Origin of the sequence: Paenibacillus rhizovicinus (genome assembly GCF_010365285.1) — a bacterium.
In the GTDB taxonomy this organism is placed as follows: Bacteria; Bacillota; Bacilli; order Paenibacillales; family Paenibacillaceae; genus Paenibacillus_Z; species Paenibacillus_Z rhizovicinus.
Genome location: NZ_CP048286.1, coordinates 4180001 through 4235712, shown reverse-complemented (window position 1 = coordinate 4235712; position 55712 = coordinate 4180001). Strand labels below are relative to the sequence as shown.

The following is a 55712-nucleotide window of genomic DNA, read 5'->3' as shown; positions in this document are numbered from 1 at the left end:
GTACGCCGCCATGTGGATTAATGCTGCTCATGTTTTGCAAGTGCCTCCTAATGTTTTGTCGGGTGCCTGATGGATATGCTTCACTGCGAGTATTGCTGCCTTGAATGCTTGAGCTTATTTATGCAAACCGCATTCTGTTTTTTCTTGACCGGACCAACGTCCCGCACGCGGGTCTTCGCCTGGCATGACTTGGCGTGTGCAGTGTTCACAGCCGATGCTCGGATAGTGGTTGTCATGAAGCGGATTGTAGTACACGTTGTTCTCGCGGATGTAGTTCCATACATCCTCGGATGTCCAGTTTGCGATCGGGTTGAATTTAACCAAACCGAACTTCGTATCGTATTCGATTTTTTTCGCGTTCGCACGTGCAGGCGCTTGATCGCGGCGAATTCCCGTAATCCAAGCTTCGTATTTGGAAAGGATTTGCGTCAGCGGCTGTACTTTACGAATGTTGCAGCATTCGTTGGCATCGGATTTCCACAGCTCTTCACCGAATTGTGCTGCTTGTTCTTCAGGCGTTATGGCTGGCTGCACTCTTACGAATTCCAAACCATAGATCTCCGCCATACGATCACGCGTCTCGTATGTTTCTTTAAAGTGAAAGTCGGTGTCCAGGTAGAAAATATCCGTTTTCGGGCTGATCTTTTGCAGCATATCGACAAGCACGACATCTTCTGCTCCAAAACTGCAGGCGAACGTAATGTTCGGGAATGTTTCAACCGCAAATTTCAAAATCTCCTGCGGTGTAGCTGTTTCCAATTCTACCGCCTTTTGCGTGATTAACGCTTCTTTTTCAAAAAGGTTCATGGATGAGTCCCTCCGTTTGCGAATTCCTAGTAAATTAATCTACATTAAATTATACGTCCATTAGGCATAATGTTCAATGACTGAAATACGCCAAAATGATTAAAAAAATGCCTCCTCTGTAAACAGAGAAGGCATTTGCTTTGTAAATTAACGTTTCGAGAATTGTGGAGCGCGACGAGCGGCTTTCAAGCCGTACTTCTTACGCTCTTTCATCCGTGGATCACGCGTCAGGAAGCCAGCGCGTTTCAGGGATGGACGGAATTCCGGATCTGCTTTAAGCAGCGCACGGGAGATACCGTGACGGATTGCGCCTGCTTGGCCGGACATACCGCCGCCATGCGCAATAACCAGAACATCGTATTTGCTTGTCGTTTCAGTCAGAGCAAGCGGTTGTTTAACGATCAGTTTGAGTGTTTCCAAACCGAAGTACTCATTCAGGTCACGCTTGTTAATAATGATTCGTCCTTCACCCGGCACGAGACGTACACGTGCTACAGAGTGTTTACGACGACCGGTTCCATAGTATTGAACTTGTGCCATGAAACTGTCCTCCCTCTATTTACCCGCGAAGTTCGTAAACTTCTGGATTTTGTGCTTGATGTGGATGTTCTGGGCCGGCGTACACTTTCAACTTCATCTTCATTTTGTCGCCAAGACGGTTCTTAGGCAACATACCGTAGATAGCTTGTTCCAGAACTTGATCTGGTTTGTTCTTGATCATTTCTTGAGCAGGCGTTACTTTCAAACCGCCCGAGTACATCGAGTGACGGTAGTACATTTTGTTTTGCAGTTTCTTGCCCGTCAGGTGAATTTTCTCTGCATTGATGATAACGACGAAATCGCCAGTATCAACGTGCGGAGTAAATGTTGGTTTGTGCTTGCCGCGGATGATGCTTGCAGCTTCGCTCGCAAGACGGCCAAGAGTTTTGCCTTCTGCGTCGATGACATACCATTTGCGTTCAACTTCAGTAGCCTTAGCCATATAGGTAGTGCGCATGGGTGATCCTCCTTCTTCATTCAAACAATCAATTCATTTATGACATTACGTTACCGGTTCACCGGTTAATTACATTCATTAGCACTGCTGTTGGTGGCCGTTCTTAGTCGGGGCTGTGGGAGAGCCACTAAGAAAGCACAAGTTATATTCTACTACAACGGCCTAGCAAGTGCAAGCTATTTCTAATGCTTCGAATGGCAATTACCGCTGGTAAAATCACGCTAATCGTCATACTCCACATCCCATAGCATCAATCCATGCGCTACCGCCGTCGGCCCTGCCGCAGTACGATTCCGCGCTTCAAGAATCCGCTTGAAATCGTCTGCGCTCAGCTTGCCTTCCCCCACCCAAAACAACGTACCTACTATAATTCTCACCATGTTATACAGAAATCCGTCGCCGGTCAGAAAAATATCCAGCTTGCCCTCGCTCTCTTCCATACGCGCATCCAAAATGGTTCGCACATGAGAGGTCTTGGTAGAACGCCGCGAGGCAAAAGAAGTGAAGTCATGCTTGCCCACAACATGGGCTAGGGCTGCCTTCATCTCCTGCAGCCGCAGCGGCATGGGATAATGCAAGCGGTAATTCCGTTCGAAGACGTCGCCGAATTTACTGGTGTCAATTCCGTACCGATATGTTTTGCGTCTGGCGTTGTAAGAAGCATGGAATGACGGCGCTACTTCATCCGCCTGCAGCACGACGATGTCGCCTGGCAGCCAGGAATTGAGCGCCAGCGCCCACCGGTTCACCGGTATGGGAGAGGAGGTTTCGAAATTGATGACTTGTCTTCGGGCATGAACGCCGGCGTCCGTACGGCCCGAAGCCGTAACGCTGGTCTGCTCACCCGTCAGCATCCGTATTGCGTGCTCCAACACATCCTGCACGGTATTCCCGATCGGCTGCGTCTGAAAGCCGTGATACGTCGTTCCATCATAACTTACCGCGATTCGAATGTTCCGCATAGCCAGCCTCCCCTCTCCAAAGGCCATCACGGGCAACAAAAAAAGGTGGCCGCAAGGTCCACCCTTCGTTTGCTACGCGCGATCTACCAGTTCCAAGTAAACCATTGGCGCCGCGTCACCGCGACGAGGACCTAGTTTCAAAATACGCGTATAGCCGCCCGGACGCTCCGAATAACGGGTAGCGAGTTCGGAGAACAGTTTTTGAATTGCATCCTGTTCACCTGCTGCAATGGACTCGCGGCGAACAAAAGCTGCCACTTGACGACGTGCATGCAGATCGCCACGTTTTGCCAACGTGATCAGCTTCTCGGCGATTGGACGAAGTTCTTTCGCTTTCGCCTCCGTTGTTTGGATGCGCTCATACAGGAACAAGTCAGTGACGAGATCACGGAACAGTGCTTTCCGGGAGCTAGCGTCACGGCTCAATTTAGAATATGCCATCGAATTTCCCCTCCTTAAAACAGTCTAACGACCTTAGTCTGTGCTGCTCTCTATTCCTCCATGCGAAGGCCAAGACCCAATTCTTCAAGCTTCTCCTGAACTTCTTCCAAAGACTTGCGTCCGAGGTTGCGGACTTTCATCATGTCTTCTTCCGTTTTCGTAATCAGCTCTTGAACGGTATTGATTCCTGCACGTTTCAGACAGTTATAAGAACGTACGGAGAGGTCGAGCTCTTCGATCGTCATCTCCAATACTTTCTCTTTCTTGTCTTCTTCTTTTTCAACCATGATCTCAGCGTCTTTCGCTTCGTCGGTCAGACCGACGAACAGATCCAGATGCTCAGTCAATATTTTGGCGCCGAGGCTGACAGCCTCTTCCGGACGAATGCTTCCGTCGGTCCATACTTCAAGTGTGAGTTTGTCGTAGTTGGTCACTTGACCAACACGAGTGTTCTCAACCGTGTAGTTAACACGGGTAATCGGTGTGTAGATCGAGTCTACAGGGATCACGCCGATTGGCTGATCTTCCCGTTTGTTACGATCTGCTTGCACATAACCGCGTCCACGGTTAGCAAATACCCGCATGTGGAGCCGTGCACCGGAGGCCAGCGTCGCGATATGAAGATCTGGGCTTAAAATCTCGACATCGCTGTCTGCGCGAATATCGCCAGCCGTAACGTTGCCATCACCTTCCGCGTCAATCTCCAATACCTTCTCTTCGTCGGAATGGATTTTCAGCGAAAGGCCCTTGAGGTTCAGGATGATTTCAGTTACGTCCTCCATCACACCTGGAACCGTAGAGAACTCGTGAAGTACACCGTCGATTTGAACGGATGTTACCGCTGCGCCAGGCAAAGACGACAGCAGGATTCTCCGAAGAGAATTCCCCAATGTCGCTCCATAACCGCGTTCAAGCGGTTCAACAACGAAACGTCCGTATGTGCCATCCTCGTTCAATTCTACGGATTCGATTTTCGGCTTTTCGATCTCAATCACTAATAGAACCCTCCCTCAAAACGTCGCTCCGTTACCATTATCGCGATTTTAGTCAAATCATGTAGTATGGCAAACCTTCACAACCATTATTCACAAGTTGCAGTAATTTGATACCACAAATTTTGGACTATACGCGACGACGTTTTGGCGGGCGGCATCCGTTATGCGGAACCGGTGTTACGTCCTTGATGAGGTTAACTTCAAGACCTGCTGCTTGCAGGGAGCGGATTGCCGCTTCACGACCTGCGCCAGGACCTTTAACCATAACTTCAACAGTTTTCATGCCGTGTTCCATTGCCGCTTTTGCTGCGGATTCAGCAGCCATTTGAGCTGCGTAAGGCGTGCTTTTACGGGAACCTTTAAAGCCGAGGTTACCGGAGCTTGCCCAAGAAATCGCATTGCCGTGCGGATCGGTAATCGTAACGATCGTATTATTGAAAGTCGAGCGGATGTGCGCTACGCCAGAATCAATATTTTTACGGTCACGACGTTTCGTACGCACCACTTTTTTTGGTTTAGCCATTATCGGTTATCCCTCCTTCTTATTTCTTCTTGTTCGCTACAGTCCGACGAGGACCTTTACGCGTACGAGCATTTGTTTTCGTCCGTTGACCACGAACCGGAAGTCCACGACGGTGACGAACGCCACGGTAGCAGCCGATCTCGATCAGACGTTTGATGTTAAGGGAAATTTCGCGGCGAAGGTCGCCTTCCACTTTAACCGTTTTATCGATTGTTTCGCGAAGTTGGCTCACTTCATCTTCCGTCAGATCGCGAACACGAGTATTTTCGCTAATACCAGTCGTGCTCAAGATTTTATTAGCAGTCGTTCTGCCAATACCGAAGATGTACGTCAGCGCGATGACAACGCGTTTATCACGCGGTAAGTCTACACCAGCAATACGTGCCATGTAAAGTTATCCCTCCTTTATCCTTGTTTTTGTTTATGTTTCGGATTTTCACAAATTACCATAACATTGCCTTTGCGGCGAATGACTTTACATTTCTCGCAAATCGGCTTGACCGAAGGTCTAACCTTCATTGTGATTACCTCCCGATATCTTTCGTCGGCAGGCCGCCAGCGGCCTACTTCCGATAGGTAATGCGTCCTCTAGACAAATCATAAGGCGACAACTGAATGACAACTTTATCTCCCGTCAGAATACGGATGAAATGCATTCTGAGTTTGCCCGATACATGGGCGAGAATCTGATGTCCGTTCTCCAGTTCCACCTTGAACATGGCGTTAGGTAGTGGTTCGATGACCGTACCTTCGACTTCAATGACGTCTTCTTTGGCCATAGTCATTCTCCTTTCCCTTGCACAGCCTTCTGAATGGCATAACGCAATTTAGCGTTTGTTACACGGCCGGTTTCCTGCATGCTGTCAATCACTTCGTGACTGACATCCGGCTGCATCTGAAGATGCAGTACGTTCTTCTTCTTCGACTGATCGAAGCGACGTTTGTCTCCGTCGGCTACTAGGACGAAACGTTCATCCATCACTTGGATGATTACGGCGTATGAGCCTTCGTCTTTACCTCGCAGCACTTTTACGACACGGCCAATCTCCGGCTTATACTCCAAGCGTTCTCAACCTGCCTGCTCCCTGGAACGGGTTAATATTTCGCATCCGTCTTCCGTCACAGCCAACGTATGCTCGAAATGAGCGCACCATGATTGGTCTTCGGTGACGACTGTCCAATTATCCGCCAGTGTACGCACGTACCGCTCTCCGATGTTAACCATCGGTTCAATCGCCAGCACCATTCCTGGTCTCAGGCTAGGTCCGCGGTTTGGTAATCCGTAGTTCGGAATTTGCGGATCCTCATGGAGATCCGTTCCGATCCCATGCCCGCAATAATCGCGAACGACGGAAAAGCCGGCAGCTTCGATTACTTGTTGAATCGCATACGAGATCGTAGACAAACGAACGTCCGGTTTCACGAGCGCGAGTCCTGCATAAAGCGATTGTTCTGTAATGTCGAGCAGCCGCTGAGCCTCATCACTAATATCGCCAACGCCGTAGGACCATGCCGAATCGCCATGGTACCCTTTATACTGCGCACCGATATCAATGCTGATGATGTCGCCATCGTTCAACTTGCGTGAGCCCGGAATACCGTGTACCAGCTCATTGTTTACAGAAGCGCAAATGCTGGCAGGAAACTGATTGTACCCTTTAAAAGAAGGTATTGCGTCCTGGCTGCGAATGTACGTTTCAGCGATTTCGTCCAACTCCTTGGTCGTCACGCCCGGGCGTATCGCTGCTTTAAGCAAACGATGCGTATCCGCTACAATTCGTCCAGCTTCTCTCATATATTGCAATTCCGCTTCGGACTTGCATACGATCATTCCGCAGTTCCCCGCAAGCAGTTTACGATGTCCGCCGTTACTTCGTCGATTTCCTTCTCGCCGTCTACTTCCCGCAAAACCGCTTTGCTTGAGTAGTAATCAAGCAATGGAGCCGTTTTGGAGATGTATTCGTCAAGACGCGTGCCTACTTTTGCTTCCGTATCGTCTGACCGCTGGTACAGCTCGCCGCCGCATTTATCACATACGCCTTCTTGCTTCGGCGGGTTGAACATGACATGGTACGTGGAGCCGCACGACTTACAAATGCGACGACCGGTCAGACGAGCAAGCAGCAGACCCCGGTCAACCTTCAAGTTAACAACATGGTCGATACTGCGTCCCATTTCAGCCAACATTCCATCCAGTGCTTCTGCTTGCTGCAGCGTGCGCGGAAAGCCATCTAACAAGAAGCCACCGTTGCAATCCTCAAGCTGCAGGCGCTCACGTACGATACCGTTCGTGATTTCATCCGGAACCAAGAGACCTTGATCGACGAATTCTTTTGCCTTTTGTCCAAGCGGAGTGCCTTGCTTCATTGCCAAGCGAAAAGCATCGCCTGTCGAGATATGCGGAACTTTGAAAGTGTCCACGATCCGTTCAGCCTGCGTGCCTTTTCCGGCTCCTGGAGGGCCCATGAATAAGATGTTCATTAGCGTGTTCCTCGCTTTAAACATAATAGGCTCGGCCGGGTTCCGTCACCTCGCTAGATGCGCGGAATCCCGCTTGCGAACCTATTGTTATTTATTAATAAACCCTTTGTAGTGGCGTTTGATCAGCTGCGTCTCGATTTGCTTCATCGTATCCAGCGCAACGCCGATTACGATCAAGAGCGATGTGCCGCCCAACTTCACGTCACGAGGCAAATCGGCAAGTGTTCCGAAGAACACCGGCAAAATCGAGATGAGCGACAGGAAGATCGCTCCGCTCAGCGTGATCCGCGACATGACGCGTGTAATGTAAGAAGAAGTCGGTTTGCCCGGACGAACGCCTGGGATGTATCCGCCATTTTTCTTCATTTGATCAGCCATCTGCACCGGATTGATTTGCACGAACGTGTAGAAGAACGTAAACGCGATAATCAAGATTACGTACAACACCATGCCAAGCGGCTTGTCGTAGTACAAATGCGTTTGAACCCATTTTGCCCATTCGTGAGTCGACCAGAAGTTCGCGATCGTAACCGGGAACATTAGAAGCGATACCGCGAAGATGACCGGGATAACGCCTGCTCCGTTTACTTTCAGCGGAATGTGAGTCGACTGACCACCGTACATTTTCCGTCCAACCACGCGCTTGGCGTATTGAACCGGAATTTTGCGAATCCCTTGTTGAACGAAGATGACGCCAACAATGATCGCTGCCACAGCAATGACGATTGCCACTACTTTAACGATCGCTAGGAAAAGCGCATCGCCCGCATCCACAAATTCTTGCGAATAGATGGAACGAACGTGAGCTGGAAGTCTAGCCGCGATACCGGCGAAGATCAGGATTGAGATACCGTTACCGATGCCTCTCTCCGTAATTTGCTCACCGAGCCACATGAGGAAGGCTGTTCCTGCCGTTAGGATAATCGCAATCATAATATAATCCGTAACGGTTGCACCAGGAATCATATCGTACTGATATTGTCGGTTAAACCCAATCGCGGTACCAAAGCCTTGAACAAGTCCAAGAATAATTGTACCGTAACGTGTAATTTGTGCAAGTTTACGTTTTCCATTCTCGCCTTCCTTGGCCCATTCGGCCAATTTAGGAATAACGTCCATCGACAGGAGCTGTACGATGATGGATGAGGTGATGTAAGGCATGATCCCGATCGCGAAGATCGAGAACTGGAACAACGCCCCACCCGAAAACGTATTAAGCAAACCGAACAATTCAGAACCGGCCTGGTCAGTCTGTGTAAACACATCCTTATTAACACCCGGAACCGGAATAAAGGAACCGATACGGTAAATCAACAAGATGAACAGCGTGAACAGGATCCGCTTGCGAAGATCTTCCACTTTCCAGATGTTAGACACGGTCTTGAACAATTAGATCACCTCGGTTTTACCGCCGGCAGCCTGGATTTTCTCTACCGCAGATTGAGAGAACTTGTTTGCTTTTACCGTAAGTTGAACTGTGATTTCGCCATTACCCAGCACTTTAATGCCGCTTTGCGGGTTTTTAACGATACCTTGCTCATGCAGCAATTCAGGCGTTACTTCTGTACCTGCTGCGAAGCTGTTCAACTCGTCGATGTTCACAATCGCATACTCTTTACGGAACGGGTTATTAAAGCCGCGTTTAGGCAGACGACGGTACAATGGGTTTTGACCGCCCTCGAATCCTGGGCGAACACCGCCGCCGGAACGAGCATTTTGACCTTTGTGACCTTTACCCGCAGTTTTACCGTTGCCGCTACCGATACCGCGGCCTTTGCGGAATCCCTCTTTGCGAGAGCCCGGAGCTGGTTTGAGATCATGCAATTTCATCGTCGTTGCACCTCCTTAATGTTTTGCATTGCTTCTGTCAGAGTCTGCCCGAGGCAGTACTCCTTCACGAAGCATTCGTTGTCTTGCTAGCCCTGAATGGCTATTTATGCTTGTACTTCTTCAACTTTTACCAAGTGGCTGACACTATTGACCATGCCGCGGATAGCCGGGCTGTCGTTGTGGACAACCGATTGACGAATTTTGCGAAGTCCAAGCGTTGCAACAGTCGCACGCTGTGCCTCGTTGCGTCCGATTAGGCTGCGAACGAGGGTGATTTGCAATTTTGCCATCGTATTCTCCTCCTTAGCCCAAAAGCTCTTTCACGGTTTTTCCACGAAGTTTAGCAACTTCTTCGGCACGTTTCAGACGGGAAAGTCCTTCAAGTGTCGCGTTGACCATGTTCATGGAGTTCGAAGAACCAAGCGATTTGGTCAGAATGTCACCCACACCAGCAAGCTCCAGAACGGCACGAACCGGGCCGCCTGCGATAACTCCTGTACCTTCGGATGCTGGTTTCAGCAATACACGGCCAGCGCCGAAATGTCCAAGTACTTGATGTGGAATTGTTGTTTTTACGAGTGGAATGTGGATCAGGTTCTTCTTGGCATCTTCAATACCTTTGCGGATTGCATCAGGTACTTCGCCAGCTTTACCGATCCCTGCGCCAACGTATCCTTTACCGTCGCCTACAACTACAAGCGCGCTGAAGCTAAAACGGCGTCCGCCTTTTACAACTTTCGCTACGCGGTTGATTTGAACTACCTTCTCGGTAAGTTCCAACGCATTTGGATCAATACGCAAGTCGATTAACCTCCTTCATAAGTATTATCGATTAAAATTCAAGTCCTGCTTCGCGAGCTGCGTCAGCCAGCGCTTGAATTCTTCCGTGGTACAAATAGCCGCCGCGATCGAACACGATTTGTTCTACGCCTTTCGCTTTCGCGCGAACTGCGATCAATTCGCCGATTTTGCGGGCTGCTTCGGTGTTACCGCCATTGCCTACTTGCTCCACGATTTCTTTGTCCAGCGTAGAAGCCGAAGCTACAGTTACGCCTAGAACATCGTCAATCAGTTGAGCATAGATGTGTTTGGAGGAACGGAATACAGACAGACGCGGACGCTGCGTAGTTCCGTTTACTTTCTTACGAACACGCAGGTGACGTTTATGACGTGCTTTGTTTTTATCGCCTTTTGTAATCATTCGTTGTACACTCCTTTCCGTTGTCTTAAGAAGCTATTCGATTAAGCTGCCCTAAGTGGCTGCTTATTTTTTCTTACCGGCTTTACCTTCTTTACGAAGGATGCGCTCGCCTTCATACTTGATACCTTTACCTTTATACGGTTCTGGCTCACGTACGGAACGGATCTTCGCAGCAGTTGCACCAACGAGTTCTTTGTCGATACCTTTTACGATGATTTTCGTGTTCGAAGGAACTTCGAACTCGATGCCGCTCTCAGGCGTAATTTCAACTGGATGCGAGTAACCAACGTTAAGAACGATTTTCTCGCCAGTTTTGTTTGCACGGTAACCAACGCCTACAAGCTCCAGGTTTTTTGCAAAACCTTCAGTTACACCGCTAACCATGTTAGCAATGACGCTGCGAGTTGTACCGTGCAGGGAACGATGCAATTTATTATCGGAAGGACGCTCGATTGTGATGACGCTGTCCGCTACAACCACTTTCATATCTTTGTGGATTGCGCGGCTCAGTGTACCTTTAGGTCCTTTTACTGTGATAAAGCTGTTGTCCAAGTCGATGTTTACTCCACCAGGAACTTGGATCGGTTTACGGCCAATACGAGACATTGTTACACCTCCAATCGTTGTGACGGTTAATTACCAAACGTAGCAGACTACTTCGCCGCCGGATTTCTGTTGGCGAGCTTCTTTATCAGTCATAATGCCTTGGGACGTGGAGATAATCGCCATTCCCAAGCCACCAAGTACGCGAGGCACTTCAGTGCTTTTCGTGTATACGCGCAGACCCGGTTTGCTGATGCGTTTCAGCCCCGTGATAACACGCTCTTGGTTCGGGCCGTATTTCAAGAAAATACGGATAATCCCTTGTTTGTTGTCTTCGATATACTCAGCATCACGAATGAAGCCCTCGCGTTTCAGAATTTCAGCGATTTGCTTCTTCACTTTCGAAGCAGGCATTTCTACAGTCTCGTGACGCACAACGTTTGCGTTGCGAATGCGTGTAAGCATATCTGCGATCGGATCAGACATAACCATTGTGTAAACCTCCTTCCCGAACTAGGCTGATTACCAGCTTGCTTTTTTAACGCCAGGAATCTGGCCTTTGTATGCTAATTCACGGAAACAAATCCGGCAAATTTTAAACTTTTGCAAAACGGAATGCGGACGGCCGCAACGTTCGCAGCGTGTGTAAGCCTGCACTTTGAATTTAGGAGCACGTTGCTGCTTAACCTTCATCGAAGTTTTTGCCACTTGGTATTACACCTCCTGTGGATTACTTCGTAAACGGCATGCCCATTTGGGTCAGCAGTTCACGAGCTTCTTCGTCCGATTTTGCCGTCGTGACGATGACGACGTCCATGCCGCGTACTTTATCTACTTTATCGTACTCGATCTCCGGGAAGATCAGTTGCTCTTTCAAGCCGAGTGTGTAGTTTCCACGACCGTCGAACGCTTTGTTCGATACGCCGCGGAAGTCGCGTACGCGTGGGAGAGTGACATTGAACAGTTTATCAAGGAAGTAGTACATACGCTCACCGCGCAGTGTTACTTTAACCCCGATTGGCATATTCTCGCGAAGTTTGAAACCTGCAATCGACTTCTTCGAGCGAGTTACAACCGGTTTTTGACCCGAGATCAGACGCATGTCTTCAACAGCTGCATCCAGCAGCTTGGAGTTGGAAACTGCTTCGCCGACACCCATATTGATGACGACTTTCTCGATTTTCGGTACTTGCATAACCGTCGAATAGTTAAACTTCTGCATCAGAGCAGGAGTGATTTCATTCAAGAAACGATCTTTCATTCTTACTGCCATGAAAAGTGGACCTCCTTTCCGTATCGGTCAATTAATCGATTACCTCGCCGGATTTTTTAGCGATCCGGACTTTTTTACCGTTATCAAGCACTTTGTAGCCGATACGAGTTACTTTACCGCTCTTCGGATCAATGTGCATAACGTTGGATACGTGAATAGCCGCTTCTTGCTCGATGATGCCGCCTTGCGGATTAGCTTGCGAAGGACGGGTATGTTTTTTCACCATATTGACGCCTTCGATAAGAACGCGGTTTTGACGCGGATACGCAGCAATGACGCGGCCTTTTTTGCCTTTGTCTTTGCCCGTGATGACCATAACCGTGTCGTCTTTCTTCACGTGCAATTTATTGTTGTGGGACTCCAACACTTTTTTCAACCGTGGCATGAGTTACACCTCCTGCGTGCATGCGCGGAATGCGCAAAGTCTTTATTAGATAACTTCCGGAGCAAGCGATACGATTTTCATGAAGTCACGGTCGCGAAGTTCACGAGCAACTGGTCCGAAAATACGTGTGCCGCGCGGGCTTTTGTCTTCTTTAACGATAACAGCTGCATTCTCGTCAAATGCGATGTAAGAACCGTCTTTACGGCGTACAGCACGTTTCGTACGAACGATAACCGCTTTGACTACATCACCCTTTTTGACAACGCCACCGGGTGTTGCTTGTTTGACGGAGCAGACGATCAGATCGCCGATATGGCCTACGCGACGTCCAGTACCGCCCAAAACGCGGATACACATCAGTTCTTTAGCGCCGGAGTTGTCAGCGACATGCAAACGTGTAAATGGTTGAATCATTTCAACGTCCTCCTTTCGGGAAAATGCTTACGGGAAGCATTCTTACAAAATAACAGCAGCTTCAACGATTTCGACCAGGCGGAACCGTTTGTCTTTCGATAACGGGCGAGTTTCCATGACTTTGACGATATCGCCGATCTTAGCTTGGTTGTTCTCGTCATGAGCCTTGAATTTTTTCGTGTACTTAATCCGTTTGTGGTAGAGATCGTGTTTTTTGTACGTTTCAATCGATACAACGATTGTTTTGTCCATTTTATCGCTCACGACTTTACCGACTTGAACTTTGCGGGCATTGCGTTCGCTCATGTTCATCCTCCTTCCACACATTCGTTATTCGTCACGGACGATCACAGACTAGCTGCTAATTCCGAGTTCTCTTTCACGAAGAACGGTTTTGGCACGAGCTATATCCTTGCGAACATCGCGGATACGAGTTGGGTTTTCCAGTTGGCCGGTAGCCAATTGAAAACGAAGGTTGAATAGCTCTTCTTTGAAACCAGCGACTTTTTGTTCGAGTTCAACAGAGGTAAGGTTGCGGAAATCATTAGCTTTCATTTGCTTCACCACCCACTTCTTCGCGTTTCACGAACTTCGTTTTAACTGGCAGTTTATGTGCTGCAAGACGCATAGCTTCACGTGCGATCTCTTCAGATACGCCAGCAAGCTCGAACATTATTTTGCCCGGTTTTACGACTGCAACCCATTTCTCAACGTTACCTTTACCGCTACCCATCCGGACTTCAAGAGGCTTTTGAGTAATTGGTTTCGCTGGGAAGATCTTGATCCATACTTTACCGCCACGTTTGATGTAACGAGTCATCGCGATACGCGCTGCTTCGATCTGACGGTTAGTAACCCATGCAGGCTCAAGCGCTTGAAGACCGAATTCGCCGAAGGCTACATCCGTGCCGCCTTTAGCGCGACCTTTCATATGACCACGTTGTTGTTTACGGTGTTTGACGCGTTTTGGTACCAACATGATTAGTTGCCTCCTTCCTGTGGAGCTTTCTTCTTAGTCGGAAGGATTTCGCCGCGATAGATCCATACTTTTACGCCGATGCGGCCGTAAGTCGTATGAGCTTCCGCAGTTCCATAATCAATGTCTGCACGCAGCGTATGAAGTGGAACCGTACCTTCGCTGTAACCTTCCTGACGAGCAATCTCAGCGCCGCCCAAACGACCGCTAACGGCAGTTTTGATGCCTTTTGCGCCAGAACGGATTGTACGTTGGATGGATTGTTTCATTGCACGGCGGAACGAGATCCGACGCTCAAGTTGTTGTGCGATGCTTTCAGCTACAAGGATTGCATCCAATTCCGGGTTTTTGATCTCGGAAATGTTGATGTGTACCTTTTTGCCTTTAGCGATTTTGGAAAGCTCGGAACGCAGGTTTTCAACCTCGGAGCCGCCTTTACCAATAACCATACCTGGTTTAGCTGTATGAATTGTAACGTTAACGCGGTTTGCTGCACGTTCGATTTCGAACTTGGAAACAGCCGCATCTTTCAATTTGTTTTTGAGGTGCTCACGGATTTTAACGTCTTCCATAAGCAAGTCGCCGAAGTCTTTGCCAGCGTACCATTTGGATTCCCAATCACGGATAACGCCGATACGCAGACCGACCGGGTTTACTTTTTGTCCCACACGTTGTCCCTCCTTATTTTTCGGATACCACCAATGTGATGTGGCTGGTTCTTTTATTAATCCGGCTAGCGCGGCCCATTGCGCGCGGGCGGAAACGTTTCATCGTTGGACCTTGGTTAACGAACACTTGCGAAATGACAAGTTTGTTAACGTCCAATTGGAAGTTGTGCTCCGCATTTGCGATAGCAGAGTTAAGCAGCTTCTCAACGATTGGGGAAGCCGATTTTGGCGTATGACGCAAAATTGCGATCGCCTCGCCAACTTGCTTACCGCGAATCAAGTCCGCCACCAGCTGCGCTTTACGAGGAGCAATGCGAACGTGGTTAGCTAATGCTTTTGCTTCTGGCATGGATGAACCTCCTCTCGATCATTAATCCTTGCTATTCGAACGATTAACGACGACCTGTTTTCTTGTCATCGTTACCGTGACCTTTGTAAGAACGTGTTGGCGCGAACTCGCCGAGTTTGTGTCCAACCATATCTTCCGTCACATAAACCGGCACATGTTTCTTACCGTCATAAACAGCGAAAGTGTGTCCGATGAATTGCGGGAAAATCGTAGAACGACGCGACCAAGTCTTAACAACGGTTTTCTTGTTAGATTCGTTCAGCACTTCGACTTTTTTCAGCAGGTAGCCGTCAATAAACGGACCCTTCTTCAAACTGCGACCCATGGATGATCCTCCCTTCACGCTAGCGTTACGCGACGCTGCGCGTCACGCAGTTGACGCCAAGGCGCCTATTATTTCGTACGACGACGTACGATGTATTGGCTCGATGCTTTTTTCTTCTTGCGTGTTTTGAAACCAAGCGTCGGTTTGCCCCACGGAGACATTGGGGATTTACGACCGATTGGAGCACGGCCTTCACCACCACCGTGTGGGTGATCGTTCGGGTTCATTACAACACCGCGGACTTCAGGGCGTTTGCCCATCCAACGGGAACGGCCGGCTTTACCGATTTTCACGAGTTCGTGATCTTCGTTACCAACAGAACCGATTGTTGCACGGCAAGTCTTCAGGATACGACGAACTTCGCCAGACGTCAAGCGAATCGTTACGTATTGCTCTTCTTTACCAAGAAGCTGAGCATCCGTTCCAGCAGCACGAACCAATTGTCCGCCTTTGCCTGGTTTCAGCTCGATGTTGTGGATAACTGTACCTACAGGAATGTTCTCAAGCGGCAACGCGTTACCGATCTTGATGTCCGATTCCGGTCCGGATACGATTTTATCCCCAACTTTCAAACCTTTAGGAGCGATGATGTAGCTTTTCTCGCCGTCCACATAGTGGATAAGCGCGATGTTGGATGTACGGTTCGGATCGTATTCGATCGTCGCTACGTTACCAACAATACCGTCCTTATTACGTTTGAAGTCGATAATCCGGTATTTACGTTTATGGCCGCCACCGTGATGACGAACCGTAATTTTGCCTTGATTGTTACGTCCAGCTTTTTTGAAAAGCGGCGCAAGAAGCGATTTCTCTGGCGTGTTTGTTGTGATCTCTTCGAATGTCGAAACAGACATCGCACGACGCGCAGGAGAAGTCGGTTTATACTTCTTAATAGGCACTTCGATTCCCTCCTTAACCGATATCTCGTTTAATCACGTTGGGCCCGAGGGCCGCGCGTGAATTAAACTGTTTCAAAAAATTCAAGCTCGTTGCTATCAGCGCTCAGTTGAACGATCGCTTTTTTCCACTCGGATGTGTATCCGCTGTGTTTTCCGTAACGTTTAGGTTTCGCCGGCATGCGCAGCGTGTTCACTTTCGTTACTTTTACTTTGAAGATCGATTGGATCGCGAGTTTGATCTCGGTTTTGTTTGCACGAAGATCAACTTCGAAAACATAGCGTTTGTTAGCCATGAAATCGCTCGTTTGTTCCGTAATGATTGGGCGCTTGATAATATCGCGAGGATTTTTCATTACGCAAGCACCTCCTGTACTTTTTCAACCGCTTCTTTAGTGATAATCAGCTGGTCGTATTTCATAACGTCGAGAACATTGATGCCATCGGCTGCAACGAACTTCACGTTTGGAAGATTACGAGCAGAGAGTGCTACATTATCTTCATAGTTCGCTGTAACGATCAGTGCTTTGCGAGCCACTTTCAGGTTAGTCAAGATAGCAGCGAATTCTTTTGTCTTCGGTTGAGCAAACGCCAGTTGATCAAGAACGATGATTTCGTTGTCGATCACTTTCGAAGACAATGCGGATTTGATAGCCAAGCGACGAACTTTCTTAGGAAGTTTGAAGCTGTAGCTGCGTGGTGTTGGTCCGAAGACCGTACCGCCGCCAACCCATTGTGGGGCGCGAATGGAGCCTTGACGAGCCCGACCTGTACCTTTTTGTTTCCAAGGTTTACGGCCGCCACCGCGTACTTCAGAGCGTCCTTTCGTCTTGTGCGTGCCTCTGCGTTCAGAAGCTTGCTGAAGCAAAACTGCGCTATGCAGGACGTGAACGTTCGGTTCTACACCGAATACCGCTTCGGACAATTCAATCTCGCCCACTTGCGAACCGTTCACGCTAAAAAGTGCTACTTTCGGCATTTCATGTTCCTCCTTTCTTTAAACGATTATTTCTTCACCGTAGATTTAACTTTTACAAAGCTGTTTTTAGCACCTGGTACGGAGCCTTTAACAAGCAGTACATTACGTTCAACATCAACGCGTACGATTTCAAGGTTTTGAATCGTAACGGTTTCGCTTCCCATGTGACCCGGCAGATGCTTACCTTTCGGTACGCGGTTCGCTTGAATGGAACCCATCGAACCTGGTCCGCGGTGGTAACGCGAGCCGTGAGCCATTGGTCCGCGGCTTTGGTTCCAACGTTTAATCGTACCCGTGAAACCTTTACCTTTGGATGTAGCTGTTACGTCAACGAATTCGCCAGCAGTGAATAGGTCAGCCTTGATCTCTTGGCCAACTTCAAATTCCCCGTTTACGCCGCGGAATTCACGAATGTAGCGCTTAGGAGCCGTATCGGCTTTTTTAGCGTGGCCGATTTCCGGCTTGTTCGCTCTGCTTTCTTTCTTATCAGAGAAACCTACTTGAATGGATACATATCCATCGTTCTCTTGGTCTTTCTTCTGCAATACAACACAAGGACCTGCTTCGATAACCGTTACTGGAATCACGTTACCATCGGCAGCGAATACTTGCGTCATGCCAAGTTTTTTACCTAAGATACCTTTCATGTTGACACCTCATTCCCTTTCCATGTTGAGAGTACAATTCTTACAGTTTGATTTCGATATCTACACCGGATGGCAGGTCAAGACGCATCAATGCATCAACCGTTTGCGGCGTTGGGTTAACAATGTCGATCAAGCGCTTGTGTGTGCGCATTTCGAATTGCTCCCTAGAATCCTTGTACTTGTGTACCGCACGCAGAATGGTGATGATTTGCTTCTCAGTTGGAAGCGGAATCGGCCCAGACACGCCTGCACCGGAACGTTTCGCAGTTTCAACAATCTTCTCTGCGGATTGATCCAGAATTCTATGATCGTATGCTTTCAAGCGAATACGAATCTTTTGCTTAGCCATATAAGTCCCTCCTTCTATCGCCCAATTTAGTATCGGACATACTCCGCAAGAAAACCCGACACGCCCCTCATGGCAAAGGAGCCGTGTGTGTCGACAACCTCTTACATCATCGCAACGTCTCAGACCAACTTCACTATTATATCTAAACCAATAGGCGAATGCAACAAAAACCTCGTGATTTCAACGTTTTTTTATGTTGCCATGTTCTTCAAGCCCATTAAGACTTTGACGTTCGTGTCGTACTTCCCTGTTTAACTTAATTCGTCGCGCCAATTTCGTCTTTACTATTATTGAAGAAACGCTTTCACTGCAAACCTCAAATAATGAGAAAAATGTTTATTGAAGCCTTTGAATCGTAACATCACCCTAAACAGATACGATCAAACCAATGACTCGCGAATAAAGAAAAAGCCCTCACCGGGGTGAGGGCTTCTTCAAAGCGACAGCTTACGCTGCAGCTTTATTATTTTTGGATGGATGCTACTGCACCGGCACCAACTGTACGGCCGCCTTCGCGGATAGCGAAGCGAGTACCGTCTTCAATTGCGATTGGAGCGATCAGTTCAACAGTAACCGTAATGTTGTCGCCTGGCATAACCATCTCAGTGCCTTCTGGCAGGGAGATGATGCCCGTTACGTCAGTTGTACGGAAGTAGAACTGTGGACGGTAACCCGTGAAAAAAGGTTTGTGACGTCCGCCCTCTTCTTTAGTCAGTACGTAGATTTGAGCTGTAAAGTTCGTGTGTGGTTTAACGGAACCTGGCTTAGCCAGAACTTGACCACGCTCGATGTCTTTACGGTCAACACCACGAAGCAATGCGCCGACGTTGTCACCAGCTTGTGCGGAATCAAGCAATTTGCGGAACATTTCAACGCCTGTTACCACGCATTTGCGAGTCTCTTCAACGATACCGATGATTTCGACTTCGTCAGATACTTTAACTACGCCACGCTCAACGCGTCCTGTAGCAACCGTACCACGACCTGTGATCGTGAATACGTCCTCGACTGGCATAAGGAACGGTTTGTCTGTATCACGTTGTGGAGTCGGGATATAAGTATCAACTTGTTCGAACAGTTCGATGATTTTGTCAGCCCATGCACCATCTGGGTTTTGCAGCGCTTCACGAGCTGCACCACGGATGATTGGAGTGTCGTCGCCTGGGAATTCATATTCGCTAAGAAGGTCGCGAACTTCCATTTCAACGAGTTCAAGCAGCTCATCATCTTCAACCATGTCGCATTTGTTCAGGAATACGACGATGTAAGGTACGCCTACTTGACGGGAAAGCAGGATGTGCTCACGCGTTTGCGGCATTGGGCCGTCAGCTGCGGATACAACCAGGATAGCGCCGTCCATTTGTGCTGCGCCAGTGATCATGTTTTTAACATAGTCGGCATGGCCTGGGCAGTCAACGTGTGCGTAGTGACGGTTAGGAGTCTCATACTCAACGTGTGCTGTGGAGATTGTGATACCACGTTCGCGCTCTTCTGGAGCTTTGTCGATTTGGTCGAATGCTACAGCAGCACCACCGTATCTTTTCGAAAGAACAGTTGTGATCGCAGCAGTCAGCGTTGTTTTACCATGGTCGACGTGACCAATAGTACCGATATTAACGTGCGGTTTATTACGTTCAAATTTAGCCTTAGCCATTGAACTCTTCCTCCTCAATATTTAGAAGATTATGTGATCGGCCGGACGAACGTCGCTTGGACGTCCATCATCCGGCCAAGATACAACTTATACCTTAGCGGTAAAGGACTTCGACTAGGAAGCGCCTTTGGACTTAGCGACGATTTCTTCCGAAATCGAGCGAGGTACTTCTTCATAGTGCGAAAGCTCCATGGAGAATACGCCGCGACCTTGTGTACCGGAACGAAGTGTAGTGGAGTAACCGAACATCTCAGCGAGAGGCACCTTAGCACGAACGATCAACGCGCCATGGCGTGTGTCCGAACCTTCGATACGACCGCGGCGGGAGCTCAACATACCCATTACGTCGCCCATGTACTCTTCAGGAACGCTTACTTCAACTTTCATGATCGGCTCAAGCAGGATTGGAGCACATTTGTCTTTCGCTGCTTTAAGCGCCATCGATCCAGCAATCTTGAACGCCATCTCCGAGGAGTCAACGTCATGGTAGGAACCGTCGACTACGACTGCTTTGATGTCAACGACCGGGAAGCCGGCAATGACACCATTTTTCATCGACTCTTCGATACCTGCTTGAATTGGAGCAATGAACTCGCGCGGAATCGAGCCACCGACGGTTTTGTTTTCAAATACAAAGCCGGATCCTGGCTCAAGCGGGGAGAATTCAACCCAGCAATGTCCGAATTGGCCGCGTCCGCCGGATTGACGAACGAATTTACCTTCGACCTTCGCCGCTGTTTTGAACGTCTCACGGTAAGCTACTTGCGGCTTACCAACGTTCGTTTCAACTTTGAATTCACGAAGCATACGGTCAACTAGAATTTCAAGGTGAAGCTCGCCCATACCAGCGATAATCGTTTGGCCGGTCTCTTCGTCCGTATGAGCACGGAACGTAGGATCTTCCTCAGACAGCTTTTGAAGAGCAATACCCATTTTGTCTTGGTCAGCTTTAGTCTTAGGCTCAACCGCAAGCTGGATAACCGGCTCAGGGAAGTTCATCGACTCAAGGATAACCGGGTGCTTCTCATCGCAAAGCGTATCGCCAGTAGTTGTATCTTTCAGACCTACAGCAGCTGCGATATCACCGGAGTAAACTTCGCTGATCTCTTGACGGCTGTTAGCATGCATCTGAAGGATACGACCGATCCGCTCACGTTTGCCTTTCGTTGCATTCACAACGTATGAACCGGAGCTAAGTACGCCGGAGTATACGCGGAAGAACGTCAGTTTACCAACGTAAGGGTCAGTCATGATTTTGAACGCCAATGCTGCGAATGGCTGGTCGTCAGCAGACTTGCGAACCGTCTCTGTACCATCTTCAAGGGTACCCTTGATATCCGGAACGTCGATTGGCGACGGCAAGTAGTCGACAACTGCATCAAGCATCATTTGAACGCCTTTGTTACGGTACGAAGAACCAGCGATTACAGGGAAGATCTTAACTTCGCAAACGCCTTTACGGAGTGTTGCTTTAATCTCTTCGATCGTGATTTCTTCGCCTTCGAGATATTTCATCGTGAGCTCTTCGTCAAGCTCAGCGACTTTCTCGATCAATTCCAAGCGGAGTTCTTCCACTTGTTCTTTGTACTCTGCAGGAATTTCAATTTTCTCCGGATCTTTACCAAGATCGTCTTTGTATTTGTAAGCAACTCGTTCAACCAAGTCGATTACTCCAACGAAGTCGTTCTCTGCACCGATCGGCAATTGAATAGCCACTGCATTTGCATTTAGACGCAGGCGCATATCTCTAACTACGTTAAGGAAGTCTGCGCCGATAATGTCCATTTTGTTGACATACGCGATCCGCGGTACGCCGTAACGGTCAGCTTGACGCCAAACAGTTTCGGATTGCGGCTCTACGCCTTCTTTTGCACTGAAAACACCAACGGCCCCGTCCAATACGCGCAGGGAGCGTTCAACTTCAACAGTGAAGTCAACGTGCCCCGGGGTGTCGATAATATTGATGCGGTGTCCATCCCACTGAGCAGTTGTAGCAGCGGAAGTAATCGTGATTCCGCGCTCCTGTTCCTGCTCCATCCAGTCCATCGTCGCAGCACCTTCGTGCACTTCGCCGATTTTGTGGGTACGGCCTGTGTAGAACAGGATCCGTTCTGTCGTGGTTGTTTTACCAGCATCGATATGCGCCATAATCCCGATATTACGCGTATTTTTCAAGGAGAACTCTCTTGCCATAATTCGATCTCCCTTCGATTAAGCGAATTCTACCAACGGTAGTGAGCAAATGCTTTGTTCGCTTCAGCCATTTTGTGCGTGTCTTCGCGTTTCTTAACGGACGAGCCTGTGTTGTTCGAAGCATCGATGATTTCGGCAGCCAGACGCTCCTCCATCGTTTTCTCACCGCGGTTACGCGAGTAGTTCACGAGCCAACGGAGACCAAGCGCTGTACGGCGCTCCGGTTTCACTTCGATCGGCACTTGATAGTTCGAACCGCCGACACGGCGTGCTTTAACTTCAAGCACTGGCATGATGTTCTTAATTGCTACTTCAAAAACTTCCATCGGATCTTTGCCTGTACGCTCATTGATAAGCTTGAACGCATCATACAAAATTGTAGCTGCTACACCGCGCTTGCCGTCAACCATGATACGGTTGATCAGACGAGTAACGAGTTTGCTGCTGTACATCGGATCTGGCAAAACATCACGTTTTGTTACAGGACCTTTGCGTGGCATGTGGAAGTCCCCCTTTCTTCTAGTTTTTCATTTTAGGGTGAGGATAACCGTTACCGGTTATTCCTGAATTATTTTTTAACTTTAGGACGTTTTGTTCCGTATTTGGAACGAGCTTGTTTACGGTTGTTAACGCCTGCAGTATCAAGCGCACCGCGAACGATATGGTAACGAACACCCGGAAGATCTTTTACCCGGCCGCCGCGAACCAATACTACGCTATGCTCTTGCAGGTTGTGACCGATGCCACCGATATAAGCTGTAACCTCTACGCGGTTCGTCAAACGTACACGCGCATATTTCCGCAGGGCGGAGTTCGGTTTTTTCGGTGTCATCGTGCCTACACGTGTGCAAACCCCGCGTTTTTGTGGCGCGCTCAGGTTTGTTTCTTCACGTTTCAGTGCATTGAATCCTCTTTGCAGTGCTGGCGATTTCGATTTAACGACTTTCGCTTCACGGCCTTTACGGACCAGTTGGTTAATTGTTGGCATGTTGCATCCCCCTTCCTCACATAGTAAAGCTTCAAGACATATTGGCTTATTAAGCCCACAGATCCAGGCGGTTCATAAAGAAACAAACGAAAGTTTTTACTTCACCTACTGGTTCGGTAAAAACGACATGTTCTTATTCGATTTCCGGTACAACCGCTGCCATTGCTGCACCAACTTCAATGCCGCAGGTTTCCCCAAGGCTCTTCATTGATTCAGACCAGGTGATCGGCACTTCTGCCGTTTCGCAAAGCCGAACAATATTGTTCTTCAGCCGCGGATCTGCATCTTGCGCAACATAGACGAGAGTGGCTTTGCGCTGCTCCACCATCTTCATCGTTTGCTTACTACCTATAACGTATCGCATAATAACCTTCCTTCCAAGTCAATCAAAACTGACAAGTGCAGAGGTTGTGCGATTAGGCACACTACGACATATTAGCATCTCTACTTAGGCTATGTCAAGCTTCGACACAAGATAATGTCATGCAAATTAAGTAAATCCTATATTCACAACAGAATGAAGAGCGAACTCGGACTCTACTGGATAGAGTTGCCTTGGTCGCTCTTCTCCCTTATGCAAATACTTGCTAGTTATTAAGATTCAATCGTTACGGTTTCGGCTTCAAGCTGCTGCTCATCGAGCTGCTCATCGTCCATTCCGGCCACGTGTACGCTTCTGTAGCGCTGCATGCCCGTTCCTGCCGGAATCAGCTTACCGATGATAACATTCTCTTTCAAGCCAAGCAACTGGTCGACTTTACCTTTGATCGCAGCGTCCGTCAAGACACGAGTCGTTTCTTGGAACGATGCTGCGGACAAGAAGGAATCCGTCTCCAGCGATGCTTTCGTAATACCGAGCAGGACCGGTTTCGCTACCGCTGGCTCGTTTCCAGACAGAATAGCTTCGCGGTTGGCTGCTTCATACTCGTGAATGTCAACGAACGCGCCTGGAAGAAGCGGCGTGTCGCCAGCTTCGACGATACGGATTTTACGAAGCATTTGCTTCACCATAACTTCGATGTGCTTATCGTTGATTTCTACGCCTTGGTTTCGGTAAACGCGCTGAACTTCCTGAAGGATATAGTTCTGCACGCCGCGGATACCCTTAATGCGCAGCATATCTTTAGGGTCGATTGAACCGTCCGTCAGCTCGTCTCCGGCTTCGATTTGCTTGCCTTTAACTACACGGATCCGGGAACCAAAAGTAACTGGATATACTTTGGATTCTGCCTCGCCCTGAACTTCGATTTCGCGGCGGTCTTTCGTCTCGCGGATGTCTTTGATAACACCGTCGATTTCGGAAATGATCGCTTGACCTTTCGGATTACGCGCCTCGAAAAGCTCTTGGATACGCGGCAAACCTTGTGTGATATCGTCTCCTGCAACACCGCCGGTGTGGAATGTACGCATTGTAAGCTGCGTTCCTGGTTCACCGATGGATTGTGCAGCGATGATACCGACCGCTTCGCCGATCTCAACGAATTTACCCGTTGCCAGGTTACGTCCGTAACAGATCTTACATACGCCATGACGAGCACGGCAGCTCAGCACGGAACGGATTTGCAGACGCTCTACGCCGGCAGCGATAATCTCTTCCGCTTTGTTCGAATCAATCAACTGATTGCGTTGAAGGATAACTTCACCGGTCTTCGGATTACGAACCGTTTCGAACGAGTAGCGCCCCTCAATACGGTCGTACAGGTCTTCGATGACCTCTTTACCGTCTTGAATCTTGCTAACCGCGAAGCCTTTGTCCGTACCGCAATCGTCTTCACGGACGATAACATCCTGTGCAACGTCGACAAGACGACGAGTCAGGTAACCTGAGTCAGCAGTACGAAGGGCGGTATCGGCAAGACCTTTACGCGCACCATGCGTCGAGATGAAGTACTCAAGGACGGTCAGACCTTCACGGAAGTTCGATTTAATTGGCAATTCAATGATTCGACCGGATGGATTGGCCATCAGACCGCGCATACCACCGAGCTGCGTGATTTGGGATTTGTTACCCCGCGCTTTGGAATCTACCATGAGCATGATGGAATTGTAACGATCCATCGATTTCATGAGGATTTCCGTAATCTGATCCTTCGTTTTGCTCCAGATCTCGATAACGCGGTCATAACGTTCTTCGTTCGTAATCAAACCGCGACGGTATTGATTCGTAACGACCTTAACTTTATCTTCGGATTCTTTCAAAATCTCTACTTTCTCCGGCGGTACGATAACGTCAGAAACGGCTACCGTGATACCCGCACGCGTTGAGTAAGTGAATCCAAGTTGTTTAATGTGGTCAAGCATAACCGAAGTACGCGTCGTATGATATTGACGGAAGCATTCCGCAATAATCAAGCCGAGGTACTCTTTGCCTACGCCGCCGATTTGGGCCAGGCCATCCATGAATTGCAGCAAATCTGCGCCCTTCTCATGGACAAAATATTTATCCGGCGTACCTTGCAGCAAGTTCACCTTTGTCGGTTCGTTGATGAAAGGGAAATCAGCCGGGAAAATCTCATTGAAAATGACTTTACCGACAGTCGTGCAAATCAGCGCTTTCTGTTGCGCATCCGTGAAGGACGTTTTCTTCAGCACCTTAACAGGCATAAAGATACGCGCATGCAGCGATACAATTCCACGCTGGTATGCAGAAATTGCTTCATTAACCGTCGCGAAGACAGATCCGAAGCCTTTTCCTTCTTTATTATCCATTGTCAAGTAGAAGCTTCCGAGAACCATATCCTGCGAAGGCGTAACGACTGGTTTGCCGTCTTTCGGGTTCAAAATGTTGCCCGATGCAAGCATCAACAAGCGTGCCTCAGCTTGCGCTTCAGCGGAAAGCGGTACGTGAACAGCCATTTGGTCACCGTCGAAGTCAGCGTTATACGCTGTACATACGAGCGGGTGAAGTTTGATGGCGCGGCCTTCAACCAAAATTGGTTCGAATGCCTGAATACCGAGTCTGTGAAGGGTCGGGGCACGGTTCAGAAGAACCGGGTGTTCCTTAATGACCTCTTCCAGTACATCCCAAACTTCGGGGCTGACGCGTTCAACTTTACGTTTCGCGCTCTTAATATTATGAGCCAAGTTCTTGTTGACCAGCTCTTTCATGACAAACGGTTTAAAGAGCTCCAGCGCCATTTCTTTCGGCAAACCGCATTGGAACATTTTCAAGCTAGGACCAACTACGATAACGGAACGACCGGAATAGTCGACCCGTTTACCGAGCAAGTTCTGACGGAAACGTCCTTGTTTACCTTTCAGCATATGGCTGAGCGATTTAAGCGGACGGTTACCTGGACCCGTTACAGGGCGGCCGCGGCGTCCGTTATCGATCAATGCATCTACCGCTTCTTGCAGCATCCGTTTCTCGTTCTGGACGATAATGTCCGGTGCACCGAGATCAAGCAGACGCTTCAGACGGTTATTACGGTTAATTACGCGGCGGTACAAATCATTCAAGTCAGACGTCGCGAAACGTCCGCCATCCAATTGAACCATCGGGCGAAGCTCCGGCGGGATAACCGGCAATACGTCAAGAATCATCCACTCCGGCATGTTGCCGGAATTGCGGAACGCCTCGATAACTTCAAGACGCTTAATCGCACGGTTACGGCGTTGGCCTTGCGCAGTGCGAAGATCCTCTTTCAACGTCTCGAGCTCACGCTCAACATCGATATCTTGAAGCAGCTTCTTCACTGCTTCCGCACCCATGCCTGCATGGAATCCGTAGCCGTATTTCTCGCGGTAGCTGCGGTATTCTTTCTCGGACAGCAGTTGTTTTTTCTCAAGCGGCGTATCTCCTGGATCCGTTACTACATATGATGCGAAGTAAATGATCTCTTCCAGCGAGCGGGGCGACATGTCAAGCGCAAGCCCCATACGGCTTGGAATACCTTTAAAGTACCAAATATGCGATACAGGAGCTGCAAGCTCGATGTGTCCCATCCGTTCACGACGTACTTTCGCCCGCGTAACTTCAACGCCGCAGCGATCGCAAACGACGCCTTTATAACGAACGCGTTTGTACTTGCCGCAATGGCATTCCCAGTCTTTCGTCGGTCCGAAGATCTTTTCGCAGAAAAGACCTTCTTTCTCCGGCTTCAATGTTCTGTAGTTAATCGTTTCCGGTTTCTTTACTTCTCCGCGGGACCACGATCGGATTTTATCCGGAGATGCCAATCCAATCTTCATATACTCGAAGTTGTTCACGTCCAACAAGGAGCAACCCTCCTTCGTCATGGTTCACTTTGTTCTTGCTGCTCGAAATGCCGCTCAGCCGGATCGTGCCCGTTCAGGCGCTCCCCGGCTTGATTCGCCCGTGAAGACGAATCGGCATCGTGTATTCAAAGGCCGTGGAAACTGTTACTCCACGCCGACTTCTGCACCTTCAAGATTGAGGTTCAGCTTATCTGAAGCGCCGTCGTCCTCGTCGTCGATCTCTTTCATTTCGATCTCTTGTTCGTCCTCGCTCAGGATTTTGACATCCATACCCAAGCTTTGGAGCTCTTTGATCAAAACTTTGAACGACTCCGGAACGCCAGGCTCTGGTACGTTCTCGCCTTTAACGATGGACTCATACGTTTTGACGCGGCCGACGACATCATCGGACTTGACGGTCAAAATTTCTTGCAACGTATAAGCGGCACCGTATGCCTCGAGCGCCCAAACCTCCATCTCACCGAAACGTTGTCCGCCGAACTGAGCTTTACCGCCCAGTGGCTGCTGCGTAACGAGCGAGTAAGGACCTGTGGAACGCGCATGGATTTTATCGTCAACCATGTGCGCCAGCTTGATCATGTACATGACGCCGACGGTAACTTCCCGTTCGAACGGCTCGCCGGAGCGTCCGTCGTAGAGGATCGTTTTACCGTTGCGCTGCATGCCCGCCTCTTCCATGGAATCGAAAACGTCGTACTCGCGCGCACCGTCGAATACCGGCGTCGCGGCATGAATACCAAGACGTTTACAAGCCATGCCGAGGTGGACCTCAAGCACTTGACCGATGTTCATCCGCGATGGTACGCCCAGCGGGTTAAGAACAACCTCTACTGGCGTGCCGTCCGGCAGGAATGGCATATCTTCCTCAGGAAGAATACGCGCGATAACCCCTTTGTTACCGTGACGTCCAGCCATTTTATCGCCTTCGGAGATTTTACGCTTCTGTGCGATGTACGCGCGAACGAGTTGATTCACGCCAGGAGGCAGCTCATCGCCGTTCTCGCGGGTAAATACTTTCACGTCCACGACAATACCGTCGGTACCATGCGGTACGCGCAAGCTCGTGTCACGCACTTCGCGTGCTTTCTCACCGAAGATAGCATGCAGCAAACGTTCTTCTGCCGTCAGTTCCGTAACCCCTTTAGGCGTTACTTTACCGACGAGAATATCGCCTGCGCTGATCTCGGCGCCAACGCGGATAATACCGCGCTCATCGAGGTTGCGGAGCGCTTCTTCGCCCACGTTCGGAATGTCGCGCGTAATTTCTTCCGGTCCCAGTTTCGTGTCGCGCGCCTCGGATTCATATTCCTCAATATGAATGGACGTGTACACGTCTTCCTTAACCAGTTTCTCGCTCAGAAGGATGGCATCCTCGTAGTTGTAGCCTTCCCACGTCATGAACGCAACGACAACGTTGCGGCCGAGCGCCAATTCGCCCATTTCCGTGGAAGGACCGTCTGCAAGGATATCGCCTTTTTTCACGATATCGCCTTTATGGCAGATCGGACGTTGGTTGATACAAGTTCCTTGGTTAGAACGCATAAACTTGTGCAGTTTATGTTTAATCAAGTCGCCCGTTACCGGTTTGCCGTCAACCATTTCGACGCGGCGGACCCAAATTTCATTGGCCGAAACGCGCTCGACGATACCGTCATGCTTGGAAACGATACATACCCCGGAGTCTTTCGCGGACTTATGTTCCATCCCTGTGCCGACCAGCGGCGATTTCGGAATGAGAAGCGGAACTGCTTGCCGCTGCATGTTGGATCCCATGAGCGCACGGTTGGAGTCATCGTTCTCGAGGAACGGAATGAGCGCCGTCGCGACGGATACAACTTGTTTTGGCGAAACGTCCATGTAGTCCACGCGCTCTGTCGGCATGGTCAAGATGTTATCTGCTTGCTTATTGTAACGAACGATAACCGCGTCATCGATGAATTTACCGTCGCCGTCCAGCTTGGCGTTCGCTTGTGCGATAACGTAGTTATCTTCTTCATCAGCGGTCAAATATGCGATTTGCTCCGTTACGATCGCCGTCTTCGGATCAACCCAACGGTAAGGTGCCTCAATGAAACCATACTCGTTGATACGAGCGAAGGTAGACAAGGAGTTGATCAAACCGATATTCGGTCCCTCTGGCGTCTCGATCGGACACATACGGCCATAGTGAGAGTTATGAACGTCTCTAACCTCGAAGCCCGCGCGTTCACGCGTCAAACCGCCGGGTCCCAGTGCGGACAGACGACGCTTATGCGTAAGCTCGGCAAGCGGGTTCGTCTGATCCATAAATTGCGACAACTGGGAGGATCCGAAGAACTCCTTGATCGACGCAATGACCGGACGGATGTTAATGAGCGCCTGCGGTGTAATCGCATTGGCGTCCTGAATGGACATCCGCTCGCGAACGACGCGCTCCATACGGGACAAGCCGATACGGAATTGGTTCTGCAACAGCTCGCCAACGGAACGCAGACGACGGTTACCCAAGTGGTCGATATCGTCCGTGCTTCCTACACCGTGAAGCAAATCAATGAAGTAGTTGATAGAAGCGATGATGTCTGCAGGCGTGATGTGTTTAACGGCCTTATCGATAACGCCATTGGCAATTACTTTAATGACTTTGCTCTCATCCAGCGGCGAGAATACGCTAATGGTTTGAAGAGGTATACTATCCGCATCAAGTACGCCATTGGCAACTTGATACGTCTTGAAGCCAACGTTCGTCTCCAAGAACGGAATCAATTCATCCAGCAAACGGCGATCCACGATTTGTCCTGCCTCCGCCAGAATTTCTCCTGTCGTCGGATCGAACAACGTTTCAGCCAAGCGCTGATTGAACAACCGGTTCTTGATATGCAGCTTCTTATTAATTTTGTAGCGGCCGACATTCGCCAAGTCATAGCGCTTCGGATCAAAGAAACGCGCAACGAGCAAGCTCTTGGCGTTATCCAGCGTCGGCGGCTCGCCCGGACGAAGTCTTTCGTAAATTTCGATAAGCGCTTTTTCGGTGGAATCGGTGTTATCTTTATCGAGCGTGTTCCGGATATACTCGTCATGCCCCAGCAAATCCAAAATCTCGGCATCCGTTCCAAAACCAAGCGCGCGGAGAAGAACCGTCACAGGAATTTTACGAGTACGGTCAATACGGACATAAATAATGTCCTTCGCATCGGTTTCGAGCTCCAGCCAAGCACCGCGGTTCGGGATCACCGTAGCCGTGTAATTTTTCTTGCCGTTTTTGTCCACTTTCGTGCTAAAGTAAACGCTAGGCGAACGAACCAATTGGCTGACGATGACGCGTTCTGCGCCGTTGATGATAAACGTACCCGTCTCGGTCATCAGCGGGAAATCACCCATGAACACTTCTTGCTCTTTCACTTCGCCAGTTTCTTTGTTAATGAGCCGAACCTTAACACGAAGCGGAGCTGCATAAGTCACGTCGCGTTCTTTCGACTCATCGACAGAATACTTAGGCTCGCCAAGTGAATAGTCGATGAACTCAAGCATCAAATTACCTGTAAAATCCTGAATCGGCGAGATGTCTTGGAAAAGCTCAAGCAAGTCCTTATCCAAAAACTTCTCGTACGATTTTTGTTGGATTTCAATCAGGTTCGGAACTTCGAGCACCTCGCGGATGCGGGCATAGCTTCTACGCGTGCGACGCCCATACTGAACAAGTTGTCCTGCCAACTTAACCTCACCCCTCATGTCTGCTTCACAGAAAGTGAACAATGACCTTGTATACACAAACATTGCTGTAACCAGAATGTGCAGCAGGCAAATTCTGATTCAAATAAAGAAAAGCCCTTATCGAAAATTCGAAAAAAGAGCATGCTTCTGTCAGTCAACCCTCTACGCAGCACAACCCGTAAAAGTCTCATACCAAGTAATTTTGACCCAAAATGTAAACATTATACGTCAAATTCGCTTCTTTTATACGTTTAAAATCGCGCTTGACATTTTAGTCAACTAAAGAGAATGCGCCCATTTTAATGCTGACATTTTATAATGATACCACATTAGGGAAGTCGAGTCAACAAATGATTCTGTTTCCCTATTGCTCTTTGCGAGCCCTGAATATGCGGTACCCTTTTTCCTTCGTTACTTCTTCCACGTTACCGTAGACAGCTTCCAATTTCGCTTCCGCGGAAGGGGCTCCTTGCTTCTTCTGAATGACGACCCACATCGAACCGCCCGGCTTCAGCAGCTTAGCTCCTTCTTCGAAGATCCGATGAACGACTTCCTTACCCGCCCTTATCGGGGGATTGGTGAGAATCGTATCGAACAGTTGACCCTGGATACGCTCGTAAAGATCGCTCTGTATGGCAGACGCGTTCTTCACGCCATTCAAACGAACGTTCTCGTTCGCCAGCGCCACAGCCCGTTCATTAATGTCGATCATCGTCACTTGACCGCCGGGGGCGAGCTTTGCCGCCGTAATACCCATTGGCCCATACCCGCAGCCCACATCCAAGATACGGTCGCTTTCGCCAACTTCCAGCGCATCAAGCAACACGTGGCTCCCAAAATCGACGCCAGTCTTCGAAAATACGCCGGCATCTGTCACAAACCGCAGTTGATGACCGCGAAGGGCGGCTTCGATCTGCTGTCGATCATGCTTGGTTCCCGGCGATTGCGTGTAATAGTGGTCCGACATGTTGTTCCTCCTGTTTCTTGCCGGCATGCCCTTGCATAAGGAAACCCCTTGAAGCGGTCGCTTCAAGGGGTTCACCGCTGCTGAGCGGATTATTACTTCACTTCTACGGAAGCGCCAGCTTCTTCGAGTTTAGCTTTAACAGCTTCAGCATCCTCTTTGGATACTTTTTCTTTGATTGCTTTAGGAGCGCCGTCAACAAGGTCTTTCGCTTCTTTCAGGCCAAGACCTGTGATTTCGCGAACTGCTTTGATAACGTTGATTTTGGAAGCACCAGCGTTGTTCAAGATAACGTCGAACTCGGATTGCTCTTCGACTACAGCTGCAGCTGCGCCGCCGCCGAATGCTACAGGTGCTGCAGCAGTTACGCCGAATTCTTCTTCGATTGCTTTAACCAGGTCGTTCAGTTCAAGAACGTTCATGCCTTTGATGGCTTCCAAGATTTGCTCTTTACTCATGAGATAAACCTCCAATAATTTGTTTTAGTATGGTCGTGCTTGTATTCCGGCAAGCCGGGAACGAAATTAAGCTTCTTGTTTTTCTGCAACAGCTTTAACCGCAAGGGCAAAGTTGCGCATAGGTGCTTGAAGCACGCTGAGGAGCATGGAAAGCAAACCTTCGCGGGACGGCAGATCTGCCAGCGCTTTGATTTGATCCGCGTTAAACACTTGACCTTCTACTACGCCGCCCTTAAGTTTCAGAGCATCGTTCTTCTTAGCGAAGTCAGCCAGAATTTTGGCTGGAGCAACTGCATCCTCTTTGCTGAAAGCGATAGCCGTAGGGCCTGCTAGGACAGCATCCAATTCAGACAGTTCCGCTTGTGCAGTCGCACGGCGAACGAGCGAGTTTTTCAATACTTGAAACTCGACGTTAGCTTCGCGCAATTGCTTACGAAGTTCTGTTACTTGCGCAACGTTTAGACCACGGTAATCGGCCACAACCGTGCTGGAGCTCTCACGAAGTTTCGCTGTGATTTCCGCAACGGCTTGCTCTTTACCTTCAATAATTTTTGCGTTTGCCAAAATGTACACCTCCCGTTATGTTGTCAACATCCCGATAGTTGAAGCGGAATCCTTCCCCGCGATGCATGAGAAAGGCCCCCGCAGACAGAGCGAAGGCCATGATGGTCCGTTACTCGCCAACCCCAATGGGGCAGGGCGCACAAACACGTTTATCATAACACCTCGGTAGGAAATTAAGCCGATGACGGCACCTACTGTCTTCGGTATGCATATTCAATTCTCAAATTCCCGTCTGATCTCTTAGCGGAACGAAGCAGCGTTCAAACGAGCGCCAGGTCCCATCGTCGAGGAAACGGAAATACCTTTCAGGTAAACCCCTTTAGCTGCAGCCGGTTTTGCACGATTCAGCGCATCGATCAGTGTTTTCAAGTTTTCGTTCAGCTTCTCGGAGTCGAACGATACTTTACCGATTGGTGCATGGATTTGACCTGCTCTGTCAAGACGGTATTCAATCTTACCAGCCTTGATTTCTTGTACGGCTTTCGTAACGTCAAACGTTACTGTACCCGCTTTAGGGTTAGGCATAAGGCCTTTACCGCCGAGGATACGGCCGAGTTTACCAACTTCAGCCATCATGTCCGGAGTTGCAACGCAAACGTCGAACTCGAACCAGCCTTGTTGGATTTTAGCGATTACGTCAGCGTCGCCAACATAATCCGCGCCTGCTGCTTCTGCTTCTTTGGCTTTTTCGCCCTTTGCAAAAACGAGTACGCGTTTTGTTTTACCAGTTCCGTGCGGAAGTACAACGACACCACGAACGGCTTGGTCTTGTTTCTTAGGGTCAACGCCCAGACGCACAGCAACTTCGACAGTTTCGTCAAATTTTGCAGTAGCGGCTTTCTTAACGAGCTCGATCGCTTCGGCCGACTCGTAAGTTGCTTCGGCGTCAATCAGCTTTGTAGCTTCTTGGTATTTCTTGCCGTGTTTAGCCATTAGAAATTTCCTCCTTATGTGGTAGTAGCGGAAAATCCTCCAAATGTTCCTGGAGACCCTCCCACCCGACAGAACGTTTCGCTCCGTCGGTTAGACAACGCACTCTAGCGTGTCTAAAGCATGCGCCAATCGAAATTAGTCCTCGATTACAACGCCCATGCTGCGCGCAGTACCTTCAACCATGCGCATAGCTGCTTCTACAGAAGCTGCGTTGAGGTCTGGCATTTTTTGTTCTGCGATCTCACGAACGACGGAACGATTAACCGTAGCAACTTTCTTCTTGTTCGGTTCGCCGGATCCTTTAGCGATCTTAGCAGCAACACGAAGAAGAACAGCAGCCGGCGGAGTTTTCGTTTCGAAAGTGAACGAACGATCCTCGAACACTGTGATTACAACCGGAATGATAAGACCCGCTTGATCAGCTGTACGAGCGTTGAACTCTTTACAGAACGCCATGATGTTAACACCTGCTTGACCTAGCGCTGGACCGATCGGCGGAGCCGGATTCGCTTTACCCGCTGGAACTTGCAGTTTTACCAACTTGATGACCTTTTTTGCCATGATGAACACCTCCTTGCCGTAGTAATCACATGCTTGCAGCGAAAAACAGGTTTATTATACCTTCTCCACTTGGCCGTAATCCAGCTCAACCGGAGTCTCTCTGCCGAACATGTTAACGTGAACCTTCAACTTGCTTTTGTCGAGCAGAATCTCTTCCACCGTTCCGACAAAATTAGCGAATGGCCCGACCTTAACGCGTACCGTCTCCTTCAAATCGAATTCGATTTTCGGTTTCGGTTCTTCCATGCCCATGTGTTTCAAAATTTGTTCCACTTCATCAGGCAAAAGCGGAGTTGGTTTTGAACCCGAGCCTGTCGAACCGACAAATCCGGTTACGCCTGGAGTGTTACGAACAACATACCAAGAATCGTCAGTTTGCACCATTTCCACTAGAACGTAGCCGGGGTAAACTTTACGCATGACGGTTTTTTTCTTGCCGTCTTTGTCTACCACTTCTTCTTCCATCGGAACAAGCACACGGAAGATTTTGTCCTCCATGCCCATGGATTCAACGCGTTTCTCGAGGTTCGCTTTCACTTTGTTCTCATACCCTGAATAGGTGTGAACAACATACCATCTTTTCTCCATCATTTCCATAACAAGCCACCCTTGGCCCCTTCTTAAACAATCAGTTCGACCAATGCGGAAATTCCGATGTCAAGTACCCAGAAGTAAATTGTCACCGCTATGATCGTAAAGAAAACTACGAGCGAATAGCTTGTCAATTCCTTACGGCTTGGCCAGCGGACTTTCTTTAATTCCGCGAAGCTGTCGGTGAAGAAGGAAAACGTCGACCCGAAGCTTTGCTTCAGTTTAGCTAAAAATGCCACGTCCACACCTCCAAAATGACCTATCTTGTTTCGCGATGAGGAGTATGCTCGTTACAATACTTGCAGAACTTCTTCATCTCAATACGGTCAGGGTGATTCCGTTTGTTCTTGCTGGAAGCATAGTTTCTTTGTTTGCAGTTTGTGCAAGCCAACGTAATAATTACCCGCATTGTTGACACCTCCCAAACTAAGCATAGATAAAGTTTGTAGCACTGTATGTGAAACTAGCCTGATTGACCCATAATAAAAAAAGACCTATTTAGGGCTACCAAAACACTTTATCACAAGCAATAGGGAGTGTCAATGGAAAACCGTGCCGCAGCACCTCTCTATCAGCTTAGCAATTATTCGTCTTGGTGCGAGGCACAACAGCGCAAAGCAGGCGAAAATTTTCTCTTCGTCAGTAACCAGTATCGTCACCGATAGGTGGTTTCAAACACCGAAAACCCTTCCCATTAAAAAAGAGCCATATCGGCTCTGATCATACAGGGTTAAATTCCGATGTCACGGACTTCCAAATATCGTTCAAGCTTCCGCTTGACGCGCTGCAGTGCATTGTCAATCGACTTCACATGACGGTCAAGTTCAACCGCGATTTCCTGATAAGACTTGCCGTCCAGATAAAGCATCAGAACTTTACGCTCCAGATCGCTTAGAATCTCTGACATCTTGTCTTCAAGGCCCACAAACTCTTCCTGATTAATGATCAATTCTTCCGGGTCTGATACCCGCGTTCCGCAGATAACGTCCAGCAGCGTTCGGTCAGAGTCTTCGTCGTAAATGGGCTTGTCCAGCGAAACGTAAGAATTCAACGGGATATGCTTCTGGCGCGTGGCCGTCTTGATGGCCGTAATGATCTGCCTCGTGATGCACAACTCGGCAAACGCCTTGAATGAAGCTAACTTCTCGCCTTTGAAATCTCGAATCGCTTTATAGAGTCCGATCATGCCCTCTTGGACAATATCTTCGCGGTCGGCCCCGATTAGAAAATAGGAACGCGCCTTTGCCCGGACAAAGTTCTTATACCTATTGATCAAATACTCCAACGCTTCGCCGTCGCCTTCGCGAACCATCTCGACAACGTCTTCGTCCGTTTTGCAGTCAAAGTCCAGCGTTTTCCATTCTCTGAGGTCGATGCTCACGAACAATCCCTCCGGCTCGAAAGGCATGAATGCCCCTTAACTTCAGCAGCTAAAACGTATTTACCGGCCCGCAATGTCATACCAAATAGATCGTGTAAGCTAGAATCATCATTCTAGCAGCAATCACCGTTCAGAAACATAGACTCAGTATACAGTACGTAACCTTTAACAGTCAATGACGATCCCCTCAAAACGTCGCTTATTATCTAGCAAAAATGGGATTTCGATCCGAAAAAACAGATGTTCGTGTCAGTTATTTTGACCTTGATTTCACATGAAATCGACACTAATTCTTCCCTCTGCGCCAATTCTCCAGCTTCATTCGGATATCCATGCTAAGGTTGCCGTCCAGTTCATTCCGAACCTTGCTTTTCTGCTCGACCTTTTGCTCAATGGCCTTACGGTTCTGCTTGATCGCGATAAGCAATTCCCTTGCGGATATACGGAGCGCGCCTTTACCGAAAGCGACATGCTGTTCCACCAAGTCTGAAGTGGCGACATGAATATTCCGGCTGCGCATGGCCAGTTCCGAGGCTAGCCGCTCGATGCAGGCGTCTGCCGTTTCCTTCTCTTTGGTGTAAACGACCGTCAACCGATGCTGCTTGAACGTAGATCCAACACCGGGCACCTGATGGGCATCGAACACAACCACGACCGTCATCCCTGTGAATCCTTGATAATCCGCCAGCAACTCCAACAGACGGTCGCGCGCGTCCTCCAGATCCTTGTCCCGGAGGACAGCAAGCTCCGGCCATGCTCCGATCATATTGTAACCGTCAACGAGCAGGACATCATCTCGCCGGCGCACGGCTATTTGCCGAGACGCTGGCGCAACACTTCATACATCAGAACACCGGCAGCGACGGATGCGTTCAACGAATTCAGTTGTCCGTGCATCGGAAGCTTGATGAGAAAATCGCATTTCTCACGAATAAGTCTTCCGATTCCCTTCGCTTCATTGCCGATGACGATAGCCAGCGGCATATCGAACTTCATCCCGGATGTAAACACGTCCCGCTCCGCGCCGACATCCGCACCTGCTACCCAGACGCCCGCTTCCTTCAACTTGTCGATCGTTTGTGCCATATTCGTGATCCGCGCGACCGGCACGTACTCTACCGCCCCGGCTGATGTCTTGGTCACGGTAGCCGTCAAAGACGCCGAACGGCGCTTAGGAATAATGACGCCGTGTACTCCCGTGCACTCCGCCGTCCGCAGAATGGAGCCCAAGTTGTGGGGATCCTCGATCTCGTCCAACAGCAGGAAGAAGGGCATTTCACCGCTGTCTTTCGCCCGGCTCAGCAGTTCATCCACCTCGAAGTAACGGTGGGCAGCCGCCTGTGCAACGACCCCCTGGTGCGCCATGCCCTCTACCATTTGGTCAAGCTTGCGCTTATCGACGATTTGGACGATAAGTCCCGCTTTCTTGGCTTCCAGAATAATCGGCTGCGCATTCTTCTGCGCTTGTTCCGCGACCCAGATTTTATTGATTTCGCGTCCCGAACGCAGCGCCTCCATTACGGGATGCTTGCCTGCTATCCATTCCTGCGAATCATCTTCATGTTCATGCTCACGCTCACGCATCATAATTCTCCTTCGTTGTGCCGGCTTCCGCCAGCGTTTCATCCGTTTCGCCAAAAGCGATCGCCATCAACTCTCGCAGACGTCCGACCTGCTTTCCGTAATATAAGTAACCGACGAGGCATTCCAGCGCCGTCGCTTGTTTGTAATGCGCAGGATCGGCATTCTTCGGCATCGTGCCCGATTTCGCGTTGCGTCCCCGCCGCACGATATCGGCTTCCTCCTCCGATAAGTGCGGCCGCCATTTCTCCAAAATAAGAAACTGGGCTTTGGCCGACACGAACTGCGTCGCCTGCTTGTGCAAATGATGCGGCTTATGGTTCGGCAGCGAGATTAGGTACTGCCGAACCAATACTTCATATACAGCATCCCCAATGTATGCGAGTACGATGGGGTTCATCAAATTGATCGGCTTCATCGGGTCGTGAAACCAAAGGTTGAGTCCTTCCGCATTCACGTCCATCATTTGCGTTTCCAACGGATGCCCTGCGGCGTATCTTCCAACACAATTCCCTGTGCCGCGAGCAGGTCGCGAATCTCGTCGGCCCGCTTCCAGTTCTTGCTGCTGCGAGCTTCCGTACGTTCAATGATCAACGCGTCGATCTCCGTATCCAGCAGTTCTTCGTCGGCCGCGAGCAAACCGAGCACGCGGTCGAACGATTCGAATGCCGCGAGCAAAAGCTGAAGCGCCTCCGGCGAAACCACCGGACGCTGGAGATGCAGGTTTGCCTCGCTGACCAATTCGAATACGGCCGTGATCGCATCCGGCGTATTGAAGTCATCATCCATCTTCGCGTTGAACAGCGCCTTGATCTCATCGATCCGCGCTTGCAGCGGCGCCAATTCCTCGCCAGGATCGCTGACCGCGGCGGACAGGCGATGCTTAATGTTCGCTACGGAATTGGCGATCCGCTCGATGCTGTTCTCCGCTTGGGCAATCGTCTCGTCGCTGAAGTTGAGCGGGCTACGGTAGTGCGCGGAAAGCATAAAGTAACGAATAACGGCCGGCTTGATCCGTGTCAGCATGTCTTGAACAGTAATGCCGTTGCCGAGCGACTTGGACATTTTCTCGTTGTTAATATTAATATACCCGTTATGCATCCAATACGTGGCGAGCGGTTTGCCCGTCACGGATTCCGACTGCGCGATTTCGCATTCGTGATGCGGGAACTGCAGGTCATGCCCGCCGCCATGGATATCCAAGGTGTCGCCCAAATATTTGCGCGCCATCGCCGAGCATTCAATATGCCAGCCCGGACGTCCCGGTCCCCAAGGACTGTCCCAGTTAATCTCGCCGGGCTTCGCCGCTTTCCACAACACGAAGTCCTGACCGTTTTCCTTGCGCTCGTCGACGCCGATCCGGATGCCAAGCTGCAATTCTTCCAAGTTCTGATGCGACAGTTTACCGTAGCTTGGGAACGTGCTCGTTCGGAAGAACACGTCGCCTCCGTTCTCGTACGCATGGCCGTTGGCAACGAGCTCTTCGATCAACGCGATAATTTCGGGAATGTTCTCCGTTACGCGCGGATTCATGGATGCTTTATGAATACCGAGTCCTTCGATGTTCTCTTTGAACGCGGCGATGAACCTCTCGGCCACTTCCGGTACCGTCGTACCGAGCTGTTCCGCTTTGCGGATCAGTTTATCGTCGACATCGGTGAAATTGACAACGTAATTGACGGCATAATCAAGCGACTCCAAGTACCGGCGCACGACGTCGAAGAAAATCGCCGGACGCGCGTTGCCGATGTGAATATAGTCATAAACGGTCGGTCCGCAAACATACATGTTTACTTTACCCGGTACAAGGGGCTTGAAAACTTCCTTCTCGCGCGACAAGGTATTATATATTCGTAACGTCATGATCTCGTTTCTCCTCCAGCTACTGGCTGTTTATGTCTTGCCTTCGTCTTCTCTTTCTCGCGATCAAGCTCCGCCCGCAATTCCGCCACTTCCTTCTGCAGCGCCAGGAGCATTTCAATAACAGGGTCGGGAAGCTGTGCATGATCGAGCCGATCGTTGACCCGTGCGCCGTTGCGTTTGACGACCCTGCCCGGAATACCGACAACCGTGCTGTTGGCCGGTACCTCGCGCAGCACAACGGAATTCGCGCCGATATTCACATTGTCTCCAACCTTGAAGGAGCCTAGAACCTTCGCCCCGGAAGCAAGGACGACATTGTTGCCGATCGTCGGATGGCGTTTGCCTTTCTCTTTCCCCGTACCGCCGAGCGTGACCCCTTGATAGATGATGACGTTATCGCCGATTTCACAGGTTTCCCCAATGACGATGCCCATGCCGTGGTCGATGAACAACCGCTCTCCGATCCGCGCGCCGGGATGGATTTCGATCCCCGTGAAAAACCGGCTCGTCTGAGAAATGACGCGGGCGACCGTAAACCATTTGCGCTTGAACAAGGCGTGCGCGACTCGATGCGCCCAGATCGCATGAAGCCCCGAGTACGTGAATACGACCTCAAACCTGTTCCGGGCGGCAGGGTCATTCTCGAGCACGGCCTGGATATCCGATCTCATCGTGCGCAGCATAGTCACGCCTCCTCTCTAACCAAGCAAGGTGAATCGAATCCCTTCAAGCCGGGAATAGCGTAAACGTATCGTTCGGATCGATTTCGGACAGGTAAACAAAAAGCCTCCGCAGCCCATTCAGGGCTGCAGAGGCGTATTCACGCGGTTCCACTCTGCTTCGCAGCGCTTGCTTCCGCAGGCGCGTACGTTCTTGACGTCCGTAACGAGGACGCGTTCGTCATCGCCCACCCTGCGCAAACGGCAGTTCGGAGATGCGGCTCCCAGGCGCAATGTCTATTTCCGGCAATCGGCGACTTCCACCCGATCGAAACGCAGGCCGGCTGTAAAGCGGCTCCGTTCGAAAGGTCGCCATCTCTGTAATTCCCGTTCGAAATAAACGATCCTGTTCCATGCCTTCTTCATGTAAACGATTCGAAAGTCTGTCGACAACGTTGATTTGATTACTTTAAGTATAGCCGACAGTCCTAGAACTGACAAGTGGCCTCCCGCCCGGTTAACGCTGCTGCGAGCTTAGACGGCCCTGTAGACGTTCCTGTACCTTCGCTTGGCCGAGCAGGACGATAGTCGCATTCAAATCAGGACCGTGCGTCTGTCCCGTCAGCGCTGCGCGGATCGGCATGAATAGCTGTTTGCCTTTGAATCCGGTCGATTGTTGAACGGCTTTGATCGCTGCTTTGATGCCGTCGATCGTCAGCGCGTCCATCGTCTTCACTTGCTCCAGGAAAGCCGTCAGCACCGTCGGCACCTGTTCTTCGGCCAGGACGGTGACCGCTTCTTCTTCGTCTGCCGGTTCAGGCAGGTAGAAGAGTTCCGTCAGCGGTACGATTTCCGACGCGGAGCGGAGCTTATCTTGGTACAGCGCGACTAGATCGTTGATCCAAGCGCGCTGGCTGTCGGAGAGGTCTCCGGTTATGCGGCCGGCCGCCTCCAGATGCGGAATGCAGAGATCCACGACGCGCGGAAGCTCGGTTCTCTTCATATAGTCATTGTTCATCCACGCCAGCTTGTTCGTATCGAACACGGCTGGGCTCTTGCTGAGACGGTTGGCGGTGAACACCGAGATCAACTCGTCGCGCGAGAAGATCTCCTGTTCGCCTTCCGGCGACCAGCCGAGCAGTGTGATGAAATTGAACATCGCTTCGGGCAGATAACCCAGCTTATCGTACTGTTCGATGAATTGAATGATGGATTCATCGCGCTTGCTCAGCTTCTTGCGGTTCTCGTTGACGATCAGCGTCATGTGGCCGAATACCGGCGGTTCCCAACCGAACGCTTCATAGATCATCAGCTGGCGCGGCGTGTTGGAAATATGATCCTCGCCGCGAAGCACGTGGCTGATCGCCATCAGGTGGTCATCCAGCGCTACCGCGAAGTTATAAGTCGGAATACCGTCCTTCTTCACGATAACGAAATCGCCGATGCCGTCCGATTCGAAGCTGATCTGGCCTTTGACCAAATCGTTGAAGGTATACGTCTTATTCTCCGGAACGCGGAACCGGATGCTTGGGATGCGGCCTTCCGCTTCGAACGCCGCCTGCTCCTCTGCCGTCAGGCTGCGGTGCTTGCCGGAATAACGGGGCATTTCGCCGCGAGCCGTCTGTTCTTCCCGCTCCTGCTCCAGCTCTTCTTCCGTGCAGTAACATTTATAAGCCAGCCCGCGGTCCAGCAGATCCTGCCAGTATTCACGGTAGATATCGAGCCGTTCCGTTTGACGGTACGGACCGTATCCTCCTCCGATATCCACGCTCTCATCCCATGTAATGCCGAGCCATTTCAAATACGTCAGTTGGCTTTCCTCGCCGCCCGCGACGTTCCGTTTAACGTCCGTATCCTCGATCCGAATGATGAATTTCCCGCCAAGATTGCGGGCGAACAAATAATTGAATAAGGCCGTTCTGGCATTGCCGATGTGCAGATGCCCCGTTGGAGACGGCGCATAACGCACTCTGATTGAATCGGACATGTTCAGTCGACTCCTTCCGTCATCGTTTATATTGGTGAATCATAGCATAACTTTTACGAGGCAGACAACCGCTTGCGCAGCAATTCCTTCCCCGCGTCCGGCGAAGCCGAGCTGTTCCGTCGTCGTTGCTTTCACGTTCACTTGCGAGCTCTCTTCCGCTTCAAGCGCGCCTGCGATCACTTCAACCATTTGCGGAATGTATGGCGCCATCTTCGGGCGCTGCGCAATAATCGTTGCATCGACATTGCCTAGCTTATAGCCCCGTTCCTTGATGAGTCCCCATATATGCTGCAGCAGCTTCAGACTGTCCGCATCCTTGAACGCCGGATCCGTATCCGGAAAATGCTTGCCGATATCCCCGAGGCCAAGCGCCCCCAGCACTGCATCGCTGATCGCATGCAGCAGCACGTCCGCGTCGGAGTGGCCAAGCAGTCCCTTCTCGTACGGAATCGTAACGCCTCCGATGATACACGGACGCCCCTCTACCAGTTGATGCACGTCAAATCCTTGTCCCACTCGAATCATAAGTCCGAACCTCTCTCCCGCTCCCGGCTTGCCAGCAGAAACTCCGCCCATGGCAAATCGTCCGGCGTCGTTATTTTAATATTCGTGTAATCTCCTTCGGCGACCGATACCGATACGCCAAGCCTTTCAACCGCCATCGCATCGTCCGTTCCGACGAAACGGTCCGCCGCCGCCTGCGCCAGCCCTTGTTCCAGCAAAGAACGGCGAAAAGCCTGCGGCGTTTGAATCGCCCACAAGCTTCGCCGTTCAGGCGTCGCGGTAATGACGCCTTTATCGTTCACCTGCTTAATCGTATCCTTGACCGGTACGGCCAGTACCGCGGCGCCTGTCTCCATTGCTTTCGCCATGCAGGCCCTCACCGCCTGATGCGTCACGAACGGCCTTACACCGTCATGCACCATCACCCAGTCGATATCGCCGCTCAAGGCACTAAGCCCAAGCTGTACGGAATGCTGCCTCTCGCTGCCGCCTGCCGTGACTGCTCTTACTTTATGAAGACCATACTCCGAGACGAACGCTCTGCAGCGCTCGACATCCTGCTGTCCGACGACCAGGCAGATGTTTGAGATCTCGTCCATGGATTCAAACGTTTCCAGGGTATGTACGAGAATCGGCTTGTCCCTCAGCAGCAAGTACTGCTTGCTCTCTGCCGTTCCCATCCGCGTTCCGCGGCCTGCCGCCACGATGACGACGCCCCATTTTGCATCCGTTACTACCATGCCTTCAACCGCCCCGCCGTAAACTTCGACTTTCCGTGCGCCTCAAGGTACAGGGAAAATCATCCGTCTACTATCATACCGCGTTACTGTGCTTTTTCCAACAGCTTCGGTTTGGCGAAGATCATTCGTCCCGCGGACGTTTGCAGCACGCTGGTCACGAGCACTTCCATCGTCGTACCGATATAGTCCCGCCCGCCCTCGACGACTATCATCGTGCCGTCGTCCAAGTAAGCCACCCCTTGGCCATGCTCCTTGCCGTCCTTGATAACCTGCACGACGATTTCCTCACCAGGCAGCACGACGGGCTTAACAGCATTCGCCAGATCATTGATGTTCAGTACGGACACGCCTTGGAGCTCGCACACTTTATTCAGGTTAAAATCATTCGTAACGACCTTCCCGTGCAGCACCTTGGCCAGCTTCACCAGCTTGCTGTCTACTTCCCCATCTTCCATATCGCCTTCATAGATCAGCACTTTGACATCGAGCTCTTTCTGAATCTTATTCAGAATATCCAGCCCTCTGCGGCCGCGGTTACGCTTGAGCAGATCCGACGAGTCCGCGATATGCTGCAGTTCCTCCAGAACGAACTCCGGAATGACGAGCGTGCCTTCAATAAAGCCGGTCTTGCAAATATCCGCAATGCGGCCGTCAATGATGACGCTTGTATCCAAAATCTTATGTTCTTCGTAGGTGCTTTCCTCATCCTGCCGTGCAGGCTTCGCGGTCCGTTCTGTAAAAGCGGTAATGCGCTCTCCGATTTCGATACGTTTGCTCAAGCCCACCCGCATGCCCGCGTAACCGAGGAACACCGTCAGCGCAATCGGAATAAGCATCCATGCGCCGTTCAGTCCCGACAGCGCCGGATATAGCAAAGCCGAAACCGCCAAACCGCCGAGCAAGCCTGCTCCGCCAGAAAGCAATTCTCCCGTCGGCACAGCTGAAGCCCTTTCCGCTCCTTGCTGCATCCACTTCTCCAAAGGTCCTGCAAGCGCCGTCGCGAGCGCAAACCCGCACACCGCACCGATACCCAAGCTCATGTAATAGCTGCCGGAATGCTGCATAATGCCGTTCGTCGAAGACGAAGCCACGAAACTCAAGCCGCTGTTTACGGAGCCGAATAGTTGTGCCCCAATAACGCCGCCAAACAATAAACCGATACCTTGAATCATTCGTTTCATCATATAAATCCACCTCCACTACAATTATGTTCCAATTATTGTCACGTTAATCGCATGGGGGCCTGGAATGCATTAGAAATTATTAACTTGCGCCGAAAGGGGGACAAATCGTACAAATCCGTTTTGAAATGATCGGCGAGGAGGCTTATAATATAAGCAAAGCAATCCATTCCTGAAATGAGGTGGAACCGATGAACGCACCAACGTTGGAGCAGTTCCAGCAGCAAGTATCCGAATTGCTGCTGCGTCATCGCAGCTTACTGGATGTCCTGTCCAAATACGGTCAATCCGGCGCTTCCGTCAACCGTGCCGTGGCCAAGTCCGTCACTGAATGCGGCTGCATCGAATTGAACGCCCGTAAGCAGCAATACGAGGACGACTTCAATCTCGAGAAAGCCAAGACCAAGCTGCATCACCACATCACCGGCGAACTTTGCGAACATTGCAAGGAAGCCATCCAGAACGAGTTGGGCCGTAATCTCTTCTACATGTCTGCCATGGCTAATTTGCTCGACATTAAGCTTGATGACGTCATTCAACGCGAATCCGACAAATGCAGCACGCTAGGACTGTTTAATTTAACTTAAGCGTTTCTTGTAAGATCGAAACAACAAAGACCGCTTAACGCGCTCCTTCGGGAGTCGTTAAGCGGTCTTTGTGATGTTGCGCAGGTTAAGCGCTGTGCTCGCTGTGTGCTGCCTCTTCTTGAAGCTGTTGTTCCAACCGGCGTTTCCGTTTTTTATTCGGGATGCGCCGATCAACGTTTTTTTTTAAGCCGTACAGCGCATAAAGCACGAGCGGCACGAAAATGATTTTGGATAACTGATGCGGGAATAAAATCCCGAAGGCCACCGAGATGACGACAATAATAGGTACGACCCATATCGCGTTCTTCGGAATGCCAAGCTTCTTGAAGTTCGGGTAACGCACCGTGCTGACCATCAGGAACGAGAGAACAAGCGTGGTTGCCATTAACACGGAAACCGCAATGTCTTTGTGGAACAAGGCCAGCGTAGCTAGTACGCCGCCCGCTGCGGGAATCGGAAGACCGATGAAATAGCCCGGCATTCCGGAGACAACATTGAATCTCGCCAGCCGGAGCGCTCCGCAAATCGGAAACAGCGCCGTAATGATCCATGCCGGAGCAGGATTCAATTCTTGAAAGGCAACGCTGTACATGATGAACGCCGGCGCAACTCCGAAGGAGATGACATCCGACAGGGAATCTAATTCTTTGCCAAACTCGCTCTGCGCGTTAAGTGCCCGCGCTACCCGACCGTCTACGCCGTCCATCAGCATGGCAATGATAACCATCATCGCTGCCAGCTCGGGCTTGGCGTTATCGGGAAAGACAAGAATAACGGCGATTATGCCTAGAAACAAATTCGCCACCGTAAAAAGACTCGGTATCGACTTCGTGATCATTGTGCTCCACCTCATCTTTACTATGCCCCAAAACCGCGGTTCGCAGTATTGGTGGGCAAACTTGAGAACGAAACTTCGATTTGAAGCTTCTTGTGCGACAAAGGTGTGAATTGTAAGTTGTGCCCAGCTTCAGTCTGCATTTCCTCATTGTATGGGATTTAAATTTGTCTGTCAATGAACATCTGCTCTTGGATCCGCTTCAAGCCTTCCTTGATCGTACGGGCGCGAACCTCGCCGATACCGTCCACCGAGTCCAATTCCTCGATCGTCGCCATCAGTACATGCGGCAGCGTGCCGAACCGTTCAACGAGATTATTAATAATGCCGGCAGGCAGGCGGGGAATGCGGCTGAGCAGGCGGTAACCGCGCGGTGCCACCATCTCTTCGGAAGCTGCGCTAACCCCGCTGTAGCCCATCAGTTTGATAATTTGCGGCAGATCAAGCAGCTCTTCGGACGACAGCTTGCGAATGTTCGAACGGATGTCCCGGACGCGCTCTTCGGTAGGATCTTTCGCGTAATCCTTCAGCAGGAACCACGCTTCCTCTTCCACGCCGCCCACCAGTTCTTCCATCTGCATGCTGATGAGCCGGCCTTCCGTGCCAAGCTCATTGACATAGCGTTTAATTTCCATTTTGACGCGGATGACCATCTCCACCCGCTTGATAACATGCGCTACTTCCTGCAGCGTAACCATTTCCTCGAACTCCAGCGCAGACAGGTTTGTAAACGATTGCCCAAGCACCACTTTATACTTCTCAAGCGTCTGAATGGCCTGGTTGGCTTTCGTAAGGATAACGCCCATTTCCTTCAAGGCATACCGGAATTGCCCTTGATACAACGTAATAATATTTCGCCGCTGCGAGATGGAAACGACCAGTTTGCCCGTCTGCTTGGCCACGCGTTCCGCCGTCCGATGCCGGATTCCCGTCTCGATCGACGAAATGGAGCTGTCCGGTATCAGCTGCGTATTGGCGTACAAAATCCGTTTGCGGTCCTCGCTAAGAATAATGGCGCCGTCCATTTTGGCGAGCTCGTATAAATAGTTCGGGGAGAAATCGCAATTGATGGAAAAACCGCCATCGACGACCTCCATGACTTCCGGGCTGTAGCCGACAACGATGAGCGCCCCTGTCTTTGCTCGCAGCACGTTATCGAGCCCTTCGCGGAATGCCATGCCGGGCGCGACCATCTGGAGCAGTTGATTGACCATTTCTGCCTGGTTCGTCTCTTTCATCATCTTCCCCCCTTTATCCGAATGCCGCGGACAGCGCTTCTGCTACCGTCTCGACGCCAATGATTTCTATCCCCGCAGGCGGGGTCCAGCCCTTCAAGCTTTTCTTTGGCATGATTACGCGTTTGAAACCGAGCTTATGTGCTTCCTTCACCCGCTGCTCCGCGCGTGAAACCGCCCGCACTTCGCCCGTTAAGCCAATCTCGCCGAAGAACACGTCGAACGGTCTCGTCGGCGCATCCTTAAAGCTCGATGCAATACTCACTGCGGCGGCCAAGTCTACTGCCGGCTCGTCGAGCCTGATGCCGCCCGCCACGTTCAAGTATGCATCCTGTGTCTGCAGGAACATGCCCATTCGTTTCTCCAGCACCGCTACGATAAGCGTCATCCGGTTATGATCGATGCCCGTCGCCATCCGCCGCGGCGATGGGAAATTCGTGGTCGCGACAAGCGCCTGCATTTCGACAAGCACGGGACGCGTGCCTTCCATGCTGGCGACGACTGTCGAACCCGAGACGCCCATGGGCCGCTCGGACAAGAACAGCTCCGACGGGTTGTTCACTTCCCGCAGGCCGTCCTCCACCATTTCGAAAATGCCGATCTCGTTCGTCGAGCCGAACCGGTTCTTGACTGCCCGCAGCAGCCGGTAGGTATGATGGCGCTCGCCCTCGAAATAGAGCACGCAATCCACCATATGCTCCAGCATCCGCGGTCCCGCGATTGCCCCTTCTTTCGTTACATGGCCGACAAGCACGGTGGCAATGCCTTTGATCTTGGCGACTCGCATGAAATGCGCGGTGCATTCCCTGACTTGAGAGACGCTTCCCGGAGCGGATTGCACGGAAGGATCGTATACCGTCTGAATGGAGTCGATAACGAGAAAGTCGGGGTTGACCGATTCGATTGCGTCGTTAATCTGATCCATGTTCGTTTCGCACAAAACGTACAACGTCTCCGACAACGCGCCGAGGCGGTCGGCACGCAGCCGTGTCTGGCGAACGGACTCCTCTCCGGAAATATAAAGCACGGTCAGTTTCTTGGCGGCCAGCGCATGCGAAGTTTGTAGAAGCAGCGTCGACTTGCCGATTCCCGGGTCCCCGCCGACTAGAATGAGCGAGCCCGGTACGACGCCTCCGCCAAGCACGCGGTTAAGCTCTTTGTTGGTCGTTTCAATCCGCTTTTCTTGACCACTTTCTATATGTATGATCGGTCGCGGCTTTTCTTTCGTCTGAATGATCGACGATCCCATACCTTGCGTCTTGACGACCGTTTCCTTCTCTTCCACCATTGTATTCCACTGCCCGCAACCCGGGCATTTCCCCATCCACTTGGGTGATTCGTTGCCGCATTCCGTGCATGCGAATTTAGTTTTAAGTTTTGCCATGAGCGGCTCCTTATGCAAAAGACGTATCATTCAAAGTTTACCATTTCTAACGTTGCGATTAAACCTTAATTTCCTTCAAAGATTACTCGGCCGCCAGCAATCTTATTTACGTTGCAGCACGACAATCGATTCAAGTCTGTAATCATAAAGATACCCCTCATCAGCTGCTTTCACGCAGCATGATGAAGGGTATGCGTACATCGTTTATTTAGTTGCCGGTTCTTCGGCAGCAGGCGTGCTGTCGACATGCGTAACAGTCAAACCGCCATCTTGCTCATCGATGATAAGCGTATGGCCCTTAGAGATTTTGCCCATCAGCAGATCCTCGGAGAGACGGTCCTCGATATGCTTCTGAATCGCTCTGCGCAGCGGACGCGCGCCGTATTGCGGATCGAAGCCTTCTTTCGCCAGGAAGGCCTTCGCCGAATCCGTAAGCGTAAAGTCCACTTCTTGCTCGCGCAGCCGTTTGCGAAGCTCATCGGACATCAGCGTGACGATTTGAGCGATATGCTCTTGATCCAGCGAATGGAATACAATCGTCTCGTCGATCCGGTTCAGGAACTCCGGACGGAAGCTCTTCTTCAGCTCGGCCAGCACTTTATCCTTCATGATGTTAAAGTCGCGTCCCGAGTCTTGCGCGGCGGTGAAGCCGAGCGAGGAATTGCGTTTGATTTGGTCGGCACCGACGTTCGACGTCATGATGATCAGCGTGTTCCGGAAATCGACGACGCGGCCTTTGGAGTCCGTCAAGCGTCCGTCTTCCAGCACTTGCAGCAAAATGTTGAAGACTTCTGGATGTGCTTTCTCGATTTCATCGAGCAGCACGACCGAGTACGGTTTACGGCGAACTTTCTCCGTCAGCTGGCCGCCTTCTTCGTAGCCGACATAACCTGGAGGCGCTCCTACGAGTCTTGATGTGGAATGCTTCTCCATGTATTCGGACATATCGATGCGGATGACCGCGTTCTCGTCGCCGAACATCGCTTCAGCGAGCGCGCGTGCCAGCTCGGTTTTACCGACCCCGGTCGGACCGAGGAAGATGAACGAGCCCATCGGACGCTTCGGATCCTTCAAGCCTGCGCGCGCTCTGCGAATCGCGCGGGATACCGCTTTGACCGCTTCGCTTTGACCGATGACGCGGTCATGGAGGATATCCTCCATTTTGAGCAGGCGCTGCGTTTCTTCCTCGGCCAGCTTGGAAACCGGAATGCCGGTCCAGCTTGCCACGACCTGCGCGATATCTTCAGGCGTTACCTCGGAATCCGTGCGGCCTTGTTTTTCTTTCCATTGATTCTTCGTTACGTCGAGCTCTTCGCGAATTTTCTGTTCCGTATCGCGGAGCGCCGCTGCTTTCTCGAACTCCTGGCTTTGAACGGCGGAGTCTTTCTCCTTGCGGATATCCTCCAGACGGTTCTCCAGCTGTTTGAGATTAGGCGGTACCGTGTACGATTTCAAGCGTACTTTGGAGCTCGCCTCGTCGATAAGGTCGATTGCTTTGTCCGGGAGGAAGCGGTCCGTAATATAACGGTCCGACAGTTTTACGGCTTGCTCGATCGCTTCGTCCGTAATTTTCACCCGGTGATGCGCTTCATAGCGATCACGAAGGCCATGCAGGATTTGAATCGCTTCTTCCGGCGACGGCTGGTCGACCGTAATCGGCTGGAAACGGCGTTCCAAAGCGGCATCCTTTTCGATATATTTGCGATATTCGTCCAGCGTCGTAGCACCGATACACTGCAGCTCTCCGCGGGCAAGCGCCGGCTTCAAGATGTTCGATGCATCGATCGCTCCTTCCGCTCCGCCTGCCCCGATCAGCGTATGCAGCTCATCGATGAACAAGACGATGTTTCCGGCTTGGCGAATTTCGTCCATAATTTTTTTGAGGCGATCTTCGAACTCGCCGCGATATTTCGTTCCGGCTACTACAGAGCCCATATCGAGCGTCATGACGCGTTTATCGCGAAGCGTTTCCGGAATTTCGCCGGCAATGATCTTCTGGGCAAGACCTTCGGCAATGGCCGTTTTACCGACCCCTGGTTCCCCGATCAGAACCGGATTGTTTTTCGTTCTGCGGCTGAGCACTTGAATCACGCGCTCGATTTCTTTGCTCCGACCGATAACCGGATCCAGATTGCCGTCTTTGGCATACGCCGTCAGGTCGCGTGCGAGTCCATCGAGCGTCGGAGTGCTGACATTAGCCGGCGCTCCGTGGCTGCTCGATACCGCTTCGCTGCTGCCAAGCAGCTGCAGTACTTGCTGACGGGCTTTGTTCAGGCTGATGCCAAGATTATTGAGTACGCGTGCCGCAACGCCTTCGCCTTCGCGAATCAGACCGAGCAAGATATGCTCCGTGCCGACATACGTATGGCCCAGCTTGCGCGCTTCGTCCATCGAAAGTTCGATGACCTTCTTCGCACGCGGCGTGTACGCGATGTTAGTAGGCTGTTCCTGACCGCGGCCGATGAGCGATTCGACTTCGTCTTGAATTTTCTCAAGGCTGAGTCCGAGACCGATCAAAGCTTTCGCCGCAATTCCTTCCCCTTCTCGGTTCAAACCGAGTAAAATATGCTCCGTACCAATATTATTGTGACCGAGACGAACGGCTTCTTCCTGCGCCAATGCGAGCACCTTCTGTGCCCGTTCGGTAAATCTTCCAAACATCATGTTCACACACCCCCATGATCAGATTCACTGTGCAATTGATTGCGAATAAGTTCCGCACGCCGGATATCCCGCAGTTCAGGCGACATTTTCTCATTGAACACCTGTTGAAGGAAACCAGGCTGCGTTAATACCATCATCTCATTCATGACCTGCGGCGTCACATCGCGAATCAAGCCAAGATCAATCCCCAATCGAACATCGGACAACCGCTGCGCCGCTTCCTTGGAATCCATGATCATGGCATGGGACAGGATGCCGTAAGAACGCTGTATGCGATCTTCAAGCCGGATTCTGGAATCTTCCAGCAGCCGGTTCCTGGCGGCCCTTTCATGCTCGATGATCTGGCGGGCAACATTGTGCAGATTCTCGATGATTTCCCCTTCGGATTGCCCGAGCGTAATCTGATTCGAAATTTGAAACAGGTTGCCGGTCGCTTCGCTGCCTTCCCCGTAAATGCCCCGAACCGCCAGACCGACTTGCGTGATGGCCGACAAAATTCGGTTAATTTGCTGGGTAAGCACCAGCCCCGGCAGATGCATCATTACCGATGAGCGGATACCCGTGCCGACATTAGTCGGACAACTGGTTAAGTAACCTCTGCGTTCATCGAACGCATAATCGGTTTCTTCCTCAAAAATATCGTCAATGCGGCTTGCAAGCCCCCATGCCTCCTTGATTTGGAAGCCTGGATACAGGCATTGGATCCGCAAATGATCCTCTTCATTCACCATTATGCTGACCGCTTCGTTCTCGCTGAGCATCACGGCTCCGCTGCGCGACTCGTTGGCCAAATTCGGGCTGATCAAATGCTTCTCTACGAGCACCCTTCGTTCAAGCTCGTTCAGCTGCGACAATTGAACCGTCTCGAATGGACCGTAATCATGCAGCTTCCCGGAGTCAGCGACCGCGGTTAGCTGTTCCATCACGTCATTCGCCTGCTGGTTCGTTGCCAGCATCGGAAACGGATGTCCCGTCAAATTGCGGGCGATGCGAATCCGGCTGCTGATGACTACGTCGGCTTCAGGACCGATGCCTTTCATCCAGTCGCTCAGCGCTTCTTCAACATAAGACCGCTTCGACACAATGAACCACCTTCCTAACCATGCCTTTCCTGAGCGTCGGCTATATTGCGTTCAAGTTCGCGAATTCGATCCCTGATCTGGGCTGCGTTCTCGAAATCCTCTTGCTCGATTCGCGCCTGCAAATCCTGCCGAAGCACTTCGACTTCACGCTTCACTTGAATCTGTTCGCCGGCACGCTTCGGAATTTTACCGACATGCGTCGTATTGCCGTGCACTCTCTTGAGAATAGGATCCAGCTTGTTGCCGAACTGGACGTAGCAGTTGCTGCAGCCGAATCGACCCATTTTACTGAATTGCGTATACGTCAGTCCGCAATTGTCGCACCTCAGCTGCTGCTGCGGCTTTGCGCCGATGCCGTTCATCGCGCTTGCCTGCTCAAAATCGAGCAAACCCGACAATAGACTGTGAATGGAAAATCCGTTCGCCGTTCCGGGAATACCTTCTCCCCGTTCGCGTGCGCAAGCTTCGCATATATGAAACTCCGTCTTCTCCCCGTTCACGATTTTCGTAAAATGAAGCGTCGCCGGCTTCTTCTCGCATTCCTGACAAAGCATTCCGCACTATCCCTCCTCTTGCAAGGCTGCGCAGCCTACTTCATGAGCAGTGTAACGAGCATTGCCCGAAGCAGCCGAGCACGAATTTCGTCGCGCAGCGGGAGCTTCACAGCCAAGGAATCGCGGGAAACCGCCGCCCGAAGCAAATTCGCTTCTCTCCGGGAAATGAGCTTCTCTTCCTCCAGCTGATAAATAACCCCTTCCGCCGTATCCTGATCCACTTGCTCACCGATCGTCTGGACAAGGTGTTCCTGAAGAGCGGACAACGTTGGCAGTTCAACGCGTTGAATACGGATATATCCGCCGCCGCCGCGTTTGCTCTCCACGAAATAGCCTTTCTCCAGTGTAAAGCGGGTACTGATGACGTAATTGATTTGGGAGGGCACGCAGGAAAAGCGGTCCGCCAAATCATTTCGCTGCAGCTCCACTGCACCGCCGGGGCTTTCCTTTAGCATATGCTTGAGGTACTGCTCGATGAGATCGGAAATGTTGCGCATTTCGCCAACCTCCCTAAATTGCCCAAACCACTCTTGCGGTCAAGATGAAACGGCTCGCTCTGACTTAAAGGCGCGATACGTTTCACTTTCGAGAAATCCGCATTAGCCTTAGAAATAGCAACTTAATAGCGGCTAGGATTTCAAGAAATCGAAATCGTCAAAGTTTTTAGTTAAATTGACTTTGACTTTCTTTGACCTTGACTCCATTATACGCAATTTCCCAAAAAGGTCAAGCGGCTTGCCGCAACGATTGTTGATGAACCCCTTACCTTACTAGCTTGGGCGGTTCTTGCCTATTTATACGCAGTATGAGGCTTATCCACAACATTCCGTTCATCTTGTGTATATCACTATATGATTAACCGTGCGAAAAAGATTTATAAACAACAAAAAACCGACTGCATCTATGCAGTCGGTTCATCGTGCTTGGCAACGTCCTACTCTCCCAGGACCCTGCGGTCCAAGTACCATCGGCGCTGGAGGGCTTAACGGTCGTGTTCGGGATGGGTACGCGTGGTTCCCCTCCGCCATCGCCACCAAACGGGCGTCTTCCTGGTCGGAATGCGCTATGCTTACTCAGAGCACTTACACCCTGAAAACTGGATACGAACCTTTGCGAAGGTTTCTTGCATTAGCTGAAACGAGATGTTCTTGGATAAGCCCTCGACCGATTAGTATTCGTCAGCTCCACGCATTGCTGCGCTTCCACCTCGAACCTATCAACCTCGTCGTCTTCAAGGGGTCTTACATACTGGGAAATCTCATCTTGAGGGGGGCTTCACGCTTAGATGCTTTCAGCGCTTATCCCGTCCGCACTTGGCTACCCAGCGATGCTCCTGGCGGAACAACTGGTACACCAGCGGTGCGTCCATCCCGGTCCTCTCGTACTAAGGACAGCTCCTCTCAAATTTCCTACGCCCACGACAGATAGGGACCGAACTGTCTCACGACGTTCTGAACCCAGCTCGCGTACCGCTTTAATGGGCGAACAGCCCAACCCTTGGGACCTACTTCAGCCCCAGGATGCGATGAGCCGACATCGAGGTGCCAAACCTCCCCGTCGATGTGGACTCTTGGGGGAGATAAGCCTGTTATCCCCAGGGTAGCTTTTATCCGTTGAGCGATGGCCCTTCCATGCGGTACCACCGGATCACTAAGCCCGACTTTCGTCCCTGCTCGACTTGTAGGTCTCGCAGTCAAGCTCCCTTATGCCTTTGCACGCTACGAATGATTTCCAACCATTCTGAGGGAACCTTTGGGCGCCTCCGTTACATTTTAGGAGGCGACCGCCCCAGTCAAACTGCCCACCTGACACGGTCCCTGTACCGGATCACGGTACCAGGTTAGAACTCCGATACGATCAGGGTGGTATCCCAACGATGCCTCCATCGAAGCTGGCGCTCCGATTTCCAAGGCTCCCACCTATCCTGTACAGATCGTACCAAAGTCCAATATCAAGCTGCAGTAAAGCTCCATGGGGTCTTTCCGTCTTGTCGCGGGTAACCTGCATCTTCACAGGTATTAAAATTTCACCGGATCTCTCGTTGAGACAGCGCCCAAGTCGTTACGCCATTCGTGCGGGTCAGAATTTACCTGACAAGGAATTTCGCTACCTTAGGACCGTTATAGTTACGGCCGCCGTTTACTGGGGCTTCGGTTCATAGCTTCGCCTTGCGGCTAACCACTCCCCTTAACCTTCCAGCACCGGGCAGGCGTCAGCCCGTATACTTCGCCTTACGGCTTCGCACAGACCTGTGTTTTTGCTAAACAGTCGCTTGGGCCTTTTCACTGCGGCCCCCTCGGGCTATTCACCCTACCGAGGCACCCCTTCTCCCGAAGTTACGGGGTCATTTTGCCGAGTTCCTTAACGAGAGTTCTTCCGAGCGCCTTAGCATACTCTGCTCGACTACCTGTGTCGGTTTGCGGTACGGGCACCTTCCCCTGGCTAGAGGCTTTTCTTGGCAGCCTGAACTCATGACCTTCGCTACTGCAATTTTCGCTCCCCATCACAGCCCAGCCTTAACGATGTGCGGATTTGCCTACACATCAGCCTCACTGCTTGGACGGACATCCATCAGTCCGCGTCACTATCCTTCTGCGTCACCCCATTGCTCGTAACGGCT

General features: G+C 50.8%; 69 protein-coding genes, 2 rRNA genes and 1 other annotated feature (2 of these 72 running past the window's edge). Of the genes, 1 reads left to right on the top strand and 70 read right to left on the bottom strand.

What is annotated here, in order from left to right; genetic code table 11:
- The 61 genes from sat to GZH47_RS18735 all read right to left on the bottom strand — a co-directional run.
- Window positions 1–31, bottom strand: the beginning of a protein-coding gene (gene sat, locus GZH47_RS19035) for a sulfate adenylyltransferase (protein WP_162642541.1). The gene continues 1133 nt to the left of window position 1, outside the view; only the first 31 of its 1164 coding nucleotides appear in the window; the start codon lies at window positions 29–31; its stop codon lies off the left edge, out of view.
- 83 nt (window positions 32–114) lie between these two features.
- On the bottom strand, window positions 115–807 hold the full coding sequence (locus GZH47_RS19030; protein WP_162642540.1) for a phosphoadenylyl-sulfate reductase: 693 nt from the start codon (window positions 805–807) through the stop codon (window positions 115–117).
- Between the two features lie 147 nt (window positions 808–954).
- Complete coding sequence (rpsI, locus tag GZH47_RS19025; protein ID WP_162642539.1) at window positions 955–1347, bottom strand: 30S ribosomal protein S9; 393 nt, start codon at window positions 1345–1347, stop codon at window positions 955–957.
- Between the two features lie 19 nt (window positions 1348–1366).
- The gene (gene rplM / locus GZH47_RS19020) at window positions 1367–1804 is read right to left on the bottom strand and encodes a 50S ribosomal protein L13 (RefSeq protein ID WP_162642538.1); all 438 of its coding nucleotides are present in this window, start codon (window positions 1802–1804) and stop codon (window positions 1367–1369) included.
- 221 nt (window positions 1805–2025) lie between these two features.
- Window positions 2026–2766: a tRNA pseudouridine(38-40) synthase TruA gene (gene truA, locus GZH47_RS19015; protein WP_162642537.1), complete on the bottom strand. Its 741-nt coding sequence runs from the start codon at window positions 2764–2766 to the stop codon at window positions 2026–2028.
- A gap of 72 nt (window positions 2767–2838) precedes the next feature.
- Complete coding sequence (gene rplQ / locus GZH47_RS19010; protein WP_161705125.1) at window positions 2839–3207, bottom strand: 50S ribosomal protein L17; 369 nt, start codon at window positions 3205–3207, stop codon at window positions 2839–2841.
- Between the two features lie 50 nt (window positions 3208–3257).
- A complete protein-coding gene (locus tag GZH47_RS19005) occupies window positions 3258–4202 on the bottom strand; it encodes a DNA-directed RNA polymerase subunit alpha (protein WP_161705123.1) in 945 nt (314 codons plus the stop codon).
- Window positions 4203–4329: 127 nt separating this feature from the next.
- Window positions 4330–4725, bottom strand: coding sequence for a 30S ribosomal protein S11 (rpsK, locus tag GZH47_RS19000; protein ID WP_090649131.1), 396 nt, complete (start codon window positions 4723–4725; stop codon window positions 4330–4332).
- A gap of 19 nt (window positions 4726–4744) precedes the next feature.
- Window positions 4745–5113 (bottom strand): 30S ribosomal protein S13, encoded by a 369-nt coding sequence (rpsM, locus tag GZH47_RS18995; RefSeq protein ID WP_091225571.1) that lies wholly within the window; start codon window positions 5111–5113, stop codon window positions 4745–4747.
- Window positions 5114–5130: 17 nt separating this feature from the next.
- Entirely contained in the window at window positions 5131–5244 is a 114-nt protein-coding gene (gene rpmJ / locus GZH47_RS18990) for a 50S ribosomal protein L36 (protein WP_003333770.1), read from the bottom strand.
- A gap of 44 nt (window positions 5245–5288) precedes the next feature.
- The gene (gene infA, locus GZH47_RS18985) at window positions 5289–5504 is read right to left on the bottom strand and encodes a translation initiation factor IF-1 (protein WP_015847200.1); all 216 of its coding nucleotides are present in this window, start codon (window positions 5502–5504) and stop codon (window positions 5289–5291) included.
- A 2-nt stretch (window positions 5505–5506) separates the two neighbouring features.
- Window positions 5507–5788, bottom strand: a complete 282-nt coding sequence (locus GZH47_RS18980; RefSeq protein ID WP_162642536.1) for a KOW domain-containing RNA-binding protein — start codon at window positions 5786–5788, stop codon at window positions 5507–5509.
- Between the two features lie 6 nt (window positions 5789–5794).
- Window positions 5795–6556, bottom strand: coding sequence for a type I methionyl aminopeptidase (map, locus tag GZH47_RS18975; protein ID WP_162642534.1), 762 nt, complete (start codon window positions 6554–6556; stop codon window positions 5795–5797).
- On the bottom strand, window positions 6553–7206 hold the full coding sequence (locus GZH47_RS18970) for an adenylate kinase (protein ID WP_162642533.1): 654 nt from the start codon (window positions 7204–7206) through the stop codon (window positions 6553–6555). Before GZH47_RS18970 ends, map begins: the two co-directional genes overlap by 4 nt.
- Window positions 7207–7293: 87 nt before the next feature.
- Window positions 7294–8595, bottom strand: a complete 1302-nt coding sequence (secY, locus tag GZH47_RS18965) for a preprotein translocase subunit SecY (protein ID WP_162642532.1) — start codon at window positions 8593–8595, stop codon at window positions 7294–7296.
- Window positions 8596–9036 carry a 50S ribosomal protein L15 gene (gene rplO / locus GZH47_RS18960; RefSeq protein WP_162642531.1) on the bottom strand — a complete coding sequence of 147 codons (441 nt, stop codon included), beginning with the start codon at window positions 9034–9036 and terminating at the stop codon, window positions 8596–8598.
- Between the two features lie 104 nt (window positions 9037–9140).
- Complete coding sequence (gene rpmD / locus GZH47_RS18955; protein ID WP_162642530.1) at window positions 9141–9326, bottom strand: 50S ribosomal protein L30; 186 nt, start codon at window positions 9324–9326, stop codon at window positions 9141–9143.
- A 13-nt stretch (window positions 9327–9339) separates the two neighbouring features.
- On the bottom strand, window positions 9340–9837 hold the full coding sequence (gene rpsE / locus GZH47_RS18950; protein WP_162642529.1) for a 30S ribosomal protein S5: 498 nt from the start codon (window positions 9835–9837) through the stop codon (window positions 9340–9342).
- Between the two features lie 31 nt (window positions 9838–9868).
- Window positions 9869–10237 (bottom strand): 50S ribosomal protein L18, encoded by a 369-nt coding sequence (gene rplR / locus GZH47_RS18945; protein WP_162642528.1) that lies wholly within the window; start codon window positions 10235–10237, stop codon window positions 9869–9871.
- Window positions 10238–10300: 63 nt separating this feature from the next.
- Entirely contained in the window at window positions 10301–10843 is a 543-nt protein-coding gene (gene rplF, locus GZH47_RS18940; protein ID WP_162642527.1) for a 50S ribosomal protein L6, read from the bottom strand.
- A gap of 30 nt (window positions 10844–10873) precedes the next feature.
- Entirely contained in the window at window positions 10874–11272 is a 399-nt protein-coding gene (gene rpsH, locus GZH47_RS18935) for a 30S ribosomal protein S8 (protein WP_161705101.1), read from the bottom strand.
- A gap of 30 nt (window positions 11273–11302) precedes the next feature.
- Window positions 11303–11488: a type Z 30S ribosomal protein S14 gene (locus tag GZH47_RS18930; protein ID WP_090583249.1), complete on the bottom strand. Its 186-nt coding sequence runs from the start codon at window positions 11486–11488 to the stop codon at window positions 11303–11305.
- Between the two features lie 22 nt (window positions 11489–11510).
- Entirely contained in the window at window positions 11511–12053 is a 543-nt protein-coding gene (rplE, locus tag GZH47_RS18925) for a 50S ribosomal protein L5 (RefSeq protein WP_162642526.1), read from the bottom strand.
- A gap of 31 nt (window positions 12054–12084) precedes the next feature.
- Complete coding sequence (rplX, locus tag GZH47_RS18920; protein ID WP_211676334.1) at window positions 12085–12438, bottom strand: 50S ribosomal protein L24; 354 nt, start codon at window positions 12436–12438, stop codon at window positions 12085–12087.
- Window positions 12439–12483: 45 nt separating this feature from the next.
- Window positions 12484–12852 (bottom strand): 50S ribosomal protein L14, encoded by a 369-nt coding sequence (gene rplN / locus GZH47_RS18915; protein ID WP_161705097.1) that lies wholly within the window; start codon window positions 12850–12852, stop codon window positions 12484–12486.
- Window positions 12853–12894: 42 nt separating this feature from the next.
- Window positions 12895–13158, bottom strand: coding sequence for a 30S ribosomal protein S17 (rpsQ, locus tag GZH47_RS18910; RefSeq protein WP_162642525.1), 264 nt, complete (start codon window positions 13156–13158; stop codon window positions 12895–12897).
- Between the two features lie 48 nt (window positions 13159–13206).
- Window positions 13207–13407, bottom strand: coding sequence for a 50S ribosomal protein L29 (gene rpmC, locus GZH47_RS18905; RefSeq protein ID WP_090583239.1), 201 nt, complete (start codon window positions 13405–13407; stop codon window positions 13207–13209).
- Window positions 13397–13831, bottom strand: a complete 435-nt coding sequence (rplP, locus tag GZH47_RS18900) for a 50S ribosomal protein L16 (RefSeq protein WP_161705091.1) — start codon at window positions 13829–13831, stop codon at window positions 13397–13399. The genes rpmC and rplP overlap by 11 nt, the downstream gene beginning before the upstream one ends.
- Before the next feature lie 2 nt (window positions 13832–13833).
- The gene (gene rpsC, locus GZH47_RS18895; protein WP_162642524.1) at window positions 13834–14496 is read right to left on the bottom strand and encodes a 30S ribosomal protein S3; all 663 of its coding nucleotides are present in this window, start codon (window positions 14494–14496) and stop codon (window positions 13834–13836) included.
- Between the two features lie 13 nt (window positions 14497–14509).
- Window positions 14510–14845 carry a 50S ribosomal protein L22 gene (gene rplV / locus GZH47_RS18890; RefSeq protein ID WP_162642523.1) on the bottom strand — a complete coding sequence of 112 codons (336 nt, stop codon included), beginning with the start codon at window positions 14843–14845 and terminating at the stop codon, window positions 14510–14512.
- Between the two features lie 43 nt (window positions 14846–14888).
- Window positions 14889–15170, bottom strand: coding sequence for a 30S ribosomal protein S19 (gene rpsS, locus GZH47_RS18885; RefSeq protein WP_090649075.1), 282 nt, complete (start codon window positions 15168–15170; stop codon window positions 14889–14891).
- A gap of 68 nt (window positions 15171–15238) precedes the next feature.
- The gene (rplB, locus tag GZH47_RS18880) at window positions 15239–16069 is read right to left on the bottom strand and encodes a 50S ribosomal protein L2 (protein WP_162642522.1); all 831 of its coding nucleotides are present in this window, start codon (window positions 16067–16069) and stop codon (window positions 15239–15241) included.
- A 62-nt stretch (window positions 16070–16131) separates the two neighbouring features.
- Window positions 16132–16422, bottom strand: coding sequence for a 50S ribosomal protein L23 (gene rplW / locus GZH47_RS18875; protein ID WP_162642521.1), 291 nt, complete (start codon window positions 16420–16422; stop codon window positions 16132–16134).
- Window positions 16422–17045 (bottom strand): 50S ribosomal protein L4, encoded by a 624-nt coding sequence (gene rplD / locus GZH47_RS18870; protein WP_162642520.1) that lies wholly within the window; start codon window positions 17043–17045, stop codon window positions 16422–16424. Before rplD ends, rplW begins: the two co-directional genes overlap by 1 nt.
- 26 nt (window positions 17046–17071) lie before the next feature.
- The gene (gene rplC, locus GZH47_RS18865) at window positions 17072–17692 is read right to left on the bottom strand and encodes a 50S ribosomal protein L3 (RefSeq protein WP_162642519.1); all 621 of its coding nucleotides are present in this window, start codon (window positions 17690–17692) and stop codon (window positions 17072–17074) included.
- A 40-nt stretch (window positions 17693–17732) separates the two neighbouring features.
- A complete protein-coding gene (gene rpsJ, locus GZH47_RS18860; protein WP_005544556.1) occupies window positions 17733–18041 on the bottom strand; it encodes a 30S ribosomal protein S10 in 309 nt (102 codons plus the stop codon).
- Window positions 18042–18504: 463 nt separating this feature from the next.
- Window positions 18505–19695 (bottom strand): elongation factor Tu, encoded by a 1191-nt coding sequence (gene tuf, locus GZH47_RS18855; protein WP_162642518.1) that lies wholly within the window; start codon window positions 19693–19695, stop codon window positions 18505–18507.
- Between the two features lie 114 nt (window positions 19696–19809).
- Window positions 19810–21888, bottom strand: a complete 2079-nt coding sequence (fusA, locus tag GZH47_RS18850; RefSeq protein ID WP_162642517.1) for an elongation factor G — start codon at window positions 21886–21888, stop codon at window positions 19810–19812.
- A gap of 29 nt (window positions 21889–21917) precedes the next feature.
- Window positions 21918–22388, bottom strand: coding sequence for a 30S ribosomal protein S7 (rpsG, locus tag GZH47_RS18845; protein WP_161705072.1), 471 nt, complete (start codon window positions 22386–22388; stop codon window positions 21918–21920).
- A gap of 68 nt (window positions 22389–22456) precedes the next feature.
- Window positions 22457–22876, bottom strand: coding sequence for a 30S ribosomal protein S12 (gene rpsL, locus GZH47_RS18840; protein WP_125663892.1), 420 nt, complete (start codon window positions 22874–22876; stop codon window positions 22457–22459).
- Window positions 22877–23009: 133 nt separating this feature from the next.
- On the bottom strand, window positions 23010–23240 hold the full coding sequence (locus GZH47_RS18835; protein WP_162642516.1) for a ribosomal L7Ae/L30e/S12e/Gadd45 family protein: 231 nt from the start codon (window positions 23238–23240) through the stop codon (window positions 23010–23012).
- Window positions 23241–23470: 230 nt separating this feature from the next.
- The gene (rpoC, locus tag GZH47_RS18830) at window positions 23471–27094 is read right to left on the bottom strand and encodes a DNA-directed RNA polymerase subunit beta' (RefSeq protein WP_162642515.1); all 3624 of its coding nucleotides are present in this window, start codon (window positions 27092–27094) and stop codon (window positions 23471–23473) included.
- Window positions 27095–27238: 144 nt separating this feature from the next.
- Window positions 27239–30802: a DNA-directed RNA polymerase subunit beta gene (gene rpoB, locus GZH47_RS18825; RefSeq protein WP_192043526.1), complete on the bottom strand. Its 3564-nt coding sequence runs from the start codon at window positions 30800–30802 to the stop codon at window positions 27239–27241.
- A gap of 346 nt (window positions 30803–31148) precedes the next feature.
- Window positions 31149–31751 (bottom strand): class I SAM-dependent methyltransferase, encoded by a 603-nt coding sequence (locus GZH47_RS18820; protein ID WP_162642513.1) that lies wholly within the window; start codon window positions 31749–31751, stop codon window positions 31149–31151.
- Between the two features lie 92 nt (window positions 31752–31843).
- Window positions 31844–32206 (bottom strand): 50S ribosomal protein L7/L12, encoded by a 363-nt coding sequence (gene rplL / locus GZH47_RS18815; RefSeq protein WP_162642512.1) that lies wholly within the window; start codon window positions 32204–32206, stop codon window positions 31844–31846.
- Window positions 32207–32272: 66 nt separating this feature from the next.
- A complete protein-coding gene (gene rplJ / locus GZH47_RS18810) occupies window positions 32273–32770 on the bottom strand; it encodes a 50S ribosomal protein L10 (RefSeq protein WP_162642511.1) in 498 nt (165 codons plus the stop codon).
- Between the two features lie 59 nt (window positions 32771–32829).
- Window positions 32830–32992, bottom strand: a sequence feature (ribosomal protein L10 leader region).
- A gap of 18 nt (window positions 32993–33010) precedes the next feature.
- Complete coding sequence (rplA, locus tag GZH47_RS18805; protein ID WP_162642510.1) at window positions 33011–33703, bottom strand: 50S ribosomal protein L1; 693 nt, start codon at window positions 33701–33703, stop codon at window positions 33011–33013.
- Between the two features lie 135 nt (window positions 33704–33838).
- Complete coding sequence (rplK, locus tag GZH47_RS18800) at window positions 33839–34264, bottom strand: 50S ribosomal protein L11 (protein WP_162642509.1); 426 nt, start codon at window positions 34262–34264, stop codon at window positions 33839–33841.
- Window positions 34265–34318: 54 nt separating this feature from the next.
- The gene (gene nusG, locus GZH47_RS18795) at window positions 34319–34852 is read right to left on the bottom strand and encodes a transcription termination/antitermination protein NusG (RefSeq protein WP_161705150.1); all 534 of its coding nucleotides are present in this window, start codon (window positions 34850–34852) and stop codon (window positions 34319–34321) included.
- Window positions 34853–34884: 32 nt separating this feature from the next.
- Complete coding sequence (gene secE, locus GZH47_RS18790; RefSeq protein ID WP_090649027.1) at window positions 34885–35094, bottom strand: preprotein translocase subunit SecE; 210 nt, start codon at window positions 35092–35094, stop codon at window positions 34885–34887.
- Window positions 35095–35114: 20 nt separating this feature from the next.
- Entirely contained in the window at window positions 35115–35264 is a 150-nt protein-coding gene (gene rpmG, locus GZH47_RS18785; RefSeq protein ID WP_090583192.1) for a 50S ribosomal protein L33, read from the bottom strand.
- 321 nt (window positions 35265–35585) lie between these two features.
- On the bottom strand, window positions 35586–36236 hold the full coding sequence (gene sigH, locus GZH47_RS18780) for an RNA polymerase sporulation sigma factor SigH (RefSeq protein WP_162642508.1): 651 nt from the start codon (window positions 36234–36236) through the stop codon (window positions 35586–35588).
- Between the two features lie 286 nt (window positions 36237–36522).
- Window positions 36523–37044 (bottom strand): NYN domain-containing protein, encoded by a 522-nt coding sequence (locus tag GZH47_RS18775; RefSeq protein WP_162642507.1) that lies wholly within the window; start codon window positions 37042–37044, stop codon window positions 36523–36525.
- 2 nt (window positions 37045–37046) lie between these two features.
- Window positions 37047–37823: a 23S rRNA (guanosine(2251)-2'-O)-methyltransferase RlmB gene (gene rlmB, locus GZH47_RS18770; RefSeq protein WP_404823693.1), complete on the bottom strand. Its 777-nt coding sequence runs from the start codon at window positions 37821–37823 to the stop codon at window positions 37047–37049.
- Entirely contained in the window at window positions 37813–38280 is a 468-nt protein-coding gene (locus GZH47_RS18765; RefSeq protein WP_162645324.1) for a Mini-ribonuclease 3, read from the bottom strand. The genes rlmB and GZH47_RS18765 overlap by 11 nt, the downstream gene beginning before the upstream one ends.
- Window positions 38280–39680, bottom strand: coding sequence for a cysteine--tRNA ligase (gene cysS / locus GZH47_RS18760; RefSeq protein WP_162642506.1), 1401 nt, complete (start codon window positions 39678–39680; stop codon window positions 38280–38282). The genes GZH47_RS18765 and cysS overlap by 1 nt, the downstream gene beginning before the upstream one ends.
- The gene (cysE, locus tag GZH47_RS18755) at window positions 39677–40363 is read right to left on the bottom strand and encodes a serine O-acetyltransferase (RefSeq protein WP_162642505.1); all 687 of its coding nucleotides are present in this window, start codon (window positions 40361–40363) and stop codon (window positions 39677–39679) included. The genes cysS and cysE overlap by 4 nt, the downstream gene beginning before the upstream one ends.
- A gap of 493 nt (window positions 40364–40856) precedes the next feature.
- Window positions 40857–42326: a glutamate--tRNA ligase gene (gene gltX / locus GZH47_RS18750; protein ID WP_162642504.1), complete on the bottom strand. Its 1470-nt coding sequence runs from the start codon at window positions 42324–42326 to the stop codon at window positions 40857–40859.
- A gap of 39 nt (window positions 42327–42365) precedes the next feature.
- A complete protein-coding gene (gene ispF, locus GZH47_RS18745; RefSeq protein ID WP_162642503.1) occupies window positions 42366–42851 on the bottom strand; it encodes a 2-C-methyl-D-erythritol 2,4-cyclodiphosphate synthase in 486 nt (161 codons plus the stop codon).
- Window positions 42848–43570 carry a 2-C-methyl-D-erythritol 4-phosphate cytidylyltransferase gene (ispD, locus tag GZH47_RS18740; protein ID WP_162642502.1) on the bottom strand — a complete coding sequence of 241 codons (723 nt, stop codon included), beginning with the start codon at window positions 43568–43570 and terminating at the stop codon, window positions 42848–42850. Before ispD ends, ispF begins: the two co-directional genes overlap by 4 nt.
- 83 nt (window positions 43571–43653) lie before the next feature.
- Entirely contained in the window at window positions 43654–44754 is a 1101-nt protein-coding gene (locus GZH47_RS18735) for a PIN/TRAM domain-containing protein (protein ID WP_162642501.1), read from the bottom strand.
- Between the two features lie 188 nt (window positions 44755–44942).
- On the opposite strand from GZH47_RS18735, the gene GZH47_RS18730 reads away from it, so the two are divergent.
- A complete protein-coding gene (locus GZH47_RS18730) occupies window positions 44943–45338 on the top strand; it encodes a nucleoside triphosphate pyrophosphohydrolase family protein (RefSeq protein ID WP_162642500.1) in 396 nt (131 codons plus the stop codon).
- An 85-nt stretch (window positions 45339–45423) separates the two neighbouring features.
- Here the strand turns inward: GZH47_RS18730 and pssA are convergent, their stop codons facing one another.
- The 9 genes from pssA to GZH47_RS18685 all read right to left on the bottom strand — a co-directional run.
- Window positions 45424–46176 carry a CDP-diacylglycerol--serine O-phosphatidyltransferase gene (gene pssA / locus GZH47_RS18725; RefSeq protein ID WP_162642499.1) on the bottom strand — a complete coding sequence of 251 codons (753 nt, stop codon included), beginning with the start codon at window positions 46174–46176 and terminating at the stop codon, window positions 45424–45426.
- Window positions 46177–46334: 158 nt separating this feature from the next.
- Window positions 46335–47411: a DNA integrity scanning diadenylate cyclase DisA gene (gene disA / locus GZH47_RS18720; RefSeq protein ID WP_162645323.1), complete on the bottom strand. Its 1077-nt coding sequence runs from the start codon at window positions 47409–47411 to the stop codon at window positions 46335–46337.
- 13 nt (window positions 47412–47424) lie between these two features.
- Window positions 47425–48792, bottom strand: a complete 1368-nt coding sequence (radA, locus tag GZH47_RS18715; RefSeq protein WP_162642498.1) for a DNA repair protein RadA — start codon at window positions 48790–48792, stop codon at window positions 47425–47427.
- A gap of 204 nt (window positions 48793–48996) precedes the next feature.
- The gene (locus GZH47_RS18710) at window positions 48997–51456 is read right to left on the bottom strand and encodes an ATP-dependent Clp protease ATP-binding subunit (RefSeq protein ID WP_162642497.1); all 2460 of its coding nucleotides are present in this window, start codon (window positions 51454–51456) and stop codon (window positions 48997–48999) included.
- Window positions 51457–51458: 2 nt separating this feature from the next.
- Window positions 51459–52496: a protein-arginine kinase McsB gene (locus GZH47_RS18705; protein ID WP_404823813.1), complete on the bottom strand. Its 1038-nt coding sequence runs from the start codon at window positions 52494–52496 to the stop codon at window positions 51459–51461.
- A gap of 56 nt (window positions 52497–52552) precedes the next feature.
- Window positions 52553–53092, bottom strand: coding sequence for a protein-arginine kinase activator protein McsA (locus tag GZH47_RS18700; protein ID WP_162642495.1), 540 nt, complete (start codon window positions 53090–53092; stop codon window positions 52553–52555).
- Window positions 53093–53127: 35 nt separating this feature from the next.
- A complete protein-coding gene (locus tag GZH47_RS18695; protein WP_162642494.1) occupies window positions 53128–53589 on the bottom strand; it encodes a CtsR family transcriptional regulator in 462 nt (153 codons plus the stop codon).
- 424 nt (window positions 53590–54013) lie between these two features.
- Window positions 54014–54130: ribosomal RNA gene (gene rrf / locus GZH47_RS18690) — 5S ribosomal RNA — on the bottom strand.
- A gap of 110 nt (window positions 54131–54240) precedes the next feature.
- Window positions 54241–55712, bottom strand: a 23S ribosomal RNA gene (locus tag GZH47_RS18685); it runs 1455 nt beyond the window's last position.

Excerpts from the sequence above, each read along its gene's own strand:
- fusA (WP_162642517.1), bottom strand. The coding sequence starts at position 21,888 with ATGGCAAGAGAGTTCTCCTTGAAAAATACGCGTAATATCGGGATTATG.
- rpsG (WP_161705072.1), bottom strand. The coding sequence starts at position 22,388 with ATGCCACGCAAAGGTCCTGTAACAAAACGTGATGTTTTGCCAGATCCG.
- disA (WP_162645323.1), bottom strand. The coding sequence starts at position 47,411 with ATGAAAGAGACGAACCAGGCAGAAATGGTCAATCAACTGCTCCAGATG.
- rpmD (WP_162642530.1), bottom strand. The coding sequence starts at position 9,326 with ATGGCAAAATTGCAAATCACCCTCGTTCGCAGCCTAATCGGACGCAAC.
- rplP (WP_161705091.1), bottom strand. The coding sequence starts at position 13,831 with ATGTTGGTACCAAAACGCGTCAAACACCGTAAACAACAACGTGGTCAT.
- rplA (WP_162642510.1), bottom strand. The coding sequence starts at position 33,703 with ATGGCTAAACACGGCAAGAAATACCAAGAAGCTACAAAGCTGATTGAC.
- GZH47_RS18705 (WP_404823813.1), bottom strand. The coding sequence starts at position 52,496 with ATGAAAGGCATCGGTCCTGAAGCCGACGTAGTCATCAGCAGCCGGATT.
- rplD (WP_162642520.1), bottom strand. The coding sequence starts at position 17,045 with ATGCCGAAAGTAGCACTTTTTAGCGTGAACGGTTCGCAAGTGGGCGAG.
- nusG (WP_161705150.1), bottom strand. The coding sequence starts at position 34,852 with ATGGAGAAAAGATGGTATGTTGTTCACACCTATTCAGGGTATGAGAAC.
- rlmB (WP_404823693.1), bottom strand. The coding sequence starts at position 37,823 with ATGATGCGTGAGCGTGAGCATGAACATGAAGATGATTCGCAGGAATGG.
- rplE (WP_162642526.1), bottom strand. The coding sequence starts at position 12,053 with ATGGCAGTAAGAATGAAAGATCGTTTCTTGAATGAAATCACTCCTGCT.
- rpmC (WP_090583239.1), bottom strand. The coding sequence starts at position 13,407 with ATGAAAGCTAATGATTTCCGCAACCTTACCTCTGTTGAACTCGAACAA.
- rpsL (WP_125663892.1), bottom strand. The coding sequence starts at position 22,876 with ATGCCAACAATTAACCAACTGGTCCGTAAAGGCCGTGAAGCGAAAGTC.
- rpsK (WP_090649131.1), bottom strand. The coding sequence starts at position 4,725 with ATGGCTAAACCAAAAAAAGTGGTGCGTACGAAACGTCGTGACCGTAAA.
- rplW (WP_162642521.1), bottom strand. The coding sequence starts at position 16,422 with ATGAAAAATCCTCGCGATATTATCAAGCGCCCAATCATTACGGAACAA.
- rplR (WP_162642528.1), bottom strand. The coding sequence starts at position 10,237 with ATGATTACAAAAGGCGATAAAAACAAAGCACGTCATAAACGTCACCTG.
- rpsQ (WP_162642525.1), bottom strand. The coding sequence starts at position 13,158 with ATGAGCGAACGCAATGCCCGCAAAGTTCAAGTCGGTAAAGTCGTGAGC.
- rpsM (WP_091225571.1), bottom strand. The coding sequence starts at position 5,113 with ATGGCACGTATTGCTGGTGTAGACTTACCGCGTGATAAACGCGTTGTC.
- pssA (WP_162642499.1), bottom strand. The coding sequence starts at position 46,176 with ATGATCACGAAGTCGATACCGAGTCTTTTTACGGTGGCGAATTTGTTT.
- rplO (WP_162642531.1), bottom strand. The coding sequence starts at position 9,036 with ATGAAATTGCATGATCTCAAACCAGCTCCGGGCTCTCGCAAAGAGGGA.
- rplM (WP_162642538.1), bottom strand. The coding sequence starts at position 1,804 with ATGCGCACTACCTATATGGCTAAGGCTACTGAAGTTGAACGCAAATGG.
- GZH47_RS18735 (WP_162642501.1), bottom strand. The coding sequence starts at position 44,754 with ATGATGAAACGAATGATTCAAGGTATCGGTTTATTGTTTGGCGGCGTT.
- infA (WP_015847200.1), bottom strand. The coding sequence starts at position 5,504 with ATGGCCAAAGAAGACGTCATTGAAGTCGAAGGTACGGTCATCGAACCA.
- rpmG (WP_090583192.1), bottom strand. The coding sequence starts at position 35,264 with ATGCGGGTAATTATTACGTTGGCTTGCACAAACTGCAAACAAAGAAAC.
- rplC (WP_162642519.1), bottom strand. The coding sequence starts at position 17,692 with ATGAAAGGTATCTTAGGTAAAAAACTTGGCATGACGCAAGTATTCGCT.
- cysE (WP_162642505.1), bottom strand. The coding sequence starts at position 40,363 with ATGCTGCGCACGATGAGATCGGATATCCAGGCCGTGCTCGAGAATGAC.
- rplX (WP_211676334.1), bottom strand. The coding sequence starts at position 12,438 with ATGCCACGGTTGAAAAAAGTGTTGGAGTCCCACAACAATAAATTGCAC.
- map (WP_162642534.1), bottom strand. The coding sequence starts at position 6,556 with ATGATCGTATGCAAGTCCGAAGCGGAATTGCAATATATGAGAGAAGCT.
- gltX (WP_162642504.1), bottom strand. The coding sequence starts at position 42,326 with ATGTCCGATTCAATCAGAGTGCGTTATGCGCCGTCTCCAACGGGGCAT.
- GZH47_RS18970 (WP_162642533.1), bottom strand. The coding sequence starts at position 7,206 with ATGAACATCTTATTCATGGGCCCTCCAGGAGCCGGAAAAGGCACGCAG.
- rpsS (WP_090649075.1), bottom strand. The coding sequence starts at position 15,170 with ATGGGTCGCAGTTTGAAGAAGGGTCCGTTTATTGACGGCTACCTGCTG.
- GZH47_RS18835 (WP_162642516.1), bottom strand. The coding sequence starts at position 23,240 with ATGCGATACGTTATAGGTAGTAAGCAAACGATGAAGATGGTGGAGCAG.
- rpsJ (WP_005544556.1), bottom strand. The coding sequence starts at position 18,041 with ATGGCTAAGCAAAAGATTCGTATTCGCTTGAAAGCATACGATCATAGA.
- truA (WP_162642537.1), bottom strand. The coding sequence starts at position 2,766 with ATGCGGAACATTCGAATCGCGGTAAGTTATGATGGAACGACGTATCAC.
- tuf (WP_162642518.1), bottom strand. The coding sequence starts at position 19,695 with ATGGCTAAGGCTAAATTTGAACGTAATAAACCGCACGTTAATATCGGT.
- GZH47_RS18710 (WP_162642497.1), bottom strand. The coding sequence starts at position 51,456 with ATGATGTTTGGAAGATTTACCGAACGGGCACAGAAGGTGCTCGCATTG.
- radA (WP_162642498.1), bottom strand. The coding sequence starts at position 48,792 with ATGGCAAAACTTAAAACTAAATTCGCATGCACGGAATGCGGCAACGAA.
- rpoB (WP_192043526.1), bottom strand. The coding sequence starts at position 30,802 with ATGAGGGGTGAGGTTAAGTTGGCAGGACAACTTGTTCAGTATGGGCGT.
- rpsH (WP_161705101.1), bottom strand. The coding sequence starts at position 11,272 with ATGGTTATGTCTGATCCGATCGCAGATATGCTTACACGCATTCGCAAC.
- rpmJ (WP_003333770.1), bottom strand. The coding sequence starts at position 5,244 with ATGAAGGTTAGACCTTCGGTCAAGCCGATTTGCGAGAAATGTAAAGTC.
- GZH47_RS18820 (WP_162642513.1), bottom strand. The coding sequence starts at position 31,751 with ATGTCGGACCACTATTACACGCAATCGCCGGGAACCAAGCATGATCGA.
- GZH47_RS19030 (WP_162642540.1), bottom strand. The coding sequence starts at position 807 with ATGAACCTTTTTGAAAAAGAAGCGTTAATCACGCAAAAGGCGGTAGAA.
- rplF (WP_162642527.1), bottom strand. The coding sequence starts at position 10,843 with ATGTCTCGTATTGGCCGTAAACCGATCCAAGTTCCTGGTGGAGTAAAC.
- GZH47_RS18730 (WP_162642500.1), top strand. The coding sequence starts at position 44,943 with ATGAACGCACCAACGTTGGAGCAGTTCCAGCAGCAAGTATCCGAATTG.
- rplV (WP_162642523.1), bottom strand. The coding sequence starts at position 14,845 with ATGCCAGAAGCAAAAGCATTAGCTAACCACGTTCGCATTGCTCCTCGT.
- ispD (WP_162642502.1), bottom strand. The coding sequence starts at position 43,570 with ATGGTAGTAACGGATGCAAAATGGGGCGTCGTCATCGTGGCGGCAGGC.
- GZH47_RS18700 (WP_162642495.1), bottom strand. The coding sequence starts at position 53,092 with ATGCTTTGTCAGGAATGCGAGAAGAAGCCGGCGACGCTTCATTTTACG.
- GZH47_RS18765 (WP_162645324.1), bottom strand. The coding sequence starts at position 38,280 with ATGGACGTGAATGCGGAAGGACTCAACCTTTGGTTTCACGACCCGATG.
- rplQ (WP_161705125.1), bottom strand. The coding sequence starts at position 3,207 with ATGGCATATTCTAAATTGAGCCGTGACGCTAGCTCCCGGAAAGCACTG.
- rpsI (WP_162642539.1), bottom strand. The coding sequence starts at position 1,347 with ATGGCACAAGTTCAATACTATGGAACCGGTCGTCGTAAACACTCTGTA.
- ispF (WP_162642503.1), bottom strand. The coding sequence starts at position 42,851 with ATGATTCGAGTGGGACAAGGATTTGACGTGCATCAACTGGTAGAGGGG.
- rplN (WP_161705097.1), bottom strand. The coding sequence starts at position 12,852 with ATGATTCAACCATTTACACGTTTGCATGTCGCTGACAACTCCGGCGCT.
- rplK (WP_162642509.1), bottom strand. The coding sequence starts at position 34,264 with ATGGCAAAAAAGGTCATCAAGTTGGTAAAACTGCAAGTTCCAGCGGGT.
- rplL (WP_162642512.1), bottom strand. The coding sequence starts at position 32,206 with ATGAGTAAAGAGCAAATCTTGGAAGCCATCAAAGGCATGAACGTTCTT.
- cysS (WP_162642506.1), bottom strand. The coding sequence starts at position 39,680 with ATGACGTTACGAATATATAATACCTTGTCGCGCGAGAAGGAAGTTTTC.
- GZH47_RS18695 (WP_162642494.1), bottom strand. The coding sequence starts at position 53,589 with ATGCGCAACATTTCCGATCTCATCGAGCAGTACCTCAAGCATATGCTA.